This window comes from Paenibacillus phyllosphaerae (assembly GCF_014192105.1).
GTDB classification, from domain to species: domain Bacteria; phylum Bacillota; class Bacilli; order Paenibacillales; family Paenibacillaceae; genus Paenibacillus_Z; species Paenibacillus_Z phyllosphaerae.
The window spans coordinates 526,582-583,594 of sequence record NZ_JACHXK010000002.1; the positions used below are offsets into that span (position 1 = coordinate 526,582).

General features: G+C 53.9%; 62 protein-coding genes and 1 riboswitch (2 of these 63 running past the window's edge). Of the genes, 56 read left to right on the top strand and 6 right to left on the bottom strand.

Annotation, left to right across the window (positions count from 1 at the left end; translation table 11 throughout):
• The 17 genes from trpC to FHS18_RS06670 all read left to right on the top strand — a co-directional run.
• A protein-coding gene (trpC, locus tag FHS18_RS06590) for an indole-3-glycerol phosphate synthase TrpC (protein ID WP_183598207.1) crosses the window boundary here: on the top strand, nt 1-314 show its end. It extends 484 nt beyond the left edge of the window; only the last 314 of its 798 coding nucleotides appear in the window; its start codon lies beyond the left edge, outside the window; it ends in the stop codon at nt 312-314.
• On the top strand, nt 311-979 hold the full coding sequence (locus FHS18_RS06595; RefSeq protein ID WP_183598209.1) for a phosphoribosylanthranilate isomerase: 669 nt from the start codon (nt 311-313) through the stop codon (nt 977-979). The genes trpC and FHS18_RS06595 overlap by 4 nt, the downstream gene beginning before the upstream one ends.
• Before the next feature lies 1 nt (nt 980).
• Nucleotides 981-2,186 carry a tryptophan synthase subunit beta gene (gene trpB, locus FHS18_RS06600; protein ID WP_183598211.1) on the top strand — a complete coding sequence of 402 codons (1,206 nt, stop codon included), beginning with the start codon at nt 981-983 and terminating at the stop codon, nt 2,184-2,186.
• Nucleotides 2,173-2,979, top strand: coding sequence for a tryptophan synthase subunit alpha (gene trpA, locus FHS18_RS06605; RefSeq protein ID WP_183598213.1), 807 nt, complete (start codon nt 2,173-2,175; stop codon nt 2,977-2,979). Before trpB ends, trpA begins: the two co-directional genes overlap by 14 nt.
• A gap of 195 nt (nt 2,980-3,174) precedes the next feature.
• A complete protein-coding gene (hisC, locus tag FHS18_RS06610) occupies nt 3,175-4,272 on the top strand; it encodes a histidinol-phosphate transaminase (RefSeq protein WP_183598215.1) in 1,098 nt (365 codons plus the stop codon).
• A gap of 4 nt (nt 4,273-4,276) precedes the next feature.
• The gene (locus FHS18_RS06615) at nt 4,277-5,368 is read left to right on the top strand and encodes a prephenate dehydrogenase (protein WP_183598217.1); all 1,092 of its coding nucleotides are present in this window, start codon (nt 4,277-4,279) and stop codon (nt 5,366-5,368) included.
• Between the two features lie 438 nt (nt 5,369-5,806).
• Nucleotides 5,807-6,403: an RNA polymerase sigma factor gene (locus FHS18_RS06620; RefSeq protein ID WP_183598219.1), complete on the top strand. Its 597-nt coding sequence runs from the start codon at nt 5,807-5,809 to the stop codon at nt 6,401-6,403.
• Nucleotides 6,404-6,507: 104 nt separating this feature from the next.
• Entirely contained in the window at nt 6,508-6,999 is a 492-nt protein-coding gene (locus FHS18_RS06625) for a hypothetical protein (RefSeq protein ID WP_183598221.1), read from the top strand.
• Nucleotides 7,000-7,073: 74 nt separating this feature from the next.
• Nucleotides 7,074-7,676, top strand: a complete 603-nt coding sequence (locus FHS18_RS06630; protein WP_183598223.1) for a histidine phosphatase family protein — start codon at nt 7,074-7,076, stop codon at nt 7,674-7,676.
• 132 nt (nt 7,677-7,808) lie between these two features.
• Nucleotides 7,809-9,020, top strand: coding sequence for a hypothetical protein (locus FHS18_RS06635; RefSeq protein WP_183598225.1), 1,212 nt, complete (start codon nt 7,809-7,811; stop codon nt 9,018-9,020).
• A 258-nt stretch (nt 9,021-9,278) separates the two neighbouring features.
• Nucleotides 9,279-9,461, top strand: a complete 183-nt coding sequence (locus FHS18_RS06640) for an IDEAL domain-containing protein (protein ID WP_183598227.1) — start codon at nt 9,279-9,281, stop codon at nt 9,459-9,461.
• 142 nt (nt 9,462-9,603) lie between these two features.
• A complete protein-coding gene (locus FHS18_RS06645; RefSeq protein WP_183598229.1) occupies nt 9,604-10,023 on the top strand; it encodes a DUF2487 family protein in 420 nt (139 codons plus the stop codon).
• A 260-nt stretch (nt 10,024-10,283) separates the two neighbouring features.
• Nucleotides 10,284-10,811 carry a Rieske (2Fe-2S) protein gene (locus FHS18_RS06650; RefSeq protein WP_183598231.1) on the top strand — a complete coding sequence of 176 codons (528 nt, stop codon included), beginning with the start codon at nt 10,284-10,286 and terminating at the stop codon, nt 10,809-10,811.
• Between the two features lie 17 nt (nt 10,812-10,828).
• On the top strand, nt 10,829-11,500 hold the full coding sequence (gene qcrB, locus FHS18_RS06655) for a menaquinol-cytochrome c reductase cytochrome b subunit (protein ID WP_183598234.1): 672 nt from the start codon (nt 10,829-10,831) through the stop codon (nt 11,498-11,500).
• Between the two features lie 22 nt (nt 11,501-11,522).
• Nucleotides 11,523-12,407 carry a menaquinol-cytochrome c reductase cytochrome b/c subunit gene (locus FHS18_RS06660; RefSeq protein WP_183598236.1) on the top strand — a complete coding sequence of 295 codons (885 nt, stop codon included), beginning with the start codon at nt 11,523-11,525 and terminating at the stop codon, nt 12,405-12,407.
• Nucleotides 12,408-12,496: 89 nt separating this feature from the next.
• Entirely contained in the window at nt 12,497-13,144 is a 648-nt protein-coding gene (locus FHS18_RS06665) for a DUF1405 domain-containing protein (protein WP_183598238.1), read from the top strand.
• A 43-nt stretch (nt 13,145-13,187) separates the two neighbouring features.
• Complete coding sequence (locus FHS18_RS06670) at nt 13,188-14,120, top strand: sporulation protein YpjB (RefSeq protein ID WP_183598240.1); 933 nt, start codon at nt 13,188-13,190, stop codon at nt 14,118-14,120.
• Nucleotides 14,121-14,142: 22 nt separating this feature from the next.
• On the opposite strand, the gene FHS18_RS06675 is transcribed toward FHS18_RS06670, so the two are convergent.
• On the bottom strand, nt 14,143-15,009 hold the full coding sequence (locus FHS18_RS06675) for a YitT family protein (RefSeq protein ID WP_183598241.1): 867 nt from the start codon (nt 15,007-15,009) through the stop codon (nt 14,143-14,145).
• 140 nt (nt 15,010-15,149) lie between these two features.
• On the opposite strand from FHS18_RS06675, the gene FHS18_RS06680 reads away from it, so the two are divergent.
• The 27 genes from FHS18_RS06680 (at nt 15,150) to FHS18_RS06810 (ending at nt 41,275) form a co-directional block, all read left to right on the top strand.
• Nucleotides 15,150-15,485, top strand: coding sequence for a nucleotide pyrophosphohydrolase (locus tag FHS18_RS06680; protein ID WP_183598243.1), 336 nt, complete (start codon nt 15,150-15,152; stop codon nt 15,483-15,485).
• A gap of 70 nt (nt 15,486-15,555) precedes the next feature.
• The gene (locus FHS18_RS06685) at nt 15,556-16,083 is read left to right on the top strand and encodes a tetratricopeptide repeat protein (RefSeq protein ID WP_343060430.1); all 528 of its coding nucleotides are present in this window, start codon (nt 15,556-15,558) and stop codon (nt 16,081-16,083) included.
• A 7-nt stretch (nt 16,084-16,090) separates the two neighbouring features.
• Nucleotides 16,091-16,894 carry a 4-hydroxy-tetrahydrodipicolinate reductase gene (gene dapB / locus FHS18_RS06690; RefSeq protein WP_183598247.1) on the top strand — a complete coding sequence of 268 codons (804 nt, stop codon included), beginning with the start codon at nt 16,091-16,093 and terminating at the stop codon, nt 16,892-16,894.
• 41 nt (nt 16,895-16,935) lie between these two features.
• Entirely contained in the window at nt 16,936-17,346 is a 411-nt protein-coding gene (gene mgsA, locus FHS18_RS06695; RefSeq protein ID WP_183598249.1) for a methylglyoxal synthase, read from the top strand.
• A 5-nt stretch (nt 17,347-17,351) separates the two neighbouring features.
• The gene (bshB1, locus tag FHS18_RS06700; RefSeq protein ID WP_183598251.1) at nt 17,352-18,050 is read left to right on the top strand and encodes a bacillithiol biosynthesis deacetylase BshB1; all 699 of its coding nucleotides are present in this window, start codon (nt 17,352-17,354) and stop codon (nt 18,048-18,050) included.
• A 63-nt stretch (nt 18,051-18,113) separates the two neighbouring features.
• Nucleotides 18,114-19,277, top strand: coding sequence for an N-acetyl-alpha-D-glucosaminyl L-malate synthase BshA (bshA, locus tag FHS18_RS06705; RefSeq protein WP_183598253.1), 1,164 nt, complete (start codon nt 18,114-18,116; stop codon nt 19,275-19,277).
• A gap of 39 nt (nt 19,278-19,316) precedes the next feature.
• On the top strand, nt 19,317-20,645 hold the full coding sequence (locus FHS18_RS06710; RefSeq protein WP_183598255.1) for a CCA tRNA nucleotidyltransferase: 1,329 nt from the start codon (nt 19,317-19,319) through the stop codon (nt 20,643-20,645).
• Nucleotides 20,642-21,622 (top strand): biotin--[acetyl-CoA-carboxylase] ligase, encoded by a 981-nt coding sequence (locus tag FHS18_RS06715; protein WP_183598257.1) that lies wholly within the window; start codon nt 20,642-20,644, stop codon nt 21,620-21,622. The genes FHS18_RS06710 and FHS18_RS06715 overlap by 4 nt, the downstream gene beginning before the upstream one ends.
• A 289-nt stretch (nt 21,623-21,911) precedes the next feature.
• Nucleotides 21,912-22,865, top strand: coding sequence for a 3-methyl-2-oxobutanoate hydroxymethyltransferase (panB, locus tag FHS18_RS06720; protein WP_183598259.1), 954 nt, complete (start codon nt 21,912-21,914; stop codon nt 22,863-22,865).
• Entirely contained in the window at nt 22,862-23,755 is an 894-nt protein-coding gene (gene panC / locus FHS18_RS06725; protein WP_183598261.1) for a pantoate--beta-alanine ligase, read from the top strand. The genes panB and panC overlap by 4 nt, the downstream gene beginning before the upstream one ends.
• Entirely contained in the window at nt 23,748-24,131 is a 384-nt protein-coding gene (gene panD, locus FHS18_RS06730) for an aspartate 1-decarboxylase (RefSeq protein WP_183598263.1), read from the top strand. The genes panC and panD overlap by 8 nt, the downstream gene beginning before the upstream one ends.
• A 135-nt stretch (nt 24,132-24,266) precedes the next feature.
• Complete coding sequence (locus tag FHS18_RS06735; protein WP_183598265.1) at nt 24,267-25,013, top strand: tetratricopeptide repeat protein; 747 nt, start codon at nt 24,267-24,269, stop codon at nt 25,011-25,013.
• Between the two features lie 28 nt (nt 25,014-25,041).
• Nucleotides 25,042-27,900 (top strand): ATP-dependent DNA helicase DinG, encoded by a 2,859-nt coding sequence (dinG, locus tag FHS18_RS06740; RefSeq protein WP_183598266.1) that lies wholly within the window; start codon nt 25,042-25,044, stop codon nt 27,898-27,900.
• Nucleotides 27,901-28,560: a redox-sensing transcriptional repressor Rex gene (locus FHS18_RS06745; protein WP_183598268.1), complete on the top strand. Its 660-nt coding sequence runs from the start codon at nt 27,901-27,903 to the stop codon at nt 28,558-28,560.
• Nucleotides 28,541-29,842, top strand: a complete 1,302-nt coding sequence (locus FHS18_RS06750; RefSeq protein WP_183598270.1) for an amidohydrolase — start codon at nt 28,541-28,543, stop codon at nt 29,840-29,842. The genes FHS18_RS06745 and FHS18_RS06750 overlap by 20 nt, the downstream gene beginning before the upstream one ends.
• Complete coding sequence (locus FHS18_RS06755; RefSeq protein ID WP_183598272.1) at nt 29,842-30,369, top strand: cell wall elongation regulator TseB-like domain-containing protein; 528 nt, start codon at nt 29,842-29,844, stop codon at nt 30,367-30,369. Before FHS18_RS06750 ends, FHS18_RS06755 begins: the two co-directional genes overlap by 1 nt.
• Before the next feature lie 269 nt (nt 30,370-30,638).
• Nucleotides 30,639-31,175 carry a hypothetical protein gene (locus FHS18_RS06760; RefSeq protein WP_183598274.1) on the top strand — a complete coding sequence of 179 codons (537 nt, stop codon included), beginning with the start codon at nt 30,639-30,641 and terminating at the stop codon, nt 31,173-31,175.
• Nucleotides 31,168-32,682 (top strand): AAA family ATPase, encoded by a 1,515-nt coding sequence (locus tag FHS18_RS06765; RefSeq protein ID WP_183598276.1) that lies wholly within the window; start codon nt 31,168-31,170, stop codon nt 32,680-32,682. The genes FHS18_RS06760 and FHS18_RS06765 overlap by 8 nt, the downstream gene beginning before the upstream one ends.
• A 271-nt stretch (nt 32,683-32,953) precedes the next feature.
• Nucleotides 32,954-33,826, top strand: coding sequence for a 3-hydroxyacyl-CoA dehydrogenase NAD-binding domain-containing protein (locus FHS18_RS06770; RefSeq protein WP_183598278.1), 873 nt, complete (start codon nt 32,954-32,956; stop codon nt 33,824-33,826).
• Nucleotides 33,823-35,022, top strand: a complete 1,200-nt coding sequence (locus FHS18_RS06775) for an acetate/propionate family kinase (protein ID WP_183598280.1) — start codon at nt 33,823-33,825, stop codon at nt 35,020-35,022. Before FHS18_RS06770 ends, FHS18_RS06775 begins: the two co-directional genes overlap by 4 nt.
• 54 nt (nt 35,023-35,076) lie before the next feature.
• Complete coding sequence (asnS, locus tag FHS18_RS06780) at nt 35,077-36,375, top strand: asparagine--tRNA ligase (protein WP_409348531.1); 1,299 nt, start codon at nt 35,077-35,079, stop codon at nt 36,373-36,375.
• A 41-nt stretch (nt 36,376-36,416) separates the two neighbouring features.
• Nucleotides 36,417-37,097 (top strand): DnaD domain-containing protein, encoded by a 681-nt coding sequence (locus FHS18_RS06785; protein ID WP_183598282.1) that lies wholly within the window; start codon nt 36,417-36,419, stop codon nt 37,095-37,097.
• Between the two features lie 99 nt (nt 37,098-37,196).
• Nucleotides 37,197-37,306, top strand: a riboswitch (TPP riboswitch).
• 156 nt (nt 37,307-37,462) lie between these two features.
• Nucleotides 37,463-38,545 carry an ABC transporter substrate-binding protein gene (locus FHS18_RS06790; RefSeq protein WP_246427484.1) on the top strand — a complete coding sequence of 361 codons (1,083 nt, stop codon included), beginning with the start codon at nt 37,463-37,465 and terminating at the stop codon, nt 38,543-38,545.
• Between the two features lie 36 nt (nt 38,546-38,581).
• Nucleotides 38,582-38,884: a thiamine-binding protein gene (locus FHS18_RS06795; protein WP_183598284.1), complete on the top strand. Its 303-nt coding sequence runs from the start codon at nt 38,582-38,584 to the stop codon at nt 38,882-38,884.
• Nucleotides 38,874-39,650 carry an ABC transporter permease gene (locus FHS18_RS06800; RefSeq protein ID WP_183598286.1) on the top strand — a complete coding sequence of 259 codons (777 nt, stop codon included), beginning with the start codon at nt 38,874-38,876 and terminating at the stop codon, nt 39,648-39,650. Before FHS18_RS06795 ends, FHS18_RS06800 begins: the two co-directional genes overlap by 11 nt.
• Nucleotides 39,647-40,429, top strand: a complete 783-nt coding sequence (locus FHS18_RS06805) for an ABC transporter ATP-binding protein (RefSeq protein ID WP_183598288.1) — start codon at nt 39,647-39,649, stop codon at nt 40,427-40,429. The genes FHS18_RS06800 and FHS18_RS06805 overlap by 4 nt, the downstream gene beginning before the upstream one ends.
• Before the next feature lie 12 nt (nt 40,430-40,441).
• Nucleotides 40,442-41,275: a TatD family hydrolase gene (locus FHS18_RS06810; RefSeq protein WP_183598290.1), complete on the top strand. Its 834-nt coding sequence runs from the start codon at nt 40,442-40,444 to the stop codon at nt 41,273-41,275.
• A gap of 78 nt (nt 41,276-41,353) precedes the next feature.
• On the opposite strand, the gene FHS18_RS06815 is transcribed toward FHS18_RS06810, so the two are convergent.
• Nucleotides 41,354-42,751 carry a hypothetical protein gene (locus FHS18_RS06815; protein ID WP_183598292.1) on the bottom strand — a complete coding sequence of 466 codons (1,398 nt, stop codon included), beginning with the start codon at nt 42,749-42,751 and terminating at the stop codon, nt 41,354-41,356.
• A gap of 236 nt (nt 42,752-42,987) precedes the next feature.
• Between FHS18_RS06815 and FHS18_RS06820 the strand changes: the two genes are divergently transcribed.
• The 5 genes from FHS18_RS06820 (at nt 42,988) to FHS18_RS06840 (ending at nt 47,794) form a co-directional block, all read left to right on the top strand.
• On the top strand, nt 42,988-43,773 hold the full coding sequence (locus FHS18_RS06820; protein ID WP_183598294.1) for a glycoside hydrolase family 73 protein: 786 nt from the start codon (nt 42,988-42,990) through the stop codon (nt 43,771-43,773).
• A 250-nt stretch (nt 43,774-44,023) separates the two neighbouring features.
• A complete protein-coding gene (locus FHS18_RS06825; RefSeq protein WP_183598296.1) occupies nt 44,024-44,446 on the top strand; it encodes a hypothetical protein in 423 nt (140 codons plus the stop codon).
• A gap of 105 nt (nt 44,447-44,551) precedes the next feature.
• Complete coding sequence (locus tag FHS18_RS06830) at nt 44,552-45,010, top strand: divergent PAP2 family protein (RefSeq protein ID WP_183598298.1); 459 nt, start codon at nt 44,552-44,554, stop codon at nt 45,008-45,010.
• Between the two features lie 485 nt (nt 45,011-45,495).
• A complete protein-coding gene (locus FHS18_RS06835; RefSeq protein WP_183598300.1) occupies nt 45,496-46,458 on the top strand; it encodes a D-2-hydroxyacid dehydrogenase in 963 nt (320 codons plus the stop codon).
• 106 nt (nt 46,459-46,564) lie between these two features.
• Nucleotides 46,565-47,794 (top strand): peptidylprolyl isomerase, encoded by a 1,230-nt coding sequence (locus FHS18_RS06840; RefSeq protein WP_183598302.1) that lies wholly within the window; start codon nt 46,565-46,567, stop codon nt 47,792-47,794.
• Between the two features lie 52 nt (nt 47,795-47,846).
• Here FHS18_RS06840 and rocF read toward each other — a convergent pair whose 3' ends face one another.
• Both rocF and FHS18_RS06850 read right to left on the bottom strand, forming a co-directional pair.
• Nucleotides 47,847-48,752 carry an arginase gene (rocF, locus tag FHS18_RS06845; protein ID WP_183598304.1) on the bottom strand — a complete coding sequence of 302 codons (906 nt, stop codon included), beginning with the start codon at nt 48,750-48,752 and terminating at the stop codon, nt 47,847-47,849.
• Between the two features lie 57 nt (nt 48,753-48,809).
• Complete coding sequence (locus FHS18_RS06850) at nt 48,810-49,742, bottom strand: proline dehydrogenase family protein (RefSeq protein WP_183598306.1); 933 nt, start codon at nt 49,740-49,742, stop codon at nt 48,810-48,812.
• Between the two features lie 214 nt (nt 49,743-49,956).
• On the opposite strand from FHS18_RS06850, the gene rsmD reads away from it, so the two are divergent.
• The gene (rsmD, locus tag FHS18_RS06855) at nt 49,957-50,538 is read left to right on the top strand and encodes a 16S rRNA (guanine(966)-N(2))-methyltransferase RsmD (protein ID WP_183598308.1); all 582 of its coding nucleotides are present in this window, start codon (nt 49,957-49,959) and stop codon (nt 50,536-50,538) included.
• A 4-nt stretch (nt 50,539-50,542) separates the two neighbouring features.
• The gene (coaD, locus tag FHS18_RS06860; RefSeq protein ID WP_183598310.1) at nt 50,543-51,046 is read left to right on the top strand and encodes a pantetheine-phosphate adenylyltransferase; all 504 of its coding nucleotides are present in this window, start codon (nt 50,543-50,545) and stop codon (nt 51,044-51,046) included.
• Nucleotides 51,047-51,063: 17 nt separating this feature from the next.
• On the opposite strand, the gene FHS18_RS06865 is transcribed toward coaD, so the two are convergent.
• Nucleotides 51,064-52,236: a nucleoside recognition domain-containing protein gene (locus FHS18_RS06865; RefSeq protein ID WP_183598312.1), complete on the bottom strand. Its 1,173-nt coding sequence runs from the start codon at nt 52,234-52,236 to the stop codon at nt 51,064-51,066.
• A 111-nt stretch (nt 52,237-52,347) separates the two neighbouring features.
• Here FHS18_RS06865 and FHS18_RS35105 point away from each other — a divergent pair, with 111 nt between their 5' ends.
• Nucleotides 52,348-53,409, top strand: a complete 1,062-nt coding sequence (locus tag FHS18_RS35105) for a S16 family serine protease (protein WP_183598314.1) — start codon at nt 52,348-52,350, stop codon at nt 53,407-53,409.
• Between the two features lie 80 nt (nt 53,410-53,489).
• On the opposite strand, the gene FHS18_RS06875 is transcribed toward FHS18_RS35105, so the two are convergent.
• Nucleotides 53,490-54,740: a nucleotidyltransferase gene (locus FHS18_RS06875; RefSeq protein WP_183598315.1), complete on the bottom strand. Its 1,251-nt coding sequence runs from the start codon at nt 54,738-54,740 to the stop codon at nt 53,490-53,492.
• A 112-nt stretch (nt 54,741-54,852) separates the two neighbouring features.
• Between FHS18_RS06875 and FHS18_RS06880 the strand changes: the two genes are divergently transcribed.
• From FHS18_RS06880 to plsX, 4 genes are all read left to right on the top strand, one after another.
• The gene (locus tag FHS18_RS06880) at nt 54,853-55,362 is read left to right on the top strand and encodes a YceD family protein (RefSeq protein ID WP_183598317.1); all 510 of its coding nucleotides are present in this window, start codon (nt 54,853-54,855) and stop codon (nt 55,360-55,362) included.
• A 36-nt stretch (nt 55,363-55,398) separates the two neighbouring features.
• Nucleotides 55,399-55,572, top strand: a complete 174-nt coding sequence (rpmF, locus tag FHS18_RS06885; protein WP_006211382.1) for a 50S ribosomal protein L32 — start codon at nt 55,399-55,401, stop codon at nt 55,570-55,572.
• A gap of 284 nt (nt 55,573-55,856) precedes the next feature.
• Entirely contained in the window at nt 55,857-56,456 is a 600-nt protein-coding gene (fapR, locus tag FHS18_RS06890) for a transcription factor FapR (RefSeq protein ID WP_183598319.1), read from the top strand.
• A gap of 1 nt (nt 56,457) precedes the next feature.
• On the top strand, nt 56,458-57,013 hold the 5' portion of the coding sequence (gene plsX / locus FHS18_RS06895) for a phosphate acyltransferase PlsX (RefSeq protein ID WP_183598321.1). 434 nt of this gene lie beyond the right edge of the window; the window shows 556 of its 990 coding nt (coding positions 1-556); it begins with the start codon at nt 56,458-56,460; its stop codon lies off the right edge, out of view.

A 57,013-nucleotide genomic window follows, 5' to 3' on the forward strand; every position in this document is an offset into this window, starting at 1 on the left:
TTGATGTGCTGGTGGAGGTCCATAATCGCGAAGAGATGGAGACCGTGCTGTCGCTTGATAAAGCTTCTCTCGTCGGGATTAATAACCGCAATCTGAAGACGTTCGAGACGGATCTGACCACGACCGAGGCATTGATCGGGCTCGTGCCGGCCGGCATCACGGTCATAAGCGAAAGTGCCATCTCGAGCACGGAAGATATCGCTTATTTGCGCAAGGTCGGAGCCAAAGGCGTCCTTATCGGCGAACATTTCATGCGGCAGCCGGATGTGGGCCTAGCGATTGAACAGTTGATGGGACCGGTGCGTGTATCGTGAGCAGCGAACAAACACGCGTGAAAATTTGCGGCCTTCGGGACGCGGATACGCTTCAAGCCTTAGATGGTCTGCCGATCGACCAAATCGGTTTCGTATTTGCCAAGAGCAAGCGTCAAGTGACGTCTGAGCTGGCCGGCGAACTGATTGCGGAAGTCAAGCAGCTTCGCACGCCGTCAGGCGCATCGCCCCAATCGGTCGGCGTGTTCGTGAATGCGCAGTTTGACCAACTGCGGGAGCTTCTGCAGATTGCGCCGCTTGATGTTGTACAATTACATGGTCAGGAATCACCGGGCCTTTGCGGGCAAGTTAAGGAGCAGCTTAACGTCGACGTCTGGAAGGTGCTGTCCGTTCTGGAGCATGACGAACAAGAGCAGGGACATCGGCGGCTATATGAGTTCCGCGGCGCAGTCGATGCCTTTCTCATCGATACGGCAGGCGGAGGGACAGGCCATACCTTTGCGTGGGATGTCATCCCGCGTTACGCGAAGGCCGCTGAAGAGATCGGCGTGCCGCTGTATGTTGCGGGCGGTTTGCACCCGGACAATGTAGGAGAGCTGCTCGGTTCGTATAGAATTGATGGCGTTGATGTATCCAGCGGCGTAGAGACCGAAGGGATTAAAGATATTTCGAAAATTCGTACATTCGTTGAAAGGGTGAAACGTTAACATGAGTCAAGTACCTGATGAAAGCGGGCGTTTCGGCAAGTTCGGGGGGCGCTATGTCCCGGAGACGCTGATGAACGCACTGTTGGAGCTCGAAGAGGCTTACCGCCATTACTCCAAGGATCCGGAATTTATTGAAGAGGTTCGATACCTGCTGCACAAATATTCGGGCCGTCCGACTTCGCTGTACTATGCGGAGCGTCTGTCCAACCATTTGGGCGGAGCCAAAATCTATTTGAAGCGGGAAGACCTGAACCATACGGGCGCACATAAAATCAATAATACGATCGGCCAAGGCGTACTCGCTAAACGGATGGGCAAAACGAAAATTATCGCCGAGACTGGCGCAGGCCAGCATGGCGTCGCATCGGCCACGGTAGCGGCACTGCTCGGTCTCGAGTGCAAGGTGTTCATGGGCGAAGAGGATACGAAGCGCCAAGAGCTTAACGTATTCCGCATGAAGCTGCTGGGAGCAGAGGTCGTTCCGGTCACATCCGGCACGCGCACGCTGAAGGATGCTTGTAACGAGACGCTTCGCTACTGGGTCAGCAACGTGGAAGACACGTATTATATTCTCGGCTCGGTAACGGGACCTCACCCTTATCCGATGATCGTGCGCGATTTCCAACGCATTATCGGCGACGAAGCGAGAGAGCAAATTCTAAAAGAAGAAGGCCGTCTCCCGGATTACATCGTCGCTGCAGTCGGCGGCGGCAGCAACGCGATGGGTATTTTCTATCCGTTCGTGGAAGATACTTCCGTTCGTTTGATCGGTGTTGAAGCAGCTGGCAGAGGCGTCGAGACGGAAGAGCACGCGGCAACAATGACCAAAGGGCGGCACGGCGTCTTCCAAGGTTCGCTCAGCTATGTGCTGCAAGACGAATACGGCCAGGTGCAGCCTGCCCATTCGATCTCGGCCGGCTTAGACTACCCGGGCATCGGGCCTGAGCATGCTTATTTGAAGGACACGGAGCGTGCCGAATATGTGCCGATTACGGATGCAGAAGCGCTAGAGGCGCTGCAGCTGCTCTCGAGAACGGAAGGCATCATACCCGCGCTAGAATCAGCTCATGCGATCGCACAGGTGATGAAGCTGGCGCCAACGCTGAGCAGCGACAAGATTATCGTGGTCAGCCTGTCCGGTCGCGGGGACAAAGACGTGCAGGCGATTATGGGGTATTTGGAGGGGAATGGCCATGAATCGCATTGATGCAACCTTCGAGCAGCTTAAGGCGCAAGGCAAGACCGCGCTTGTTCCGTTCTTGACGATTGGCGATCCAGACATCGCGACTTCGCTCGATATTATTGAAGCACTGGAGCAGGCTGGCGCAGATATGGTTGAGCTCGGCGTTCCTTACTCGGACCCGCTAGCTGATGGTCCGGTCATTCAGCGCGCTTCCGAGCGGGCATTGAAAACCCGCGTCACGATGGAGGAGGTTGTCCACCTTGCGCATGATGCGCGCGAGCGCGGCATTCAGCTGCCGTTTATTTTGTTCACTTACTACAATCCGGTACTGCAATACGGGCTGGATCGTTTCTTCAAGCTTGTCGTCGACAAAGGCATCAGCGGCCTCATTATTCCCGACTTGCCGATTGAAGAGGATGAAGAGGTAAGGCAAATGGCTGAAGCGGCTAACATTCACCTTATTCCGCTCGTAGCCCCGACATCGAATGATCGCGTCAAACGAATCGCGGCCAAGGCTCGCGGTTTCGTATACTGCGTATCTTCCCTTGGCGTAACTGGCGTTCGTGCCGATTTCCATGCGGGCATCGACGAGTTCCTGAGCACGGTTCGTTCTGCGACGGATACGCCGATCGCTGTCGGATTCGGGATCTCGAGCCGCGAGCAAGTGGAGCGGTTCTCCAAGCAGGCTGACGGCGTCATCGTCGGCAGTGCGATCGTAAGGAAGATTGAAGAGGTGCTGCCGCTTCTTCAGTCCGAAGGGACGAAGCAGGAAGGATTGCAGCAAATTCGTGAATTTGTGAGCAGCCTGAAGGCTTAACAATCGCTTATTGACCGAAGGCTCTCCCTCAATATATGGGGGAGGGCCTTCTTTGTTTTGGGGAGCACGGGGCAGCTATTCGCTTTAACGCGCTTGCGCGCTAAATTTAGAGCTTTCAAACCTGTTCAACATGTGAGACAATATGGAATATGATTTTTAACTTGGTGTTTAGCCCATTGACGAGGTGAAGATTAGATGCAACCCAAACAAAGTATTGTTCATTTGCCCGTATACCAACCCGGCAAACCGATTGAAGACGTAAAGCGTGAATTAGGCCTTACCGAAGTGATTAAACTTGCTTCCAACGAGAATCCGTTCGGATCCTCTCCGAAGGCGATCGAAGCCATTCAGGCAGAGCTTGCCAATATTAGCATTTACCCGGACAGCTTCAGCACGGAGCTTGCCGCAGCCGTAGGCAGCTACTTGAACGTGACTGCGAAGCAGCTTATTTTCGGAGCGGGATCGGACGAGGTAATTCTGATGCTGGCCCGTGCGTACGTTCATCCTGGCGATGAGACGATTATGGCGGATGAGACGTTCTCGATCTACAAGCACAACGTGCAGGTAGAAGGTGCCGTATGCATCGAAGTTCCGCTTAAAGACGGCACGCATGATCTGCCGGCGATGCTCGCCAAAGTGACGGATAAGACGAAGATCATCTGGGTGTGCAACCCGAATAACCCAACCGGCACGGTCGTAGGCAAGGACGAGCTGCATGCATTCTTGAAACAAGTGCCTGAGCACGTTATTGTCGTGCTGGACGAGGCTTACTTCGAGTACGTCGCGGAAGAAAAGGCGCCGGACAGCGTCGCGCTGCTGGGCGAATTCAAGAACCTGGTGCTGCTGCGCACATTCTCCAAAATTTACGGTCTGGCCTCGCTTCGCATCGGATACGGCGTCGGACATCCTGACGTGATCCATTTCATCAACCAGGTGCGCGAGCCGTTCAATACGACACGGGTGGCGCAGGCAGCTGCGACTGCATCGATCCAAGACCAAGCGTTCGTCGCGGAGTGCAAAGCGCGCAATGCGGAAGGTCTGCGTTACTTGACCGGCGAATTCGAGCGCATGGGTCTGCATTACTTCGAGCCGAACGGCAACTTCGTTATGTTCGATACGAAACTTCCTTCGACGCAAGTATTCGACGGCTTGCTGCGCCGCGGAATCATTTCGCGCGCTCGCTGGGCTCACTACCCGACGTATATCCGCATCACGGTCGGCAGCCAGGAGCAGAACGAGAAGTTCATTGCGGCGCTGGAACAAGTGCTGCAAGAAGCGGCGGTGCTAGGTTAATATTATGACGAAAATAGCGATATTCGGCGTGGGTCTGATCGGCGGCTCGCTTGCGCTTTGCTTTACGGGAAAGCCGGGGCTTACGGTCGTTGGTTATGATCTGCGTGAATTATCCGCTGCCAAATACGTGGAGAGGGGCGTCGTCGATTCTATGGCGGCGTCCTTGCACGAAGCGGCAGAAGACGCGGATTTTATTTTTTTATGCGTGCCGGTCGGCGTGCTGGGACAGTATGTAGAGGAATTAAGCCGCATGAAGCTGAAGCCGGGCTGCGTCATTACGGATGTAGGCAGTACCAAAGGCTCTGTGGCAGCGTTGGCGGCCCAGCTGCGGTTTAGCGAAGCGATCTTCATCGGAGGCCATCCGATGGCGGGCTCGGAACGTTCGGGGGTAGAAGCCGCCAGCTCGTATCTGTTCGAGAATGCTTTCTACGTACTGACACCGCAGCCGAATACGCCGCAGGAAGCCATCGACAGCTTATCGGAGCTGCTCAAGTATACGAAGGCAAATATCGTTCATGTGGAACCCGAGATCCATGATGAGATTGTCGGGGCTATTAGCCATTTGCCGCATATTATCGCGGTGGCGCTGGTCAACCAGATCAGACAGTATAATGAAGATAACCCTTTGTACAGCATCCTGGCCGCAGGCGGTTTCCGCGACATTACGCGCATTGCCTCCAGCGATTCGCTTGTCTGGCGCGATATTCTGATCAACAACAAGCAGGTGTTGCTCAAACTTCTGAGTGGCTGGGCGGAGGAAACGCAGAAGTTCGTACACATGCTCGAAGAAGAGGATGGAGAGGGCGTACGGCAAGCGTTCCAAACTGCAGGGCAATTCCGAAGCCAGCTGCCGGAGCGCCGGAAGGGCATGATTCATGCGATTTATGAATGTTATATCGATGTTCCCGATCATCCGGGCATTATCGGCAAGATTACGACCGAACTCGGGAATGCGCGGATTAACTTAAGCAATATCCAAATTATCGAGAGTCGCGAAGATGTGCCGGGCATTATGCGTTTGTCGTTCCGTAAGCAGGAAGATCTGGACCAAGCAGTGGAGAAACTGGCTGAAATCGGGTATCCGGTTCATTTCTAAAAAATAATCCAAAAAAAATGAAAACGCTTATTGACATAATGAAAACGGATACATATAATAAAAGTACAGTATGGTTTCTCTCCACTCCTATCCAAATCTATCGCACTTTGTGCGGGCCGCCTTTTAGGCGGTCTTTTTTTTTGTGCGCGGAAGCGATTTCATTTTGCATGGGGACGGGTAATAGTATTTTGGGAAATTTTAATCCTGCGATAAGGATGGATGTGCTACAATAACTAGTGATTGTAAAAATCTGGTCTATCCTTGTTTGTCGATTCTAGCAGGAATTTGACTGTTAGGCACGAATCGTAATAAGGTTATACCTGCGCAAGTTTCTGAGTCGAATTCTTTTCGACTGCCTGCGCAACTTTTTATATCCAGCTCGGTACAATAGTATACCGGGCTTTGGATCACTCCGAAGGTTGAGGAGGGTCGCCCGCAATGACCGATTCCCAGTTGATCCGCGAAATTAAAGACGGCAATGTACAGCTCTATTCGGAACTGATGCGGCGATACCAACGTAAAATCCTCACTTTCATTTTTCATATGCTGAAGAGTTCCAAGCTGGAGCTGTTAGCAGAGGATTTATGTTCGGAGACATTCTATAAAGCCTATCGCAGCTTACATTCCTTCCGAGAGACGGACGCTACCTTCTCGACATGGTTATATACGATCGCCCGCAATACCGTTCTCAGCGAATTGCGTAAGCAGAAGTCGGGGAACGTATCGCTTGATGAGTTGACTATATTGCCAACAGCTCCACCGGATACGGTGCCGGAGCATAGGCTTCTCCAAAGCGAAAGAATGACTATGGTTCGAGAGGCGATTAATAATCTGCCTGAGAAGCAGCGGTCGGCCCTGATCTTAAGGGAATACGAGCAGCTTGACTATCAGGAAATCGCCAGTATATTAGGCCAGACGGTAAGCTCTGTCAAGTCGTTGTTATTTCGCGCACGCAACAGTGTAAAGGTCCAACTTGAACCCTATTTCGGCGATTCACCGTTGCTGGAAGAATATGAGGGGATGAAATTGCGATGAAATGCCATGATATCAGACAAACGTTTGGCGTATACTGGGATCTCGCAGAAGACGATCCCGATCGCCTGCTCGTAAACGAACATATAGATGGTTGTCAAGAATGTATGGAAGAATTCAAGCTGTGGGAGGAGAGCGAGCGGCTTATTCGCAGTCTCTCTGAGCTCGATGAGGTGATCGGCCCCGTCGATCATGTCAATCGCGGCGTAATGGACCGGATATATGCGGAAGAAGCGTGGTATATGCCGGTACCATCCCGCAGCCATCAGTTCTCGCGGGCTTTCCGTCGTAATGCCGCGGTCGCGATTGCTTGTTGCATGGCCATGTTTATTTGCGGACTATTTTATATGGTAACAGGCAATCAGGATGCTTCGACCGATATGGCCAAACTAACCGGTATGCTTGAACCGGTCAATGCGGTCAGCCAAAGTGGCATGGTCGGAGAAGACATCTACGCGGAGATTCCCGTGGCAAGTATCAGCGATCCGATCGTATTGAAGGTCGTTCCTACGTTCCCGCAGTATTGGGTTGCGCTCTCGATTCTTGGCATGATTATGGCGTTGTTAATTTTGAACTGGTTATCCCGAACGCGACATTAATTGTATATACTAAAATGATAATCGAGACTCCAGCCCTGAGCTGGAGATTTTTCTTTCAAGGAAGGTTGGATGGTATGCGAATCGGATTAATCCGCCATGGCCGCACGGAATGGAATGCGCTTGGCAAAATTCAAGGCCAGACCGACACCCCATTAAATGAGGAAGGTGTCCGTCAAGCGCACGCGCTTGCCAATCGTTTGCTTGCGGAAGGCCAACAGTGGGATGGCGTGGTATCGAGTGATCTGATGCGAGCTTCGGAGACGGCACGCATTATTGCCTCGACCTTGGGAATTCCGCAATTGCCGAGCGATGCCCGGTTGCGGGAACGATACTTCGGCGTCATCGAAGGGACGACGGAAGCAGAGCGCCTTGCGAAGTGGGGAGCCAACTGGCGTTCGGCCGATTGTGGGCAAGAGTCAGACCTGGAATTGCGGACGCGTGCGCTGAGTTTCGTCGAAGATGCCATGGAGCGATACCCTGGCCAGAACTTGCTCGCAGTTACCCACGGAAGCTTATTGGCGCAATTATTGAAGGGATTGTGCGAAGAACTGGAAGATAAGCCGATCGGCAATATGGCATTTAGTATTTTTGAACGGGATGACAATCGGTGGAGACCGCTGCTCCATAACTGCACGTTGCATTTGGACCAGATACAAGCCGAATCAAGCAAGTTATAGATATAGTAGGAAGAGCATCTTTCGTTTCTAACGAGAGATGCTTTTTTTTATGCACCGGTTATTAAATCATCTTCATATTCCCATAATGGTACTAGACAACGAAGACAGTAAGAGGGAACGGAGGATTGGAGAATGAATTTGGCGGATATGCTCAGTTACGCAGATATCGTACAGCTTAGCCGGATCGCGTCGACTTATCGCTGCGAGTGCAATGGTCATTCCAAGAATGAGTTGATCCAATCTATTCTATCGACTGTGAGTCGAAGAGATGTGTTCGAAGCCCAGATTAGCGCAATGGAGCTCGAAGATCTGAGGTTCATGAACTCGCTGCTGTTTGATCCCCGAGATGCCTTCAGCCTGGAAGAGTTGCTTGCCCGGGCCGAACAGAGCAAATTCGACGGCCAGCCCGTTACGCCGCCGCTTGGCGAAGCACAAGTCCCTTCGGACAAGCCATCCGCCAAAAAAACGAGCACGAAACGCAGCAAAGCGGCCAAGGAACTACCGCCGGTCGAAACAGGTCCGCGAGCGGCCATCTCGCGGTTTAAGCAATACGGATGGCTGTTTAACGGTTTTGCCGGCCAGAATCGCTATTTGTTCCAGGTGCCGGCTGATTTGAAAACACGCTTCAAGGAAGCGCTCGAGCGCCGGTTTGAAGCGCAGCTCGTATTCGCGGCCAACGATCCGCATGCTTACCGGGATGAGCAGCAGCTATTGGGCGAGGATGTGCAGGAGTTCCTGACCTTCATCCATCAGAACGAGATTCAGCTGACTTCGGACGGCGCCATGTATAAAAGAAGCATTCTCCAAATCATGGACCGGTTCGCGGTGAAGGAGCAGCTCCCCGGCAAAGGAGAATGGCGCTTCGGCTATGGCCGGCGGATGAAGGATTACCCAAACCGGATGTCCTTGATCTATGATTACTGCTACTACAACGGATGGATCGCCGAGCATGATATGTTGCTCATCTTGACGGCTGCGGGGAAGGAGCGACAGGCGCAGCGCATTGCGGAAGCGCCCGACAAGCTGTACCGGTTCTGGCTTCGCTTGTATAAGAACGCCATACCGAATATCCGCTCTCTCGTGCACTGGATGGATAAGCTGTCTAGCAGATGGGTGACGGCCGATTCGCTCAAGCACGCCTTAATGCCTTATATCAAGCCCTACTTTTATGATGGAGCAGACACGATTATTGAACAGCGTCTGGCAGGGATGATGCTTCACTTAGGCATGCTGCGGATTGGGGAGCACGAGGAACAGGGTAAAGTTATTCGTGTGACCCCGCTTGGCAGGGCGGTTGTCGCAGGTCTGAATCTAGATGATGAAGAAGCGATCGTGCTTGAATAACCTTCCCGCGCGATCGTGGTAGGCTATGGCACATTCCGCTTTCAGGCGGGCAAACATATGAAGCGCCCTGTCTTGCAGCCGAATATGATTTAGTAGAAGCCAATTTAATCGCAAGTCCTATATGCTTTGCCTCGAATCACCTCTCGAAATCGCCGCAGCAGCGTAAGATTGCCTTCAAGAGCAAGATGGACGATGTGGACAACATTGCCAGGGGAATGGGTATAGGATCTCTTTAACGAATGCTTGGAGGTGTATCCTATGGACAAAATGAAAGTATCTTATGAAGCCATGCTTGGACTTGCAGCTGAGATGGTGCTGGATAAAGCGGTCGTCGAGTTTCGGACGCAGCGATTGTATCAGGCGATTGATAAAGCGCTAGCCACTGGAGATAAGGATACGTTTCGCAGGCTTACCGATGAATTGAAGACTTTGCATGCGTGAGGTAGAAAAGGCTTGCAGGCATGGGCTTTGGTCCTATGCATGCAGGTCTTTTTTTTGGTCTTTTTTTTGCGTTTTCGCTTGTGGTAGGATAGGAGGATGCTTAGGAGTGAATAGTTCAACTGAATAAGGGGATAGGTGAATTATGAAATTTAGCGAGTTGACGCGAGAACAATGGGCAGAGCTTCAGCCTTACCTGGATACAGCGGTGCTGCCGGTTACGGGACTTACAGGGAACGAAATGCCTTATGAAGCGACCGAGGCCCTTGAGCGTCTGCGGGATGTGCTTGACCTGGTCGAGAATCCCTTCAAAGGAAGAATTGTCACTTATCCGGTTGTGCAGTATGTCGAGCGGGAAGGAGGAGGCCGGGAGCTTGAGCGGATTTGCCTAAGTTTGAAGGGGATCGGCTTCCGCTTCGTTATCGTCACGGCAGCATTCAACCTGAATTCATTTTCGGACGAGCTTGTTTCAGCCGATTTGATCATCGATGTGAAGCAGGACGGGACTTTGCCGGCAGGAGCTGAGGTAAGCGAGGCTGTCCGCAAATTATGGCTTGGCCGTTGAACATGCCGTTTGCTCTGCCTATTCGACGGCAGTTGCATAAGGCGACACCTAATGGGGAAAAACAAATGCCAGAGAAGGTCAATTGTGACAAAATCGTAACAATTTCAAAATGGGATTTTGTTCCGCCCTGCAAAACTTGTGACGTATTCTTGACGCTCTATAGCACCTAGGATATTATAGGAAATGTCCTAAGTTCGTCATACGTTTTGCTTTGCGAGGCAAGACGCAAGATATGGTTGGCAAAGGGGGTAGAACAGAAGATGAGTAACCACGATCAAGAGAAAAACCATCGGCCGGTGAAACGCAACGAAATGTCCCGACGTCAATTTTTGTCATATACGCTCGGAGGCGCAACGGCTTTCATGGCTGCGGGCGTAACGCTGCCAATGATTCGTTTCGCGGTTGATCCGATCCTTAAGAAGAAGAGCGAGAGTACTTGGGTTAAGGTTGTTGAAGAGGCAAAAGTTACGAACGAACCGCAAGAATTCAAATTCAACATCCATCAGATCGATGGCTGGTACGTGAGCGATCCGGAGCAGACGGCTTGGATCACGAAGGACGAGCAGGGTAACTATTTTGCCCTTTCGCCGGTATGTAAGCATCTCGGATGTACGATTGGCTGGAATACGGAGAAGAATAACGAGTACGTATGTCCGTGCCACGGCGCGCATTACACGATGGACGGCAAGAACTTGTCCGTCGCGCCGAAACCGCTTGACGAGTACGACCTGAAGGTTGAATCCGGTTGGATTTATCTCGGTCCGATCAAAGCAAACACACGGGTATAAGGAGGGCGTAGGCTCAGATGTTGAAAAATGTGTACAACTGGATTGACGAACGTCTCGACATTACGCCGCTGTGGAGGGACGTGGCGGACCATGAGGTTCCTGAGCACGTTAACCCTGCTCACCACTTCTCCGCGTTCGTGTATTGTTTTGGCGGATTGACGTTTTTCATCACAGTCATTCAGATTTTGTCCGGGATGTTCCTGACGATGTATTTCGTACCGGATATTCTTAACGCTTACAAGAGCGTTGACTACCTGCAGCATAAAGTTGCCTTTGGCGGTATTGTGCGCGGGATGCACCATTGGGGCGCAAGTCTTGTGCTCGTAATGATGTTCTTACATACGCTTCGTGTATTCTTCACAGGTTCCTATAAGGCGCCTCGTGAGATGAACTGGGTTGTCGGCATGTTGATTTTCTTCGTCATGCTCGGCCTTGGTTTCACCGGTTACCTGCTTCCTTGGGATAACAAGGCATACTTCGCGACTAAAGTAGGCATGCAGATCGCGGAAGCGGTACCAATCATTGGTCCTTACGTGAAGGAACTGCTGCAGGGCGGCGACATTATCGGCGCCGAAACGTTGACGCGATTCTTCGCTATTCACGTCTTCTTCCTGCCAGGTGCGCTGCTTGCGTTGCTTGGGGCTCACTTTATCATGATCCGCAGACAAGGGATTTCTGGACCACTTTAAGCCGAAGGGAGGTTATTCGCGAATGGCACATGGTCACAAATCGAACGAAAAAGTCATCTACGTTGGTGACTCTCGGGTACGTAAGCCAAAAGCTGTCGGCAGTGACACTATCCCGCCGGACTACACGGCTTTTCCGGGTAAATCCGAAGCCTTTATCCCGAACTTCCTGCTGAAGGAATGGATGGTAGGCTGCGTAGCGCTCGTAGGCTTCCTCGTTCTGACGATTGCGGAACCAGCACCGCTTGGTTATCCGGCAGACCCGACGAACGCGGCATTCATCCCGATGCCGGACTGGTACTTCTTGTTCTTGTATCAATTCCTTAAGTACCCATATGCTTCCGGTAACTACGTTGCCTTTGGTATCCTGGGTGTACCGGGCGTTGCATTTGCCGCTCTCTTGCTCGCTCCATTCCTGGATACAGGCAAAGAGCGTCGCTTCTACAGAAGACCGATTGCATCGTCGCTAATGGTTCTGTCGCTCTTCTCTCTGTTCTATCTGACCAAGGTTTCTTGGGATCACTACGAGCACGAGCTTGCGCTGACGAATACGATTCCGGAGCATCACTTGCGTGAAGAGAAAGCCCGCGAAGAGTGGGAGAAGACGCAAGCCAATGGCGGCGTTCCGGTGGAAGAAGCCGTTGTGCCGATCGTCGATAAGGACGATCCCGCAATGGAGATTGTCAAAGCAAACTGCGTTGCATGCCATGCTACAGATCTGAAAGGAAATGAAGGCGCCGGTGTTCCTGCATTGACAGGGGTAGGCGATGTTCATTCCAAGGAGGAACTGGTGGAGATCGTCACGAATGGTTTGGGCGGCGGCAAGATGCCTGCATTCGGCGAACGTCTGAGCGCGGAAGAAATCGATCAGCTGACGACTTGGCTGGCAAAACAGAAGAAAGCTGAATAAGCTTACGCAAAACCTGATCGTCTCTTGAAGCGATCAGGTTTTTTTTGTAATCTATACAGAAGCGTTTACGTACCCGGAGGTGTCAGACTGTGATTCGGTTATTTTTCAGCCGGGCGTTTCTAACGAGTCGTCCGTTCTTGTGGCTATTGTTCGTAGTGAATACATTAGGAACGATTTACGGCTATATCTGGTATGGAGAGCAGCTGCAATTCACATTGGAGAATCATCCTGCATGGCAGCTCGTCTTCGTGCCGGATAGTCCGACGGCCAGCTTGTTCTTCACGCTATCTCTGCTCTACTTATTATTCCCGCTCAAACCTCAAGCCGGACTGGCAGCAAGGGTGCTGCGCCAAATTATTGAAGCGCTTGGCGTAGTTACTTCCATTAAGTATGGTATCTGGGCGGTTGCCATGATTCTGGCAGGCGCTGCCAAAGGGGATCAGCTAGTATGGCAGCAATATATGTTGATCGTCTCGCACCTGGGAATGGCGATTGAAGCGTTGCTGTACGCCCGTTTCTTCGTGTTCGGCCGAATCGCTGCACTGGCTGCGACTTGTTGGCTGTGGCTGAATGATACGGTTGATTATCATTATGGCGTCTATCCTTGGCTTCCCGAAGTGCTCGATGAAATTGTAAGCACGGTCCGCAACTTTACCTATGGCCTGACGTTGTTCAGCTTCCTGCTCACGCTCCTAGCACTGGCGTTAAGTTGGAAAGCTAGGCAAACGAAGGTCTAACATTGGACATCCCCCCATACATTGTATTGGGGGGTATGCGCGTATGCAGGGGAAACGATGGATTAAACTGATGATTATGACAGCCATTCTGCTCATTCCGACGACAGGCTGTATGAAGAATACGGCTAACACGGTAGCTGTGGATCAGACCGCAGCGGCAGACAAGTGGCAAACCCTGGCGGGGAACAGCAAGATTGTTCAGATTGCGGACGAGCTCTACGCAGCAGCCAATGTAGGCAATCGTCAATTGGCTTATGCCTCGCTCGTGAAGCTTGAGAAGGAATCGAAAGATCCAGCCATCCGAACCGTCGGGGAACGTACTGGCTGGGAGGCATTTGATCATAGCATACAGCAAGCGAAGAAGGCGCTAAGCAGCTCGAATTTATCCGCAGCCTATCTGGAAGCTTCCAGACTAAAGCTAGCCGTGGACGCTATTTTCCAGCAAGCGCCATTGTGGCATCAATACCGCGCATTGATCCAAGACGATATGAACCGGTTGCATCAATCGTGGGTAGTCCAATGGGAAGATCGGCCGTCAGCTGAATTGGCTGCCTTGCAGGTTCTCAGGGTGCATGCCGAACGGTTCGAGGTTGCCGCGCTGCTGGAACGACCGGAAGAGCGGGTAGCTTCCTTCCAGGATCAGATCAGCCGGATGGAATATGCGATCATTTATGCAGCTAAGAGCGGGGAAATGAATGAACGCAGCAAGGCGCTGGACGAGGCATGGACATTGCTTCAGCGTTCAGCGGATTCCTTATTCCAAGACAGTTCGGCCACGAAGACGGCTGCTGGAGGAATTGAGCCGGCAGATCTGCAACAAGGCATCGCGAGCATGGCGGTCCGTGAACAGCTGACGACGATGTTTATCGGGGCTTTCGTCATGAGCGTATTAGCTTTCGTTGGCTGGCGAAGATATAAGTTCGAGGAAAGCCACGGTGCGGCGTATCCGCCGCCCAAATCACCGTGGGATCGATAGTGCAGGCTAAGGGACAAGGAAGTTATTCTTCCTTGAACCCTTCTCCAAGCACATCGTGTACATCTGATATAACGACGAACGCCCTCGGGTCGATACTGCGTATGATCGTTTTTAGCCGTCTGATTTCATGACGTGCGACGACGCAGTAGACGACCTGTTTTTTATTGCCTGAATACGCGCCTTTCGCATCGAATATGGTGACGCCGCGTTCCATCTCCTTGGTTACAAGCGCAGAGATTTCTTCGCCGTGATCGGTGAACACATTGAAGGCTTTGGCGGCATATGCGCCTTCTTGTATGAAATCAATGACCCTGGCGCCGATAAATACGGCAACCAATGTATAGAGCACTTTTTCTTTCGAAATGTAAAACAGCGAAACCCCAATAATGAAAGCATCCAGTGTAAGAATGACTTGTCCCATGCTCCAGCCGCGCAGCTTGGAACAAATGCGGGCAATGATATCGGCGCCGCCTGTCGTTCCGCCAAATCGGAACACGATGCCAAGACCGGCGCCTGTCGTCACGCCGGCATATAGCGCGGCAAGTATGTAATCGTGCGAGGTTTGGAAAGGTGTCATCCATCCGGCATCGATGCATTTCTCGATCAGCCAGAGGAAGAAGGATAGCGAGACCGTTCCATATATGGAGTAGCCCATTTGGCCTTTGCCCAGTATTCTCCAACCAACAATGAACAGCGGAATGTTCAAGATTAAGGTGGACAGGGATAGCGGGAAGTTGAACGCATAGTTCAGCAGAACGCCGATACCCGTAACCCCGCCTTCCATTAACTGGTTTGGAATGATGAAATACTGAAGGCCGAACGCGTAAATCGCGGTTCCGAGTGTGATCATGGGCAACATTCGGAACATAGCGGACATGTTAACATTCATGCGAGATAAACTCCTTCTGCAAATTATCACGTGCTGACTTGACTAGTATGGCTGATTTGGGCGCAATCGAAAAGCATTGTTTTCACCGACGCTTTACGATAACATATGGAGTGAACCTTAGGGAAGGAATGGATTTATCAATGAACGAGAAATCGCTCGCACAAATTCAGCGTGAGGTTGACCAATACATATCCCAATTCAAAGAAGGCTATTTCAGCCCGCTATCCATGCTTGCCCGCATGACGGAAGAAGTCGGCGAACTGGCAAGGGAAGTCAATCACCTCTACGGCGAGAAGCCGAAGAAGGCGGATGAGGCTGAGAACTCCATCGAATACGAATTAGGCGATATTCTTTTTATTATTACCTGCTTTGCCAACTCGCTGGGTATCGATCTAACCGAAGCCCATAATAAGGTCATGCACAAGTTCAATACGCGTGATGCCGGGCGCTGGACGCCAAAAAACGTCGAACCGTAAAGGCCTCCCATACATATGCTGTACCATCAACCTGGTACAAGGAGGATGGCATATGGATGGAGAATCCTGTGTGAAGAAGGCATATGAGTCGATATTGAACGGCGATTACGAACAAGCAATTGCATGGTTTGAGCAGGCGATTGAACTGGAGCCTAATCAAGCGGCGCATCATTATAAATGCTCGATTACTTGCGCGCGTAGCGGCAAGTGGCAGAAGGCACTCAGTCACGCACTGCAGGCTGTTCAGCTCGATGAAGCGAAGGAAGAATACCGTTTCCAGCTTCAGACCGTGCAAGCCAAACTGCTCGTGACCGAGGCTGAAGCGAAGTTAGGGCTATCCGAGCCTGATACTGACGCAGCGATCGAGAAATTGAAAACCGCAGCCAAGCTGGACCCTCTTAATGTAGATGCACTGCTGCTGCTTGGCGCTGTCTATGCTTCGTTAGATTGTTACGACGAAGCCGCAGATTTCGCGAAGGAAGCGATGAGGCTGGACCCGATGCATAGTGCTGCGATACGGTTATTCGATGACGTGCAGCGCAAGCGTCAGCGGATGAGGCGAATCATCGTTCGCAAGAGAAAACGAAAGAACAGGTGAATACGAAATGGCAGAGAAGATTAAAGTGGCAGTTGCGGGGGCGCGCGGCCGTATGGGCCGTGAAGTAGTCAAAATGGTTCTTCAAGACGAACAACTTGAGTTGGTTGCAGCCGTCTCGCCCTCGGCTGGGCCTGTAGATGCGGGCATACTGGCCGGAACTTCGGCTTGCGGCGTGTTGATCTCGCCAGATCTCGAAACCGCGCTCGCAGCGGTCGAAGCCGATGTGTTGGTCGACTTCTCGATCCCTCAAGTAGGGTACGAGAATACCGTTACGGCGATCACGCACGGCGTTCGTCCAGTTATCGGGACAACCGGCATTACACAAGATCAAATGAAAGAGTTGGACAAGCTTTGCCAGGAACGCGGAATCGGCGCGTTGATTGCTCCGAACTTCTCCATTGGCGCGATTCTGATGATGCAGTTCGCGGCGCAGGCCTCTAAGTATTTCCCTCATCTGGAAATCATCGAGTACCATGGCGACCAGAAGCTTGATGCGCCGTCCGGCACTTCGATCAAGACAGCCGAGCTGATCTCGGAGATTCGCCCTGAGCTCCGTCAAGGGAATCCGAACGAGGAAGAGATTATCGATGGCTCGCGCGGCGGCTATTACAACGGATTCCGTATACATAGCGTGCGTCTTCCGGGCGTATTCGCTCAACAGGAAGTTGTTTTTGGCGCATTCGGCCAAACATTGAAAATCAGACATGACTCGTATGACCGTGCTGGTTATATGCCAGGTGTTAATCACGCCGTGAAGAAAGTAATGACGTATACTGGACTTATTTACGGTTTTGAGCACATTATGGATTAAGAGACTTAACGAGTCGGGTATACGGGAGAGGAGAACTCAGCATGAATATTGCATTTATTGCCCACGATCGCAAGAAGGAAGAAATGGTTAACTTTGTCCTTGCCTATGAGCCTGTGTTTACAGGCCATACTTTATATAGCACAGGTACGACGGGGATGCGGATTATGGAGCAGACGAGTCTGACGATTAACCGCTTCATGTCCGGTCCGCTGGGAGGCGATCAGCAGATCGGAGCCCTTGTAGCGACGAATGAAATGGATCTCATTATTTTCTTGCGCGACCCGCTGATGGCACAGCCGCACGAGCCGGATATTATCGCGCTGCTTCGTCTCTGCGATGTGCAAGGTATTCCGGTAGCGACGAATGTGGCAACCGCCGAACTGCTTGTTAAGGCACTTGAACGTGGCGATTTTGCTTGGCGCGAACTGGTTCACAAATATAAGCCGGAGTGAGCGAAATGACACAATCCGTTGATATTTTGGCGTTCGGCGCACATCCTGACGATGTAGAGATCGGGATGGGCGGCGCGATTGCCCGGCATGTACATGCCGGCATGAAGGTCGCGATATGCGATCTTACAGAAGCGGAGATGTCCTCCAATGGCACCGTGGAATCGAGGCGGCTAGAAGCTGCCGAAGCTTCCGCGGTGCTTGGTTTATCGGCACGTTCTTGTTTGGGCTTGCCGGATCGGGGACTCACCGGATCAGCTGATCAGATCGAAGCGATCGTCCGGGAAATCCGGCGACTGCGGTCGCGAATCGTGTTCGCGCCGTATTGGAATGACCGCCATCCGGATCACAATGCATGCAGTGCAATGGTCGAAGAAGCGGTTTTCAATGCGAAGCTTCGCAAATACATACCTGAGCTTCCACCCGTTACGGTGGAACAGCTTATTTTTTATTATATTAATGACAGCGAGAACATTACGTTAATCATGGATGTGAGTGCGCAGTATGAGCAGAAGCTGGCTTCTCTGCGCGCATACCGGTCTCAGTTCAATCCGTCTAGCCTGACATCGGATCATGTGCAAACTCCGCTTACAGACCGCTACATTGAGCGCGTTGAAGCGCGGGACATGCTGTTAGGCCAGACACGCGGCTGGGGGCATGCGGAAGGATTCACGACGAAGCGACCGCATGCGGTTACGATGTTTTAACGACAGATTTCCTCATTCCAAGCATATAGTTGTCAATAACAAGCGCATCAGGAGGTGTAGACCGTGACGAGACCCTTAAAAATCGGCATTACCTGTTATCCCACGTTAGGCGGTTCTGGCGTCGTTGCAACAGAGCTTGGCAAGCTGTTGGCGGAAAAAGGGCATGAGATTCATTTTATTACGCACAGCATTCCATTTCGGCTCGGACAATTCAAAAAAAATATTTTCTTCCATGAAGTAGAAGTAAATGATTATTACGTATTCCGGTATCCTCCTTATGATTTGTCATTGGCAAGCAAGATGGCTCAAGTGGCCAAAATGCAAAATCTCGACCTGTTGCATGTCCATTACGCGGTTCCGCACGCGGTTTGTGCGTTCCTGGCCAAGCAGATGGCGGGTTACGACTTGCGTACGGTAACCACCTTGCACGGAACGGATATTACGGTACTCGCCCAGGATGAATCGCTCAAGGATCTGATCCGGCTGGCGATCAATTCCAGCGATGCCGTGACGGCCGTGTCGAACGATCTGATTAAGGAAACGCGCGAATTGCTCGATATCGACAAGAACATCGATCTAACCTATAACTTTGTCGACAAGCGGATCTATTACCCGCGCAGCTGCGCTTCGCTCCGCAGCGACTTTGTGTCGGATAACGAGAAGATATTAATGCATATCTCCAATTTCCGGCCGGTCAAACGAGTCAGCGACGTCGTCGATGTGTTCGCGAAAGTCCATGAGCAGGTGCCGAGCAAGTTATTGTTGGTCGGGGAAGGCCCGGATCTTCCTAAGATTCAACAGAAGATCCGTACGATGGGCCTCGAGGATCGCGTGCATTTCTTAGGCAAGCAAGATGATGTGGCGCATGTCATCTCGATTGCGGACCTGATGCTGCTGCCTTCCGAGAAGGAGAGCTTCGGCTTGGTCGCGCTGGAAGCAATGGCTTGCGGCGTACCGACGATCGGTTCGATTGCCGGCGGAATTCCGGAGCTTGTGACCCATGGAGAGACGGGGTATCTGTCACCGGTAGGCGATACGGATTCGATGGCGGCAGATGCGATCCGGCTGTTGCAGAACGAGCGGATGTTCCATGAATTCAGGGAAGCTTGTCTGCACCGGGCTAGAACACGCTTCTGCAATGACCGGATTACGGCCGAGTACGAGCAAATCTATTATCGCGTATTAGGGCTGGATGTCGAGCTTCCGGAGCCGGTTTGTACGGAGTAGTCAACTGATCCAAGCTTAGAAGAAGGGAGCGCGTATACGATGTTAATTGAAGGCGAGATGAGACGAGCGCTCCCTGTCGTGGAGACGTTAATGTCCGGCGGCTACGAAGCCGTATTCGTCGGCGGATGCGTCCGCGATACATGGATGGGACGTAAGCTGAAGGATATCGATATCGCGACCTCGGCGACACCGGAACAAGTGATGGCGTTGTTCCCGCACCATATTCCGACGGGACTGGCCCACGGCACGATAACCGTCATGCTAGGCGGCGTTGCCTATGAGGTGACCACCTATCGCAAAGAGTCAGCCTACGAACAATTCCGGCGTCCGTCCGAAGTCGAGTTCGTAACCGACCTGGAAGCCGATCTGCTACGTCGTGATTTCACGATCAATGCGATGGCGCTTCGGGCGGATGGAACGCTGGTCGACCCGTTCGGCGGTGCTGCGGATTTGGCGCAAGGCATCTTGCGGTGCGTCGGCGAGGCGGATGCCCGATTCCAAGAGGATGCGCTGCGAATGGTGCGCGCCGTTCGTTTCGCGGCCGAATTCCAGCTGCGTATTGCGTTAGGAACGTGGCGGGCATTGCGCCGTCATGCGCATTTGCTGACGCATGTTGCGATGGAACGCGTCGGCGCGGAAGCGGATAAAATGATGGGCGGCAGCGATCCTAAGCGAGCCGCCGTTTTGTTTGCCCGGAGCGGATTGCTCGAACACACGAAGCAAGCGTTGCCTGCTTCTGTACGCGATGCGGCGCATCGGCTTGACGCAGCAGAGTTACTTCTCTCAGGTCATTCGGATGGGACGCGTGGAACGGAGCATACGGAGCTTCAATGGCTCTTGCTGAGCATATCGATCGGGATGCCTCCGAATGAAACCGAGAACTTGTTCGATGCGCTGCGCTTCTCGACGAAGCGTACGTCTAGTCTGGCCGCCGTGATGCGGATGTGGGAACGGATGAAGGGGATAACGGCTGACGGTCAGGCTAGCGGGACTTCAGCGGAAGCGGACATGCTGTATCGGCAATGGATCGAAGCGATATTGGAAGAAGGCATGCCGGCTGCGTCACTGTTAATTGAGGCCTTGAAGGCGATCGACCACAAGCGTGCGGTCCCTTCTAAAACATCTTGGCTGCCTGCGGGGCAGCTTGAACAATGGATGAAGGAGCTTCCTGTCACGAACCTCCGGGACTTGGCGGTTAAAGGTTCGGATCTGATGCGGGAATTGCGTAAGCCTAGCGGGCCATGGCTTGGTAACCTGTTGAAGCAGCTTGTGCATGATGCTGCCTATCGTAAAGTGGAGAATAATCAAGCGGCGCTGATTAGCCGCGGGATCGATTATATGAGAGAACGGGAGAGCGAAACGCGATGAGCAATCGGATACTAGAGCTGCTAAGCAGCGGCAGCGGCCAATATGTGTCCGGTGAGCTGCTTAGCAGAGAACTGGGCATTAGCCGCACGGCGATATGGAAACAGATCAAGAAGCTTGAAGTGCAGGGGTATGTCATTGAAGCTTCGCCGAGGCTCGGTTACCGGCTGGCGGGCAAACCGTCCAAGCTGACTATGCCCGAACTGATGGAGCATCTGAGGGATACTTCGATCGTAAGCAGCATCAAATTATTCGAATCGGTCGATTCCACGCAAAACATTGCGCATCGGTTGGCGGAAGAAGGCGCACCTTCGGGAACGCTCGTTATTGCGGAACAGCAGACAAGCGGCCGCGGCCGCATGGGCAGGCAATGGGTATCGCCTTCAGGTAAAGGCATTTACATGAGCATGGTGCTGCGTCCGGACCTGCCGCTTCAATTCGCCCCGCAGCTCACGTTGTTGACAGCGGTTGCACTTTGCCGCGCGCTTAAGGAGATCGCGCCGCTGCCCATCGGCATCAAATGGCCGAATGACCTGCTCATTGAGGGGAAGAAGATCAGCGGGATACTGCTGGAATCCGCGGCGGAGGATGAACGGTTGCGCCACGTTATCATGGGCATCGGCATCAGCGTGAATCTGACGGAGGATGATTATCCCGAAGAGCTGCTCCCGATCGCGACGTCATTGCGTATCGCCTCGGGCGGTGAACCGCTCGATCGCGCCGCTGTTATTGCCAGTTTCATGAAGCAGTTCGAACACCTGTACGCCGTCTATATCAGCCAAGGCTTCTCGCCGATTCAGACGTTATGGGAAGCATTGTCGGTAACGCTGCATAAACCGACCAAATTAATGACGCCTCAAGGCGTCGTAGAAGGAATTCCGGTAGCGCTGAACGACAGCGGAGCGCTCCTCGTCCGGCTGGGAGATGGCCGCGAGATGCCGATCTTCTCGGCGGAATCGATGCGTCCCCCGCAAGGCTGAGTCGTTCATAGACGTTATTTTGACGTTCTGATATACTGAAGACAGATCGAGAAGCTTCGCATCGGGGCGGTATCGCGAATGCGAACTGCACCTGGCGGCCTTGAAGCCTCGGTTGAAGTTAATACGTCAATTGCATGGCATTGCGTATTCTGCTCTGAGCCGTAGGGACCGAGACAGAAGGAAGCTTGCGTAAGCAGCGAAAGATGCTCCTTTTTGATTTGGGACCTTTTTAGCGGCGGCTAAAAGGTTTTTTTGTGTTTACCCTAATCCTTGAAGGAGGACGACAACGATGAAACAAGCATTGACCATTACGAAGATGAAAAAGATGAAACAAGCGGGGGAACCGATCACCATGCTCACCGCTTACGATTACCCGTCTGCGAAGCTCGCGGAGGAAGCCGGGATCGATATCATTCTGGTGGGCGATTCGCTGGGCAACGTTGTGCTTGGATACGATACAACCATTCCGGTCACATTGGATGACATGGTCTACCATACACGCGCCACGGTTAGAGGGGCAACGAATACGTTCGTCGTCGCAGATCTTTCTTTTATGACATATCGTCTTGGTATTGAGACGACGCTGCGCAATGCCGCTCGCCTGATGCAGGAGGGGCTGGCAAGCGCCGTGAAGATGGAAGGCGGAGCCGATATTGCCGATGAGGTATCCGCGCTCGTAAGAGCAGGTATTCCGGTAATGGGCCATATTGGCTTGACGCCGCAATCCGTCCATCAGCTGGGCGGTTATAAAGTGCAGGGCAAACTTCCGAAGGAAGCTCAGCAGCTGATCGATGATGCAAAGGCGCTGGAAGCCGCCGGCGCGTTCGCGGTCGTGCTGGAGCTTGTAACGGAGCCGCTCGCAGAACGTATTACGAAGGAACTTTCCATTCCGACGATCGGAATAGGTGCAGGACGTGCTTGTGACGGCCAAGTGCTCGTCTTCCATGACCTGCTGCAATATGCTTCGCCTTACCGGGAGAAGAAGTTTGTGAAAACGTACGCCGATATCGGTTCGACGATTCGCACGGCGATTGGAAGCTACGTCTCGGAAGTTAAAGCGCGCGTATTCCCTGCGGAGCAGCACGCGTTCGGTGTTGTAGAACCGTCGGTCGAGATTTCGAATCTCTACGGCGGAGCGGGAAGCGCCGCTGCAGATCCTCAAGCGGCGCAGCAGCAGCCAGAACCGGGCAACGAACAAGTGCAGGAGAAAGAACTGCAGCATCAGGGAGGCGTCAAAGCGTGATCGTCGCAACGACAATAGCAGAATTGAAACAAGCGCTGAAGGAGTGGAGGGAGTCCGCTCCTTCCACGGCGCGGGTCGGATTTGTTCCTACGATGGGTTTTTTACACGAAGGGCATGCCAGCCTGATGCGCAGATCGAAGGCCGAATGCGAGTATTCGGTCTTATCCATCTTCGTCAATCCGCTGCAATTCGGACCGAATGAAGATTTTGACCGCTATCCGCGTGATGCGGAGCGTGATTTGGCCCTAGCTGAGGCCAATGGCATCGACCTGGTCTTCATGCCTTCGGTTGCCGAGATGTATCCGAAGAAGCCGGTCACGAAGATCTTGATTAGCGAGGTGACGGAGCGTCTGTGCGGCGCTTCCCGTCCCGGGCATTTCGACGGCGTCGGCATCGTCGTCAGCAAGCTGTTCCACCTTGTGCAGCCCGATCGCGCCTATTTCGGCATGAAAGACGCGCAGCAGGTGGCCGTCATCGAGCGGATGACCGAAGATCTGAACATCCCGGTGGAGATCGTTCCTTGCGAGACCGTACGGGAAGCTGACGGGCTTGCGCTCAGTTCGAGGAATGTTTATTTAAGCCAAGAGGAGCGGGCGCAAGCCGTTATTCTATCGCAGACGCTTAAGGCGGCGGAAACCTGGGTGAAAACTCCGGGCATGACGAAACGCGCGCTATCGGATAAAATAGAATCGTCGATCGGACAGGCGTCGCTTGCGGAGATTGACTATGCCGAAATATTGACGTATCCCGATCTGGAAGAACCGGATGCAGCGGCAGACCTTTCCGATTATGAAGGAAAGCTTATCATCGCACTCGCTGTCAAATTCGGCCGTACGCGGCTGATCGATAATCGTTTATTGGAACTCCGTGGAGGTGGCATACATGTATAGAACGATGATGAAATCCAAAATTCACCGGGCAACCGTAACCGAAGCGAATTTGAATTATGTCGGCAGCATTACCATCGATGAGGATTTAATGGATCTTGCGGATATTTGGGCCAATGAAAAGGTTCAAATCGTCAACAATAATAATGGCGCTCGACTAGAAACTTATGTCATAACAGGTCCGCGCGGATCGGGCGTAATCTGTCTGAACGGCGCAGCAGCCCGGCTGGTGCAACCAGGCGATAACGTCATCATTATTTCGTACGGCATGATGACCGAAGAGGAGGCGCGCAGCTATAAGCCGAAAGTGGTTCTGATGGATGCGGGCAACAAGCCGATCGAGACGCAATACGAAGAGGTTCATGCGACGATCGTCTAATGCTTAAGCCTGAGCCGCATGCATTTGGCGCTTTTGTATAACAGCTGCCATGTAGTATGAAAAGCTCCCCCCACGCAAAGAATGAGCATAACATTTCATCCTAAAACAAAGCGTGAAAAGGTGGGGATGCAGGCGATGTTCCAGCATGTATTCGCAACGATGCACGAATTGCTTGACGACATCATGAGTCATTATGGCCAAGCTGGCGTAGAACAAAAGAAGCAATACTTCGAACAGTTATCCATGTTAAAATCAATGAGTGATACCTTCATTGAGGAATGGCTGACGTTCGAAGAGAAGTTAGCGGAATTCCGTGACACTCATCGTGATCCGGTGCAGAAGATGGAACTGCCTCTAACTGATCATGAGCACGAGCATAACCCGATGCAGCCGGCAGTCGCCGCGCAGAAGCTGAATCTCGCGGCAGCTCCGCTTGCCGCTGCCAAGGCAACGCCGAACTGCACAGGGGAAACGGCACAGCAGCAAGAAGCGCAGTCGATTGCTAAAGGCCAAGGATACTTCAAGCTCTTCATGTTCAAAGATGCAGCCCTTCATTTTGAACAAGCTGTTGCGGCAGCGCCCGAAGATAATAGGGCACGGTTGTTTTTGGCCATGACGTATATGCATTTGCAGGATTGGCCCGAAGCCCAGCGTCATTTTCAGCTGCTCGTCGAATTGACCGATCATCCGAAGTGGCGCGCGCTCGGTTATAACGCGCTTGGCTGTATTCAAGCGATACGCATGAACCTAGAGCAGGCTGAGCGTTATTTCCTCAAGGCACACGAGACGGATCCGGGATTCACCGATCCGTTGTCCAACTTGAAATCATGTCAGGACCACAAAGGGCACTTATCCTTATATTTCGGAAGCGGGCAGCTCTAGTCTTGGGAGAGGACCAGGAAACGATAACATGAATTATGCGGTATTAGATCTCGAAACAACCGGACATGGCGCCGGCGATGAAATCATACAAGTCGGCCTGGTGCTGCTTGACGAGGCGATGCAGACGGTTCGCACATACAGCAGCTTCGTCAAGCCCACCATACCGATACCAGCTTTCATTACGCAATTAACGGGCATTGACGAGTCGATGGTCGAAGATGCGAAGTCGGCGGAGGAAGTGCTCCTGGAGCTCATTCCTCTGCTCGACGACGCTGTCCTCGTCGCTCATAATGTCGGTTTTGACGCAGGCTTCTTGAATAACGCGCTTGACCGCTGCGGTTACTTGCCATTTACGGGCAGAAGGCTTGATACCATCGATCTGCTGCGGATTCTATATCCGACGCTGACAACGTATCAACTAGGCGCGGTTACCGAATTTTTCGGCATTGAACATGATCATCATCATCGCGCTGACAGCGATGCGATCGCAACGGCGGAGTTGTTCGCGCTCTGCTTCCGCAAGCTCGAGCAGATGCCGCTCTTAACGTTGCAACGGTTAGCTTCATTACTTGGCGATCAGATTGACGATCTAGGCTGGTTCGTGAATAAGATTGCCGTGCGTAAGGAGATGATGGGCTCCGTCGATCTGGACGCCTATCAGTACTTCCGCCAGTTCGCCATGCAGGCAGGCGATTGGACGGACGAACAGCCTCCGCGCGAGGGCTTGGAGGCAGAGGTAACGGATTGGACGTTCGACCAGTTCCTCACGTACTTAAAAGCGAACATTAAGGCGCAAATTCCGGGTTACGAGGAACGCGAGCCTCAAAATATGATGTTTCAAGAGGTGCTGGCTGCGCTGGAGCAGGACCAGCATTTGCTCATTGAGGCGGGGACGGGGACAGGCAAATCGCTTGGTTACCTCATCCCGGCTCTGTTCTATGGTATCCAGCAGAACAAAAAGATAGTCGTCAGCACGCACACGATTAATTTGCAGGAGCAGCTTCGCCAACGCGATCTCCCGCTCTTGCAGTCGGTCATGCCTTATCCGTTCCGTGCAGCTATCTTCAAAGGGCGCGGCAACTATATGTGCCTGCGCAAATTCGAGAATAAAGTGAATATGCAAGACTTCGCATCTCCGAATGAAGACCGGATTACCGCTTCCCAGATGGTCGTATGGCTATCGGAGACGGGGTACGGGGACCAGGAGGAGTTGAATTTCGGCAACAAGGGAGCAGACTTCTGGTCGACGGTCGCAAGCGACGCCGATTCCTGCTTGAATCGCAGCTGCCCATGGTTCAAGCGCTGCTTCTACCACCGCGCCAAGCAGGAAGCCAATCTGGCTGACGTGGTCATTACGAATCACTCCATGCTGTTCACCGATATCCGAGCAGACCATCGGCTGCTGCCAGGCTATGAGCATCTGATTGTAGACGAAGCGCACCATATGGAAGAAGTAGCGGGCAAGCATCTAGGCACGCAGCTATCGTATCATTCCGTACAGCATCCGGTATTCCGGCTATGCAAAGACGCCCGTAACGGCCAACTCATACAGCTGATGCATAAGCTGGCAAGCGAGACGGGGGAGAAGTCGCTCGCGTGGCGGGAGACGATCGACGATGTCGTACCTGACTTCGGCGATTTGCGCGATGAGTGGGACCGGCTGTTCGAGCTGCTGTACGGCATGATGGGCAGAGGATCGTCGGATACGACGGAGACCGGCCAGCTTGTGCTTCGATTGAGGCATCAAGAATTGCCGAAGCAGTGGAATGACGCGCAAATCATTGAAGAAGCGGTACATGGCTATCTCAGCAAAATCGTTCGTTCGCTCGACAAAATATTCACCGAAATGAAAGATGAGCTCGACGACCAATCGCTCGTTGCCATGGTCACCGATCTTAGCGGAACCGTTAAGGACCTGACTAGGGCCAGAGACGAGCTTCGCGCCTTCATGAAGGCCGACAAGGCCGACGTGGTCTATTGGCTAGAAGCGAATACGAATTTCCGGGCAAAATCGATTCATCTGTATTCGGTTCCCGCAGACGTTAGCGAGCAGCTGAGAATGTACTTCTTCGAAGCGAAGAAAAGCGTGGTGCTTACATCCGCGACGCTATCCGTTCAGAAGTCGTTCCAGTATGCCGCTGAGCAGCTTGGGCTTGGACCGGATGAGAAAAGCGGCCGGCTTCGCACCGTTCAGCTGCCGTCTCCGTTCAATTACCGCGAGCAGGCGCTTGTCGTGATTCCGCGTAACTTACCGGTCTTGAAGGGAGCTGCCGGCGATCCGCTATTCAACGAGCTGCTCGTGAAGTCGCTTGCGGAATCGGCCGTAGAGACGAAGGGCCGAATGCTCGTCCTCTTTACGTCATACCGTATGCTCAAGCAGGTCTACGATCCGCTTAAGGAAGCGTTAGCGGCGCATGGTATTCAAGTACTCGGGCAAGGGATCGACAGCGGCAACCGGAGCAAACTGACGAAGCGATTTCAGCAGAATACGGCATCGGTCCTCCTCGGAACGAGCAGCTTCTGGGAAGGCGTCGATATTCCAGGCGACGCGTTGACCTGCCTGGCGATCGTCAGACTCCCGTTCCAGCCGCCGAATCATCCGCTCATCGAGGCCAAATCCGAGATGCTTCAGCAGCAGAAACAGAATCCGTTCATCAAACTATCGGTACCGCAGGCGGTTATCAAATTCAAACAAGGCTTCGGCAGGTTAGTTCGCACTTCGCAAGACAAAGGCATCGTATTAATTTATGACACGCGCGTGATCGATTCTTATTATGGCAAGTATTTCTTGTATTCCCTGCCTGGGCCCAAGATCGAGACGATGCATTTGGATCAAATCGTGCCCCGGATTCGGCAGTGGCTGTCCGCTGGAAGAGGTGAAGTGTAAATGACAAAGTCGTTCAAAATTTCTGAAGCTGTCGTTAGACGGCTTCCGGTCTATTTGCAAGTATTGGGTGATCTGCAGCAGCGGGACATCCAGACCGTCTCATCGCAGGAGCTCGGCAATAAACTCGATCTCAATCCGGCTCAAATTCGTAAGGATCTCGCTTATTTCGGCGAGTTCGGGCGCAAAGGGATCGGTTATGACGTCTCTTATTTGATCGAGAAGATCAGGCAGATCCTTAAGCTGGACCAGCCGCTCAGCGTCGGCCTGGTCGGCGCTGGTAATTTGGGACGGGCGCTTTGCAATTATAATACGTATTTGAAGGATAATATGAAGATTACGGCAGTATTCGATGCCCATCCGTCCATTGTGGGCTCGAGCATTAATGGATTGCCTGTGCTCTCGATGGATAGCCTCAGCGAGACGGTTAAGGCGCTGAACATTCGGATCGGCATCATTACGGTACCATTCTTCGAAGCGCAGAATGTTGCGGACAGATTCGTGGAAGCGGGCGTGGAGGGCATTCTGAACTTCGCGCCTGTCATTCTCCGCGTGCCGGACCATGTGCGGATCCACTATGCGGATTTTACAAGAGATTTGTTAAGCCTTGCGTATTATTTGGAGAAAGAAGGAGATTCAGAGGATGAACCGCTTGTGGATTGAGAATGGCATTTTTGTCACGATGGATGAGCAGCAGCCTGTCGTGAAAGGACATATGGTCGTCGAGAACGACCGTATTATTTACATAGGAGAAGCAGCGCCTCAGCCGGAGCCTGAACAGGCAGAGCGCCTCAACGGCCAAGGCTTGTTGTTTATGCCGGGGCTTATCAATACGCACGCTCATTCCGCGATGTCGCTCCTAAGAGGCTATTCGGATGACGAAGCGCTGCAAGTCTGGCTCGAGCAGAAGATGTGGCCGATGGAAGGCCGCTATACGGATGAAGACGCGCATTGGGGCAACTCCCTAGCTGCGCTGGAGATGTTGAAGTCGGGCACGACCACCTTCGTGGACATGTACGACCGGATGCCGATTCTGGCCAAAGTCGTGGAACAATCCGGCTTGCGAGGCGTTCTGACACGCGGCGTCATTGGACTGTGCTCGCCCGAAGAACAAACCGCGAAGCTGGAAGAAGCGAAGCAGTTCGCGAAGGAATGGAACAATCAGGCCGATGGACGCATTCGCACGATGCTCTCGCCTCACGCGCCTTATACCTGTCCGCCGGATTATATTGAGCGGATCGTTGCAGCCGCGCATGAACTGGATTTGCCGCTCCATATCCACATGTCGGAATCCGCGGCTGAAGTGCAGCAGAACGTCAACGATTACGGTACGCGCCCAGTCGAGCATCTCGACAAGCTTGGCTTCTTCTCGCGTCCTTCGCTCGTGGCGCATGCGGTCCATCTTAACGACGAAGAGATTGCGCTCATGGCTGCCCGCGGCGTTGCGGTTTCGCATAACCCGGCTTCTAACTTGAAGCTCGCCAGCGGCGTCGCGCGCGTCCCAGCGCTTCTAGCGGCAGGCGTTACGGTATCGCTCGGAACGGACAGCGCAGCCAGCAACAACAATCTGGACGTCTTCGACGAGATTCGCCTCGCGGCGCTCATCCATAAAGGCGTATCCGGCGATCCGACAGCCGTTCCAGCCATTGAAGCGCTGCGGATGGGAACAGTCTATGGGGCGCGTGCGATCTGGCAGGAGGATCAGCTCGGCGTGCTGAAATCCGGCATGAAGGCGGACTTCATTGCGATCGATATCGACCAACCGCACTTCTACCCGCAGACGGATATGATCTCCCATCTGGTGTACAGCGGCTCCGGACGCGATGTTAAGCATGTCTGGATCGATGGCCGCCAGGTCGTCAAATCAGGGACATGCCTGCTGCTCGACGAGGAGAAGATCAAGGCGGAATCGCAACGCAGCTTCGAAAGGCTGCTGGGTCGTTAATGCGCACTGTTCGCCGTAAACGCAAGCCGTTCTGGACGCCGGTGCGGATTGTTCTGGCCTCCGTTACGGGGCTTCTAACGATCATAATCGGCATCAACGCTTATTATTGGCATGTCCAATCGCCTTTCTGGGAAGAAGAGAATGCCGCCAAGTCAGCGGCCGAGCAGAATGCAGGCCTGCATGATTCATCCAGCGCCTACAAGTATGTATGGGATACAACCGCTTGGATCGTACTTGGCAAGGACGCTGACGGTGATGCGGCAATCGCTTGGCTGCCGGAAGAGGGCGGACAACCGATCATCCGCAAGAAGGAAGAGGGCATCGCACGGGCCGAGCTTAAGGAGCAATTCCAGCAATCGAAGCCGGATGCCGATCTCGAGCATATGCAAGTGGGCCTCCTGGAAGGCCAACCGGTATGGGAACTGTTCTATTCCCGTGACCAGGCGGGTGTCGAAACCTATTATTACGACTTCTATCGCTACAACGACGGCGGTTATATCATCACGTATAATCTGCCGAAACAATAAGCCATTTGAACAAGATCAAGAGCTGTTGCAGACTTCCTGCAGCAGCTTTTTGCCGTTTCTAGCGATGCTGCGTATATTGATGGTATTGCTGGTCAGCCATATGGCCGATCAAACCAATCTAACTGACGGCTGGCAAAACTGCCAGCAGTTTCAGACTGGTCCGTGCTGCAATCTATGATATACTTTCGTATAGATGTTCCGTGTAGATAACGTTGTAGCTGACAGATGATCAATAGAACGGCAACTTGCGAAAAGGGGGCCTTGAAGCCATGAATATACGTATTATGCCGACTGTCGTAACTGCTGTAATATCCGCGGGTTTGCTCGTCGGAGGTTGGTTTGCTTATCAGAACGTGGCTACGGTTCAGCCGCTGGAACAGATTCTTGTGGACGTCCCCGGCGTTACGGAAGCCGTGCCGAATGTACAGCGCGATGCGGTGACGGTCTCGCTCAAGCTGGACAACGATGCCAATATCCGTGATGTATACGATACGATTTTACTTGAAGGCGAGCATGTCATCGGTGACCGTGAACTGAGGCTGCAGATTGATAATTCCAAATCCGACGAAATCCTTAACGATATTTGGTCCTCGGTGCTCTTCAATATTGCGCAAGCGATGGAGACTCGCCAATATACGGGTATTCCGACGGCTATGGAGCAGATCGAGAGCAAGTATGAAGGCGTAACGGCAACTTCGGAGATGGACGATATGAATGTCTATATCACGCTCAAACATGGCGCAGCAGCGAAGTATGTGATCCTGCCGCGTACACCTGAACAAATGGGGGTGTGGCCGAATGCGTAATTACGGTAAAGAGATTGCCATCGGTTTTGTTCCGGTCCTTATCATCTTCCTGCAATTCGTGGTTCAAATTAATATTATGCCGATCGTTATGTCGGCGGCGATTCTGACGGGCGTGATTTATTTTGCCCGGACACGCGGCAATTTGGCCGCGGTTGGCGGCGAACGCAGAGGTAAGGTCCGTCCTCCGGAGCCGCTGTCCTTCGATGAAATCGGAGGGCAAGAACGCGCCAAGCAGGAGTTGATCGAGGCGCTGGATTTTCTCGTTCATGAAGAACAGATTACGAAGATGGGCATTCGTCCATTGAAAGGCATCCTGCTGACCGGACCTCCGGGAACCGGCAAAACGTTGCTGGCCAAAGCAGCGGCGCACTATACGGACTCCATCTACGTAGCGGCCTCTGGCGCGGAGTTCGTGGAGATGTATGTCGGCGTCGGCGCAAGCCGGATTCGCGATCTGTTTAAGGACGCCCGCCAGAAGGCGCTTAAAGCGAACAAGACAAGCGCAGTCGTGTTCATTGACGAAATTGACGTTATCGGCGGCAAGCGCGACGGCGGCCAGCATCGGGAATACGATCAGACGCTGAACCAGCTCCTTACCGAGATGGATGGCATTCATACGACGGAATCGCCGCGTATTCTGCTTATTGCAGCGACGAACCGCAAGGAAATGCTGGACCCGGCGCTTATTCGTCCAGGTCGTTTCGACCGCCACATCGGCGTAGATCTGCCGGACAAAAAAGGCCGGTCGCATATCTTGAGCATCCATGCCCGCAACAAGCCGCTCGCGCCGGATACGGATATGGAGAAGGTGGCGGCAGAGTCGTACGGCTTCTCGGGCGCACAGCTTGAGAGCGTCATGAACGAAGCGGCGATCTACGCGCTTCGCGAAGAGAGCGATACGATCTCGAACCGCCACTTGTCCATGGCGATCGATAAAGTGATGATGGGCGAGAAGACGGATCGTGAAGCGACGAAGGAAGAGCGCGAGCGCGTGGCGCTGCATGAACTTGGCCATGCGATTACAGCGGAACTGGTTCGCCCAGGCAGCGTATCGCAGGTGGCGCTTTCTCCGCGCGGTCAAGCGCTCGGTTATGTGCGTCACAACCCGCAGCAGGACCGTTATTTGTACACGAGAGCCTTCCTGGAAGGCCAGATCATGATTGCCCTTGGCGGCGCAGCGGCAGAAGAGCTGTTCTACGGGGACCGGAGCACAGGATCGCGAGGCGACTTTGATCAAGCGATGAGCATTGTACGTTCGATGGTCGAATCCGGTCTGACCGAGATGGGCATTGTCGACAATTCGATGATGACCCCCGACAAGTGGGCGCATGTGAACGGCGTGATTCTCGAAGAGCTGATGAACCGTGTCAAAATGATGTTAAGCGAGCAGCGCCAGGTGTTCCTGGATTCGCTGGGCGTCTTGATTGCGGAAGAAACGATCAGCGGCGAACGATTCCGCGAGCTGCTCGGCCATCCCGTTGCGGCGGAAGAAATGCAATCGGCTTAATCGCCGGTAGACAACCAATTGTACGAAACGGAGAAGACGGCATGCAGCCGTCTTCTTTTTGTCCATCTTGTCGATAAACTTGGACTTTTGGTCGATAGGATTATTCATTATTGTCTAATAATTGAGACTATGTTCACAATAATGTCTTAAAGTGTACATTGTTGTGCGACTAGCCCCCATGCTTCAAAACCGCTATAATATTAGGCGGATAGATAGCGGATCAACATCTATACTACAAATATACCGATCTGCTGCGATGGAGGAATGATTCGTGAACGTTCGAAAAGTTGGCGTCATTGGCGCAGGAACCATGGGGCAAGGAATCGCGGAAATGCTCGCGTTCAAAGGACTTGACGTATATGTAATTGAACAATCTGCAGAACGTCTGGCTGCTGCGATTCAATCGATTGAATTGAGCCTGGATAAGCAAATCGAGAAGTGGGCATTGACGCAAGCGGAGAAGAAGTTAGTCATGAACCGGATCCATCCGATCGAGAAGATGGGCGAGTTATCCGGTTGCGAGATCGTCATCGAGACGATTTCCGAGGATCTGGAGAGCAAGAAAATCGTGTTCGATCAACTGGACCGCCTGTGCGGGCCGAATGTTATTCTGGCGAGCAATACGTCGACGCTCAGCTTGACGGAGCTTGCGGGCGTAACCGCTTATCCTGAGCGCGTTATCGGCATGCACTTCGTATATCCGGTTATGAAGACCGATTTGGTTGAAATTGTACGCGGCTTGAAGACGAGCGACGACACGTTCTCGCGTACGAAGTATTTTGTCGAGGAGATCATTCAGAAGAAGGGCGTCATGGTATTCGAATCGCCTGGATTCGTGACGACGCGTCTGATCTGCCTGTTCATTAACGAAGCTTTGCACGTTCTTGAAGAAGGTGTCGCATCGGCTGAAGATATCGATAGCGCTATGCGGATCGGCTATTCCTTCCAGCATGGGCCGTTCGAGATGGCGGACCGATTCGGTCTGGACTCGGTACTGGCAGCGCTTGAACGTATGTTCCGTGAATACGGCGAGCTGAAATACCGGCCATCGATCGTACTGAAGAAGATGGTGCGTGCAGGCCATCTCGGCGTGAAGAGCGGCATTGGATTTTTCAACTACGACAAGGATGGGGACCGCGTATGATTATTCTTGTAATGAACGCTGGCAGCTCTTCGCTGAAGTACCAGCTTTATAATATGAAAGACGAATCCGTGCTCGCGCAAGGCCGCGTCGAGCGGATCGGCATGGATTCTTCCATTGTCACGCATGAGCCGACGGATAAACCGGAAGTTCGCCAAGTGAGCGAAATTCTCGATCATAACACAGCGGTCCGCCGCGTAATCGACCTCTTGACCCACTCGGAACACGGGGTGCTGAAGTCGATGGACCAAATCAAGGCCGTCGGCCATCGCGTCGTGCACGGTGGAGAGAGCTTCCAACAGTCGACGCTCGTTACGCCTGAAGTGAAGCTGGAGATCCGCAAGCTGATCGATCTTGCGCCGCTTCATAACCCGCCGGCGCTAATGGGTATTCTTGCGGTTGAGACGAATCTGCCGGGCGTACCGCAATCGGTTGTATTCGATACCGCATTCCATCAGAGCATGCCGCAAGAATCGTACCTGTATCCAATCCCGATGGTGCTGTACCGCCGCCACAAAATTCGCCGTTACGGCTTCCACGGCACGTCGCATGATTATGTCAGTAATAAAGCGGCAGAGGTGATCGGCAAACCGCTCGAGGAGCTTAAGCTCGTTACTTGCCACATCGGTAACGGCGCTAGCTGCACGGCCATTCTGGATGGCAAATCGTTCGACACGAGCATGGGTCTGACGCCTCTCGAAGGTCTGATGATGGGAACGCGCTCCGGGGACTTGGATCCGGCGATCGTGCCGTTCACGATGAACAAGGAAGAGCTGACGTTGAGCGAAGTAAGCTCCATGCTGAACAAGCACAGCGGCTTGCAAGCGATCAGCGGCATCAGCAGCGACATGCGCGAGATCACGGATGCGATGAAGGAAGGGGATAAGCATGCGAAGCTTGCATTCGACATGTATACATACCGCCTTCGCAAATACATCGGCGCATATGCAGCTGCAATGAACGGGATCGATGCGATCGTATTCACGGCAGGCGTTGGCGAGAATTCCTCTATCGTCCGTCAAGCGGTCTGCGAAGGAATTACGTTCCTCGGCGTCGAATTGGATCATGCTCGCAATGATCAGCGTTCGAAGGAAGCGCGCTTCATCTCGACGGATGCATCCCGAGTGAAGGTGCTCGTCGTGCCAACGAATGAAGAATTGCTGATCGCGCGCGATACGTACCGTTTGGTCAAAGCATAAATCAGGCATACAGATATTAGGACCATAATGTATTTAGGAAGCGAGTGATCAAGCTTGAACAAGGAATTGACTACGATTAAGCAAGCTGGCGTACATGCCGGCCAATCCGTATGGATCGGCTGTTGGCTGAACGGGAAGCGCTCCAGCGGCAAAATTCAGTTCCTCCAACTGCGTGACGGCTCCGGCTACATGCAGGGCGTTCTCGTCAAGAGCGAAGTGTCGGAAGAGGTATGGACGAAGGCGAAGGAGCTGACGCAAGAGAGCTCCCTCTACGTGAAAGGCATCGTCCGTGAAGAACCGCGCAGCCAATCCGGCTATGAGCTCATCGTCGAGGACATCGAGGTCATCCAGCTGACGCAGGAGTACCCGATTACGCCGAAGGAGCATGGCGTTGATTACTTGATGGATCGCCGCCATCTGTGGCTGCGTACGCCGAAGCAGCGCGCGATTCTCGTCATTCGCGCGGAGATCATCCGTTCGATTCAGCGGTTCTTCGACGAGCGAGACTTCACGCTCGTGGATCCGCCGATTCTGACGCCATCCTCGTGCGAAGGAACGACGAACCTGTTCCACACCAAATATTTTGACGAAGATGCTTATCTGACGCAGAGCGGTCAGCTCTACATGGAAGCAGCCGCAATGGCACTCGGCAAAGTCTACTCGTTCGGCCCGACGTTCCGTGCCGAGAAGTCCAAAACCCGCCGCCATCTGATCGAGTTCTGGATGATCGAGCCGGAGATGGCTTTCGTCGATCATGAAGAGAATCTTCGCGTTCAGGAACAGTTCATCAGCTACGTCGTGCAATCCGTCTTGGCGAACTGCCGCAAGGAGCTGGAGACGATCGGCCGCGATATCTCCAAGCTTGAAGCCATTCAAGCGCCGTTCCCTCGGATTACGTACGACGATGCGATCAAATTCTTGAACGATTCCGGATTCGAGATTCCATGGGGCGAGGATTTCGGTGCGCCGCATGAGACGGCGATCGCCGAGAAGTACGCTACGCCGGTATTCATTACGCACTATCCGGCATCGTTCAAGGCGTTCTACATGAAGCCTGACCCGAACCGTCCAGAGGTTGTTCTGTGCGCAGACATGATTGCGCCGGAAGGCTATGGCGAGATTATCGGCGGTTCGCAGCGTATTGACGATCCGGAGCTGCTCGCAGAGCGCTTCAATGAGCATGAGCTGTCTGAGGAAGCGTACCAATGGTACTTGGATCTGCGCAAATACGGCACCGTACCGCACTCCGGATTCGGTCTTGGACTAGAGCGGACTGTAGCTTGGATCTGCGGTCTGGATCATGTACGCGAGACGATTCCGTTCCCTCGCATGCTGTACCGACTCTATCCGTAATTGTTCGGCCTTGTGTTAGCGAGCTTTAAGGAGGAGAAACCATGAAGAACGACATGTGGAAAGCCTATGCCCGAGGCATGGCGGCTGCCATGAACGGCGGAAGTGTCGTTGTTCCGGCTGGCCTGCTGCGCGCTTATCACGGGATTGGTCTAACGGACACCGAATTTATGCTCCTGCTCCAGCTTATGATGTACAGGCAGCTGGAACAGGTGGAATTCCCTACGCCGGAGCAGCTGGCGGAACGCCTTGGCATCACCGCCAAGACGACCCATCAGCTGCTGGGCAAGCTGATGAAGGAAGGGCTGCTGGCGATCGATGAGCATATTGACCCGGTGTCCGGCGTTCAGTCCGAATGCTACAACTGGGACGGTTGGATTATTCGTTCGGCTGAATGGCTATCCGATGATACGCGCGTAACGATGCAGGCGGCGAGGGAAGAGCGTGTTCCAGAGACGAAAGCGAGCGATCTGTTCACCGTATTCGAGCAGGAATTCGGCCGGCCGTTGTCGCCGATGGAATGCGAGACGATCAGCGCTTGGATCGATCAAGACCGCTATCCGGACGAGCTGATCCGTTTTGCGCTGAAGGAAGCGGTATTCGCCGGTAAGCTGCATTTTCGCTACATTGACCGCATCCTGATCGAATGGAGCCGCAACCGGGTAACGAATACCGAAGAGGCCAAAGCCCATACGCAAAAGTTCCGTGGCGGGGGTACCAGATAACATTGAAGCCGGTATTAGCTTTACCGTTCGGTAAGCGTTGGGAATAAATAACTAGCAATATGTAAAGATTCTGTTATAATAGCAATGCGACTACAAGTTTCATATAACAAGGGGAGCTGGTGAAATCCGGCTGAGAGGGGAATGTGTTCGTCCCGACCCATAACCTGATCTGGATAATGCCAGCGTAGGAATTGCACATACCGCCTATCCGCATGTACGAGCGTACATCGATGCACCGGTAATTTTCCAAGCAATGTCGAAGCGTCTTCCTGAATCGGAGGGCGCTTTTTCTTATGTCTAGGCAAGTGATCATGGTTGCGTCGCATCAAGGTTTGGTGCCAGATCATCGAGGGGAGCATGGTAAGATGAAGGGGAATAAGAAGAGAACAAGCAAGTGGTTGGTCATGACGGTAGCGCTGATGATGGTCATGTTGGCGCTTGCCGGCTGCGGTTCAAGCAATAAGGCGGACAATGCCGGCAATACGGCCGAGACCGAGCAGCAGAACGGGAACGCAAGCAACGCTGCTGCGGGCGAGAATGCGGACAAGTCGCTGACGAAGGTGAAGGTCGTACTGGATTGGACGCCGAACACGAACCATACCGGACTCTACGTCGCGCGTGATCAAGGTTTCTTCCGCAATCATGGACTTGACGTGGACATTATACAGCCAACGGAAGCCGGCGCGGACAAAATGGTAGCGACAGGCGCCGCGGAATTCGGCGTCAGCTATCAGGAAGGCATCACGCTGGCGCGAATCCAAGGCGTGCCGCTCGTATCGCTCGCGGCTGTCATTCAGCATAATACGTCGGGCTTTGCTTCCCCGGAAGCGAAAGGCATCAAGACGCCGAAGGATTTCGAAGGCAAAACGTACGGCGGTTGGGGTTCGCCTGCCGAGGAGGCCGTAATCGACTCCCTGATGCAGGAGCAGCAGGCGGACGTGAAGAAGGTGAACATCGTCAGTATCGGCGATGCCGCTTTCTTCACGGCGGTGAAGCGGAACATTGATTTTGCCTGGATCTATTACGCTTGGACAGGCGTGGAAGCCGAGCTTCGCGGCGAGAAGCTGAATATGGTGTATCTGACGGATTACAGCGACAAGCTCGATTATTATACGCCTGTATTGGCGACGAGCGAATCGATGATACAAGACAAGAAGGATATCGTAGCGGCGTTCGTTGCCGGTGCGGCGGAAGGTTATCAGTACGCCATCGATAACCCGGAGGATGCGGCCGAGATCCTGATCAAAGCTGAGCCGGATCTGAACGCGGACCTGGTGCGCGCCAGCCAGAAGTGGCTGAGTCCGAAGTACCAAGACGATGCGGCTCGTTGGGGCGAACAGAAGCTGGACGTGTGGAAAAACTACGCGGATTGGATGTACGAGCACAAGCTGATGGACAAGGAACTGGACGCCGAGAAGGCGTTTACGAATGAGTTTTTGCCGCAATAGAAGGTACACTTCGTAAGTAGAAGGGATGAATGCAGCATGGCTAATGCACTTCTCAGTATTCAAATTTTGCCGACGACGCCGGGAGGCGCAAGCGTCCTTCCTTATGTGGACCGCGCGATCGAGATCATTAAAGCGAGCGGCGTTCCGTATCGCGTAGCGCCGCTCGAGACGACGATGGAGGGGGAACTGACCCATCTGATGGAAGTCGTCCGGCAGATGAACGAGGCGATGGCGGAGATGGGATGCCCATCCGTTATTTCGCAGATCAAGATCTATTATAATCCTGAGAACGGCGCCTCCATGGGCCGCTTGCTGGAGAAATATCCTGATGGCCAGTAAAGGAAAGTTCCATCTGATCTGGCCGCCGGCAGCGGTAATGGCCGGCCTTCTCCTCATCTGGCAGATCGTCACGTCGACGTTCAATATTGAGGAGTGGATTCTCCCATCGCCTTATGCCATCGGGACGGAGATGCAAGAAGCTTGGCCAAGATTAATGGAACATACGGCAGCAACGATTCGCATCACGCTGCTGGGATTCGGTGCGGGAACTGCGGCGGGCTTCGTGCTCGCCGCTTTGCTGCATTTTATTCCAGGAGCCCGAACGGCACTTTACCCGCTGCTCGTGCTGACGCAGAACATTCCGCTTATCGTATTGGGCGACTTGCTTGTCATCTGGTTCGGCTTTGGCCTCATGCCGAAGCTTATCCTGCTGGTTCTGGTCTGTTTCTTCCCGGTCTGCGTCTCCATGCTGACAGGGCTGAGACAGGCTGACGAGAAGCTTGTGACCTATATGCGCATGATCGGCGCATCGCGCAGCCAGCTATTCTGGCGTCTGGAGCTTCCCGGATCGCTGAGCCATCTGTTCACCGGTCTCAAAATCGCCGCCTCCTACTGCGTCATCAGCGCGATCTACGCAGAGACGATCGGATCGAACGTCGGGCTTGGCGTCTTCATAAGGCTTGCTTCGAACGGATGGGAGACCAGCCGCGTGTTCGCGGGCATTATTATGATCGTAGCGCTAAGCCTCCTTCTGTTCGGCCTTATTGCAGGGATCGAGCGATTAACGCTCCGCTGGCAAGTGCGAGAGGAGGCAGCGGGCCAATGACGAAGACCGTACTTGAATTGAATGGCGTATCCAAGATTTTTCCCAACGGTAAGAAGGTAAAGTCCGTCCTCTCCGATATTTCCATGCACGTGCAGGAAGGGGAATTCGTCTCCCTGATCGGTCCTTCGGGAAGCGGCAAGTCGACGCTGTTCCGACTCATCGGCGGGCTCGAGAAGCCGACGGCCGGCGAGATTCGCATCGAAGGCGGTCTCGTCCGGGGCGAAAGGGGACGCGTCGCTTATATGCCGCAGCAAGCTTCGCTCATGCCATGGCTGTCGGTAAGCCGCAATATTGAGCTGGCGCTTGAAATTGCCGGCATGGAGCGCAAACAAGCCAGGCAGCTGGCATTGGAATGGCTGGAGAGAATCGGGCTGGCCGGCGAACGGGACGCTTATCCCCATACGTTATCGGGCGGCATGCAGCAGCGGATTTCATTCCTGCGGGCGTTGCTGTCGCCGCAGCAGCTTATGCTGCTGGACGAACCGTTCGGCGCGCTCGACGCGCTCACGCGGCTGCATATGCAGACCTGGCTGCTCTCGTTATGGGAAGCGGACCGGCGTTCGGTACTATTCGTCACCCATAGCATTGAGGAAGCACTGTTGTTATCTGACCGGATCCTCGTGCTGTCCGCCGCTCCGGCGACGGTCGTGCGGGAGATTAAAGTTCCTTTCGCCAGACCTCGCAGCGAAGAGTTGTGGAAGGATCCCTTGTTCAATGAGCTGAAGCTGGATATCTATTCGCTGCTAAGTCCGGTTCAGTCGCCCGATCCGATGAAGTGAGGAGTACGAACAATGACATTTTCAACGAACGGTTCCGCATCTGGCGTGCCATTGATCGACACGCACATCCATGTGGATCTCTATGAAGCTTCGGAGCAGGAGCCGCTGCTGCAATCCGCCTTCGCTAACGGCGTAGACGCAGTCGTCGCGGTATCGATGCATCTGGCGTCTTCCAAGCGCAATCGGGAGCTGGCTGAGCGATACGCGGGCCAGGTTATGCCCGCTTACGGTTTTCATCCGGAGCAGCCGCTTCCGAGCGAAGAAGAAGTCGAACGACTTCTGGCCTGGATGGAAGAGCGAGCGGAGGCAGGCGAGGCGTTTGCCGTCGGCGAGGTGGGTCTTCCGTATTATATGCGGACAGAAGCGGAAGCGGCGGACATGCCTTTTGACGAGACCGGCTATGTGGCCCTTCTGGAACGCTTCATACACTTCGCGGCCAAGCACGATCTTCCGATAGCGCTGCATGCGGTGTATGAGGATGCCGCCAAAGCGCTTGCGCTTCTTGAGGCGCATGGTGTGCGACGAGCCCATTTTCATTGGTTCAAGGGGTCGGATGAGACGATAACGCGCATGATCCGCCAAGGCTATCATATATCCATAACGCCGGATGTGCTGTACGAGCCGGAGATTCAAGCGATCGTGAAGCGGTATCCGCTGGACCAGATCATGACCGAGACGGATGGTCCATGGCCGTTCGAGGGGCCGTTCGCCGGGGAGCGGACGAATCCGGGGATGGTACAAGAGGTCGCAGCCGCGATTGCCCGGTTAAAAGAAATCGATGCAAAAGAGGCCGCCGAACAGCTGTATCGGAATGCCGTGCAATTTTATTCCCTATCTGATCGTTAACCTGATCAATATCAAGAGGTCCTCCCGTGCTTAGGAGGACCTCTTTTTAATGGCGTGGCTGAATCGATCGTATACCGACTAGATGAGGAACATCGCGACTACGGTGGTTGCGGCAAGCCCGATCAGCACAGGCTTCAAGTTGCGTCTTGCCAGCTCGAAAGGACTGACGCCGCAGATGGCGGCGGCAGGGATGAGCGCCCACGGGATTAAGGTGCCGCCTCCAACCCAGATCGCGGCTACCTGACCAAGCGCAGTAAGCGTATCTGCGCCTGAGCCGATAGCGGAGCTAAACAGCTGCGCTACCGATCCCGCGAGCGAGATTCCGGAGAAACCGGAACCGTCTAGCCCTGTAATCGCGCCTGTGACGGTCAGCGTTACCGCGCCGATCGCTTCATTCAGCGGCACATGATTCGCCAGCGCAACCCCGAGGTCATTGACGATACCATGCGATCCGTCCGGCAGCGTTTTGCCGAACATCTCGGTGAACGCGGCATCGCCGAGGTAGAAGAATGCGGCAATCGGAATGACGGGGCCGAACACTTTGAAGCCGAATTGGAACCCTTCGATCAAGTAGGCCGTCGTCTCTTCCAGCCCGCGGTTCCGGTGCGCGATCAACGTGACCGCGATCAGGATAAGGACGGCCGTGCCGCCGACGAGTGCGGTCGCATCTCCGCCTTGCAGGTCAAGCACGAACATCGCGATGACATCAAGGGCGAATAGAATCGGGATAAGGATGGCAAGTGTGCGTCGCGTTGATGCTGGCAGCGCCACCTTGGCGTCCGTACCGAGGCCTGAAGCGCCTGCTCCGGCAACGAGCCCGTCGCGCCAGGTGCCATTTTTCATATCGCGGCGCATGAACCAATAAGCGGCAACCGTTGAAATGAGTCCCATGACGATAACGAGCGGGATGCTAGCTTGCATAACGGCGGATACGGGAAGACCTGCTGCATCCGCGGTCAGCTTCGGCGCCCCTTGGATAATGTAATCTCCGGATAACGCGATACCATGGCCGAATAAGTTCATCGCTATCGCTGCCCCGAGTGCCGGCAAGCCTACCCGTACGGCAACGGGCAATAGCACCGCGCCGATCAAGGCGACGGCAGGAGACGGCCAGAAGAAGAACGAAGTGACCATCATAATAAGGCCGATACCCCAGTAGGCAAGGGCTGGCGTCCGCATGAAGCGGGTTAACGGCTGAACCATCGTCTCGTTGATCCCTGTAATAATCAGGACTCGGCTCATGGCAACGATGATCGAGATAATGAGAATGGTACCCATCAATTCCTTAATCGCATACACGAAACTGTTGAATATGCCGCTAACCGAGACGCTTAAGCTTTCCGTCGCGATCAGACCAAGCGTGAAAATCCCGACAACGCACACGAGCGTCGTATCCCGGCGTTTGATCAGCATGCCGAGCAGGAACACAATGAAAATCAAGTAGACCCAATGGAGTGCGGAAAGCTGAATTTCCACATCGAACACCTTCTTCTTCCTTGTCGGATAGTGCTTTATCGTATGCAGGGAGAAGGCTGGGCGTTCGTCGCTTTTGACAGCGTTTGCATTGGTGGAAAAACAAAATATTTCCTCGTTGCGTGATGCCTGTCCATACGCATGGGGGCGAACTCTCATAAACTAACGTAAGAAACTCTACAGCGAGAAAGGACGGGTCGCCATGCGCATGTTCGAATGGCCCGCCACGAGTGTGGCAGATGGCCGTGTTCTATAGCACGCAGCAGTTTATCGCCATGCTTGCTCCGATAGCCGCTCTAAATGCTGCCGCTACAGGTGTTCCGGCTTCCTTGACCATAGCGCAAGGCATTCTGGAATCGAGCAGCGGCAACAGCGGACTTGCCGCCTCGGCGAACAACTTGTTCGGGATCAAAGGCAGCGGTCCGGCCGGCTCTGTCCTCATGCCGACCCGGGAGCAACGGGCGGACGGAACGGTATATACCGTGAATGCCCGGTTCCGCGCGTATAACAGCTGGAGCGAAAGCGTAGCCGATCACTCCCAGCTGCTGGCTAGAGGCGTCTCCTGGAATCGTTCGATTTATCACGGGGCGCTCCGTACGGATGGACGGTCCGCGGCGCGTGCCTTGCAAGCAGCCGGATATGCAACGGACATTAATTATGCGAATAAGCTTATCGCATTAATCGATCGCTATCAGCTCGTTCAGTATGACCAAGCGAAAGGAGAGGAACCGATGACAGCAGAGGAGAAAGCGGCTTTCGATGAACTCGCGGCCACAGTCCGCCAGCAGGCGCAGCTGATCGCGAGTTTGACCGTCAGCAAGAACACCTTGAAGGATTGGCTGACAAGCGTTGATGGCCGTCTGAAGCAAGTGGAAGGCCAGGCGCAGCTTCCGGCGCCGTCATGGTTCGTCGATGAATTCGGTACGGACGATCTCGACGGTCTGATTACGAATAAAAGCGGGTCTTTGGATTTTTGGCGCACGCTAGCGATTGTATTGCGCATGCGCAATGCCGGTTTGCTGTAAATGATGAGGCGAGGTTGCCGAAGGATGTCCGCTTAGGAGCAGCGGGCGTCCTATTTGTACATATAGCCAGGAAAGTATAGGGTTTCACGCCATCCTTCGGCCTCTATGTGACCGGAATAAAACCCGCTTCGCCGCCTGAGGAAGGCTTCAACCGTTTCACTTGTTTGCTCCGGTTTGACGAGGCCGGTTTTTTCTGAAATACTACAAGATGGCGCATGCTGCATACGAAGTTGAGACAGGAGAGTAAGTCATGAACAAACGAATTTTTCTTTACGTCGTCGCATTGGGCGTTGCCGCAATGTATTTTTGGAAAGCTTTCACGATGCCGGAAGCCCAGAATCCCGAAATTTCGGATTTGACATTGGAATTCCCTGCCTCGCAATACCCGGAGACAGCCGCTCATATGAAAGAGGCAGTCGCAGCCGGCCAATCGCAGGTGTGCACGATCGCGCGCAAAGAAGAGGACGTTAAGCGCGAAGAAGCTTTGAAAGATTTCCCTGCCAAGGAAGGGTCCGAACGGGCCGACTGGCCGATGGCGATGTGCGCGGAGGGCGGAGCAGGTGCGGATGTCGCTTATGTGACGGATGCCGACTACCGCGGAGCGAACGCGTGGATCGAGGCCAAGCTGGAGAATTATCCGGATGGGACTCGCGTAGAATTTGTTGTAAAATAGTCCATAGCATGCGGGTATATAGAACATAATGATAGGGGCCGTGATGAATGCTGCCATTCCGGGCCAACCTAGAGAAGAACGATGGTGTAAAGGAGGCCGCGCACGATGGAACTACTCCATAACTTTCCTTTAATGGCTGCACTGCTTGCGGTCGTTCTGGCCCAGATAGTCAAGGTGCCCATTAAGCTCATCGCAACCCGGACGTGGGATGTCGGGCTCGGTTTCAGTACGGGCGGAATGCCCAGTTCCCATTCAGCGGCGGTAACTTCGCTGGCGACGGCAATCGGAATTACGGAAGGCGTAGACTCGTCCGCCTTTGCCATCGCAGCGGTCGTAAGCGCCATCACGATGTACGACGCGGCGGGAATTCGCCGCCATGCCGGCATGCACGCCTCGCTGATCAACCGGATCGCCCGAGCGCTGCCGATGCTGCATCATGATTCGGATACGACGCCTCGCGAAGAACTGAAGGAACTGCTTGGCCATCGGCCGATCGAGGTGCTGGCCGGCGCTTTTTTCGGAGCGATAGTCAGTATTCTGTACCACTGGCTGTTTGTTGCCTAAATCATCGCGTATTTGCGTTATGTTCAACACCTAGGGCCGCTCGGTTCGGGCCATATCGTTACAGTTTTGTCGTTCAACCGCCGGGTATTTGCTCTGGCGGTTTTTCGTCATCTTAAGGATTCCGGCGATTCCGGTAATTACCATTGGCAGGATAATTCATTTTTTAAGAGGGAGAGAGCAAAGGTAGGGGGGGAAGCGTATTTATTATGTTGGTGCCTTGAAATAAAAAAACCGGGACCCCCTTTCGGGAGTCCCTTTCATGGGAGAGGAGAAACCGGACGAAGAGCTTATGGGGAAACGTAAGTCTTCTCCGCGGTTGTCTACGGCATCTCTCGACGCCGATATCTTAAGGATTGCCAGTTTGTCCGATCTTATACATGCAGGAGAAGAACATTTTTGGGGACGGTCATCCCGCCCTTGCCATTCTTCCTGTATAATGCAAAGAGGTTACTCTAAATACATAATTTAAAGGCGGATCAATCGCAATGAACATCGTCGTGTTAGATGGCTATACGCTGAACCCTGGCGATCTAAGCTGGGATGAGCTGAATGAACTGGGCCGCGTCACGGTGTATGACCGAACGGCGCCTGATGAAGTGATTGCAAGAGCGCAGGACGCCGACATCGTGCTCACGAACAAAACGGCGCTTACTGCCGAGCTCTTGGGACAGCTGCCGAATCTTCGTTATATCGGCGTGCTCGCGACAGGCTACAATGTGGTCGATATCGAAGCGGCGTCGTCGCGTCAGATCATCGTTTCGAACGTGCCGGATTATTCGACTTATTCGGTCGTTCAGCTTGTGTTTGCGTTTATTCTGGAGCACTGCCATCGCTTGGCGGAGCATAGCAGCGCCGTTCACGGCGGCAAGTGGTCGTCGGCGCCGGACTTTACCTTCAGCCTCCACCCGCTTCAGGAGCTGGCAGGGAAGACGCTCGGACTCATCGGATTCGGACAGATCGGCCGGCAGGTTGCCAGGGCGGCGCTTGCTTTTGGCATGAATGTCATTGTATCGACCCGGACGCGCAACGTGATCGATGGGCTCGAGAACGTAAGTTATGTGGAACTGGATGATCTGTTCCGCCGTTCCGACTTTATCTCGCTCCATTGCCCGTTAACCGAGCAAACGAAGGGACTTGTCCATGCGCGGCGCTTAAGCTTGATGAAGCCGTCGGCCTTCCTTATCAATACAGCTCGCGGCGGGCATGTCGTAGAGGCGGATCTGGCTCATGCATTGCGGAACGGCCAGCTGGCTGGCGCAGGACTGGATGTGCTGTCTGTTGAGCCGCCGCCGCAGGATCACCCGCTCTTGCATGTGCCGAATTGCTGGATTACGCCGCATATCGGCTGGGCCACGATGGAAGCGCGCGGACGTCTCTTGCAGATCGCAACGGACAATATTCGCGCATTCCAAGCCGGCACGCCGACGAACCGGGTAGATGTCAGGTAGAACGTTAACTTTTTATCTTCTCTTAAGGTTTGGATTTTTGACATCTGCTATAGTGGGTTTTAAGTGAACAAGCCAATGGGCGTATACCTCGAAGGGAGTTTTACAATTGAGCGAGAAAGATCCGAAAGATCCGCAACACGAGAATGAAGCAGCAAATACGGAGCAAGAGCAGTTGAAGAAGGACGAGCCGGCAATCGAGGAGACGTCTGCCGACCAGCCTTCGGACCAACTGGCGCAAGAAGAGCAGGTAGAACAAGAAGGGGACAAGCTTGAATCCGAAGCGCCAGAACTTGGAGATAAGGAAGCGCTTCAACAGGACCCAGCGGGAGCGGTAGAACAAGCGGCGGCGGTAGTTCCCGCAGCAGCAGCGCCGGCTAAAGGCAATAAAGGCTGGATGTACGTCGCGATCGGCCTTGCCGTTCTGCTCGTTATCGCAGTCGTGAAACCTCCGTTCGGCGGGGCCAGCGAGACCGTTGCCACGGTGAATGGCGCGAAGATTACGAAGGATCAGCTCTATGACACGATGATTTCGTACGGCGGCGGCTCGATGCTGGACAGCCTCATTTCGGATGAACTGCTTAAGCAAGAGGCGGACAAAGCCGGAATTGCCGTAACGGATGCGGATATCGAGAAAGAGATCGAGGCGATCAAGAAAAGCTTCACAACTGAAGACGAGTTCAATGCGTGGCTGCAGAACTACGGCATGACGATGGACTCGTTCCGCGAGCAAGTCCCTCAACAGGTCATGCTGCGCAAGATTTTGGAGCCTCAGACCGGCGTGACGGATGAGCAAGTAAAACAGTACTATGAGGACAACAAGGCGAGCTACGATACGCAGGAGCAAGTGCAAGCTTCGCACATTCTGGTGAAAACGAAGGCTGAGGCCGAAGAGATCCTGAAGCAGCTGAAAGAAGGCGCGGACTTCGCGACGATCGCCAAGGAGAAGACGCTGGATGAAGCGTCCAAGGAAGCCGGCGGCGATCTGGGCTTCTTCCCTAAAGGCGTAATGGACTCGGCTTTCGAAACGGCGGCATTCGCGCTTAAGAACCCTGGCGACTTGAGCGAGCCGGTCGAAACGACATACGGATTCCACATCATTAAGCTGACGGAACATAAGGCTGCGGTCGCTTCGACCTTCGAGGAGAAGAAGGAAGAGATTAAGACGCTGCTGGTCAGCCAGAAAGTGTCCGAGTTGTCGGGCGATTGGCTTGCGGGCATTAAGGCCGATGCCGATATTACCAACACGCTGACGGACGCTGCCGAGACGGAGAGCACGGAATCGACAACCGAGAGCACGGATACAACGACCGAGAGCACGAACGCGGCAACGGAATAACAGGAACAACAAGAACCACTCTGCTGAATCAAGCAGGGTGGTTCTTTGCGCGTTACAGGATCCGCTCGCCGGCGAGCGAAGCGATCAATTCAACCGCGAGCCGGGCCGTACGCTGGCCGTTATCGAGGAGCGGGTTAACTTCCACCACGTCTGCGGAAGTCACGACGCCGGCCTCATGGAGCATCTCCATGGCCAAATGCGCTTCACGATAGTTCAGACCGCCTCGGACAGGCGTGCCCGTGCCTGGGGCTTCGCCCGGATCGACGCTGTCGATATCGAAGCTGACATGGACGCCGTCCGCATCGGCCGAAGCGATGCGGATCGCTTCTTCCATCACATGCCCCATCCCGTAACGATCGATCTCATGCATGGTGAAACAGGTGATATTTAGCTCGCGGATCCGCTTCTTCTCCCCGTCGTCGAGTTCGCGGGCACCGACGAGCACGATCCGCTCGGGCGCAAGCTTGGGACTGTAGCCTCCGATGCCTGTGAATCGCGAATCGCCTAATCCAATAGCGGCGGCCAAGGACATGCCGTGTATATTGCCGGACGGCGTCGTCTCCGGCGTATTCAAGTCGCCATGGGCGTCAATCCAGATCACGCCCAGACGTTTGCGCGATGCGGCGGCCCCGGCGATCGTTCCGAGCGCAATGCTGTGATCGCCGCCAATCGTGAGCGGGAACAGGCCCTCCGCCGCGATGCTGCGGACTTCCTGGGCAATGGCTTCATTGATCGTCAAGACGCGTCCCCAATGCTTAAGCTGCATGGCGGTGCGTCTGTCAGCAGACGTGTTCGGCAGGCAATCCTCGCTCCGCAGTTGAACGCGATAGCCGAGCTGTTGAAGTCTGCGAATGACTCCGGCGTGAAGAACGGCCTCCGGTCCTGCGGCAGCGCCTCTTCGTCCAGCGCCCCAATCAAAGGGTACCGGCAGGATGGAGACGGGCAGCTGATTGTTCATGGCATCCTCCTGCGCGTATCAGTGTACCTTGCTCTTACTTAAGCTTGGCTTTATAAACTAACCTCGCTTGAACAGGCTTTTGGCGATAAAGCCGACATTGGCCGGTCGTTCAGCCAGCCTGCGGACAAAATACGGATACCAGCTTTGCCCGAATGGAACATAGCTGCGAACCGTGTAGCCTTCACGGGCAAGCGATTCCTGCAGCGGCGTCCGAATGCCGTAGAGCATCTGGAATTCAAAGGCCGAGCGAGGAATCCGGTGCGACTTCGTATAGGACTTCACCCATCGGATCATGCTTTCGTCGTGAGTGGCGATGGCAGTATAGACTTTGGAATCAAGACGCGCGCGGATGAGGCGCCGCATATTGTTGTCCACTTCTTTTTTGGAAGGAAAAGCAATGCTGGCAGGCTCTTTATAAGCGCCTTTGACGAGCCGCAAATTCATTTTTTCGCGGGTTAGCTCTTTGACGTCTTGGCCGCTCCGGTAGAGGTAGGCTTGAATGACCGTGCCGACATTCGTAAGTCCTTCCTGATGCAGCGTCCGGACCATCCGGATGGTGGCGTCCGTCCAAGGACTATCCTCCATATCCAGGCGTACGAAAATGCCAAGGCGTGATGCCTCCCGTACGACCGAACGAATACTTTCTTGGCAGTATGCGGGATCGAGGGCAAGGCCGAATTGCGTCGGCTTCAAAGACACATTGCCCTTGATGGCCTCACGGTCGATGGCCTGCAGAAGATCAAGATAGCCGAGCTCGCTTGTTTTGGCTTCGTCCAGGCTGCTTATGCTTTCGCCCAAGAAGTCCAACGTAACGGCAATCCCGGCGTCGTTAAGCTTTTTGGCTTGCTGAAGCGCATCGTCCATCGTTTCTCCGGCTACGAACCGGCTTGCGCCCAGCTTCATGCCGTAACGTTCCGAGAAAGCGCGGGCGGCACGGTTGCCTGCTAATCCGAGCAGCGCGGTGCGGAAGAGCCGTGTTCCGATATCCATCGAAATTCACCCCTTGTACGGCTGGTTGCAAACGTTTATCGTTACGATGCGGGGAGTAAGCTAGGATGATCGTTTATTCATATATAGCCGCGGAACGCTGTCAACATGACAAAAAACACCTTGCTCTCGGCTCTTCCGCACAGGTTTAACATCAGAGGGAATGTATGGTACGATAACCTGTAGTTCGCAATGCAAGAAAGGGGAAAACATCAAGGTGAGAGTCATCGCAGGGACGGCGAAAGGCCGCGCACTCAAAGCAGTGCCCGGCACGAATACGCGTCCAACGACCGATAAAGTAAAAGAAGCGATATTCAGCATGATCGGACCTTATTTCGACGGAGGCCTGGCGCTGGATCTGTTCGCCGGGACAGGCGGTCTTGGTATCGAAGCGTTAAGCAGAGGTATCGACCGCGCGATCTTTATCGATATGGATCGTATAAGCGTGGATATTGTCAAACATAATGTAACGGCCGCGAACGTGGCGGAACGCGCGGAGATTTACCGCAACGAAGCAGGCAGAGCGCTGAAGGCGCTAGAGAAGCGGGGGAGCGCTTTTTCGCTTATCTTCCTCGATCCGCCATACCGGATGAAAGAAATGGACGCGCTTATGCTGGATTTGGCCGAGCGGGGGCTTGTCGAGGATGGAGCCAAAGTGGTCGTCGAGCATGATGCCGACCATGTATACCCGGAGACGGCAGGGGCTTTCGAACAGTTGAAATATGCCCGCTACGGCGACACGGCCGTCACGATCTACCGTTACAATCCGGTGCGCAGCGAGCACCCAATGGAGGAATAAATTCATGTCATTAATCCCGCAGCCACCCGGCCACCGGATCGCCGTATACCCGGGAAGTTTCGATCCCGTCACGCTTGGACATCTGGACATTATACGCAGGGCATCGAAGCAGTTCGACCATGTCATCGTTGCGGTGCTTAATAATACGAGCAAAAGTCCGCTCTTCACCGTCGAGGAGCGGAAGAAGCTCCTTGCGGAAGCGACGAAGGAACTGCCGAACGTATCGCTCGACAGCTTCCGCGATTTGCTCGTCCGTTTCATGCGGTCGCGCAACGCCCAAGTGATCGTAAGAGGCATTCGTTCCGTAACGGACTTCGAATATGAACTGCAGATGGCATCGATCAATTCCCAGATGGACGGGGATATCGAGACGATCTTTATGATGACGAATCCGAAGTATTCTTACTTAAGCTCCAGCATCGTCAAGGAAATTGCCAAGTTCAAGGGCAATGTGAAGGATCTGGTGCCGCCGGCAGTCGAGGAAGCGCTTATGCACAAATTTATGTAAGCGCTCTGACCGCGTACTTATTTTTTACTTAACCGTGAAGTGCCGTAAGAGAAGAAGGATAGCATGACGACCGCTGCCGTGAAAATGAGCAGGAGCACGAAGGACGATCCCCATAGATTGGGCAGCTCGGAAGAACGGATAATAGCCGATGCGGGCCACCAGTTGCTCTGGTACATGGCAGGGGCAGTAGAAGCGGCAAGGCTTCTGAAGAACGATGCGATAGGCAGCACGGTGAATAGGGCAAATCCGAAGGCGAGTACAGGCTGCAGCACCCTTGAGACCATAAGCCGGCGAAGGCTGAGATCCGTACCGGCAATGGAGCTGCCGGCTTGCAGCAGCGCGGTTATGCCGCCGAAGCTTAATGCCCCTGCTATGGCCGCGGCGATCCAAGGCCCACCTGGCAGCTCGGCGGTCGCTGCCGCATAGGCGCCGATGTGGCTCTCAATCAATACCGGCAGCAGCATAGGCGGGACGAAACTCTTGAGCAGCGGAGACAGCAGGGAGACGGCCACGGCCCCAAGCATCATGAATCCGCCGACAGCCATGAGTTTGGCGACGGAAGCCGAGACGGAGTCGCCGAGCACTTTGCCCAGCGTACGCCCGTCTTTCTTGCGTGCCTCCGACATCGCGATCGCAGCGCGGCGCAAAATGCCTTGTTGGACGGTCTCCGCTGATTGTAAGTTGCGGTTCCCGCTCCCAAGTCCCATGATGAATCCGGCGAAAAGTCCGCTGACCCATATGGCAAGCAGAATGGCTATGCCAAGCTCCGGCTGATGCAGGAATCCCGAACCGACAACGATCAGGACGAATAGCGGATTCGGCATATGCGACAAAGCCAGCAGCCGCTCCCCTTCGCTCTTGGACACGGCGGCTCTTTTGCGCAGTTGCGCGGTCGCATCGGCGCCGGCCGGGAATCCGCCTCCCCAGCCGAAAGCGACGGCCAGTCCGGCTTCGCCGGGGAGCTTGAACAAGCGGCGCATCAGCGGGTCAAGAAGCGCTCCGAGTCCGTGCACCGCACCAAAAGCGAGCATGAGCTCGAATAAGGTCAAGAACGGCAGCAACCCGGGAAAAACAATGTTCCACCAGACGGTCAATCCTTGCAAGGACGCTTGGAATGCTTCGCCCGGACTCATAATGATCGCGGCAACAACCAGTAGGGACAGGCTGGCCATCAGTAGCGTGCGCATCATAACGTCCATCTCCAGTGCGGATAGATTTAGTCCTTCGAATCCAAAACAGCACTACATTGTACGCTTGTCTTACACCGGATAGACCAATCAATCACGCGAGGAGGAATACGAGTGGATGCCAAGCAGCGCGAAACGGGTAATCGTTCATCAAGCCCGCTCTTGTATCTGCTCAAGTGGATGCTCGCCGCGGCGGTGATTATGACCCTGCTCCTTTACGTGCCTACGCCGTATGCCGCTTATGAGCCAGGCATTGCCTTTCCGACCAAGCCGCTCGTGAAAGCAGAGCAGAATAGCGAAGCGAGTAAGGGAGCGTTTATGCTGACGACGGTGCAGTTGTCTTACGTGAACCTGTGGAAGACGATCCGTTCGACCTGGGATGATAATATCGAACTTCACCGGAAGAAGGATGTGCTAGGCGGGGAAGACGAGGAGACGTTCATCGCGCGGCAGACCGTCATCATGCAAGGTTCTTCGGTAGATGCGATCGAGGCTGCATATCGCGCCGCCGGCGTTGCCTATCAGATCGAACCGTATGCGCTTGTCGTAACGGATGGCGGGGATCAAGCGGGGGAACAGGGTAAGCAGCTAATGACAGGCGATGAGCTCCTTGCTGTACGAGGACAGGCGGTTGCGAGTCTGGCAGAGCTGAGGGCGGCGCTGGATGGCGTTACAACGCCTCAGGTTGTGGAGGTCATGGTAGAACGTCAAGAACGCCATGTGCAGCTGAACCTGTCCGTCAGCGGGGCTGTGGAGGCCGGCTCGGAAGCGGAGGCAGTAGGCGTGGCTCAGCTAGCCGAGCAAAGACGGATGATTCCGCAGCTGGCTAAGGATCAAGTGACGATCGAAGCCGGAGATATCGGCGGGCCATCCGCCGGCCTTATGTTCGCCTTGCAAACGCTCGATCTGCTCACTGCAGGCGACCTGACCGCCGGCCTGCAAGTTGCGGGCACGGGGACGATTGATGCAGACGGGACCGTTGGTCCGATCGGAGGCATTGACCATAAGGTGGTGGCGGCCGATCGTGCAGGCGCGCAAGTGTTCTTGGTACCGGAGAAGAATGCGGAAGCGGCGAGGGAGAAAGCTAGCGCGATCGGCACGGACATGCTGATCGTGAGCGTGACGTCTTTGCCGGAGGCGGTGGAGGCGCTGCATAGTATGAAGCATGCAGGATGAATGAAAAAGGCAGACAGCCCGTAAAATTAGCATCTGGGGCTTGTCTGCCTCTATTTTTTCGCCGGGTTGTGGAAGTGGCTTCACGTCGTTGACCGCATGATCGGTTTCTCGTAATAGTCGCGGTACAAGGTTCGCGCCGATGCGCCAGGCCGCTCAAGTTCGTAGACGGAAGTGGCTTGTACATCCAATGCCAAGTATGGATATGGCTCTGAGGCGTCGGCAGCGCTGAGAAGAACGGGCAGCTTAGCCTCCTTGCGCATGCGTCCGAGCAGCTTTCGTCCTTTGTCGTTAAAGCCGAGCACGCGAATGTACTGTACGCCGTTCTGCAGCCGTTCGCGGGTGAACGCTTGTTTCTGATGGCCTAGCAGCGCGGACAGCAAGGCGCGTTGGAGCTTGGTGCGCGTATATCTCTTTGTCTTCAACGACTCCAGCAGCACGTCGAATCGCAGCTCCGTCAACTTGGGCAGCGCGTGCTTGATTCGGTGCTCAAGGCCTTCGGTGATCTCATGTAGAAGGGCCAGTTCGGCTGCAGGCGTCGATACCAGACGATGGAATAGCGCCTTTTCATAGTGTTGCCAGCCCATCGGTTCAGGCCTTCCCGTAAACTCGCGCTCCAGTAGGGTGTAGGTGGTAAGGGGAACAAAAGGCTTGATATCAAGGAGCGTTCCGTCGCCGGTAAGAACCTTGCGGATGGCAGTAGCACTGGCTATTTGAGTGTCCGTTATGGTAGTCTGAGAATATCCCGCTTTTTCGCGTTTGATCGTATAGGGGACGATAGGCGATCGAAGACGCTCCAAGGCGAGCAAGTAATGGAGGCCGAGCGTATTGTTCGGTTGTTCCAACGCAAACTCGGCCGCCTCTGGGTCGCCAAGGTCTGCCATGTACCGGCGTACCGCGCTGCTATAGGCTGCTGGGTAACTTTGCCCTTGCGATAATGCATCGTCGAGCATTTGCCGAAAATCTGGGGTTTCACTCGCCATGGCCTTGGCCACGCGTACAAGCGTATCGATCTCGCCGCTCTCGCTGCCGAAACAAAGCGTATCTACGACGCCTGTTGCGTCGAGCAGCTTGACTGCGCCATATGCGAACCATTCTGCGGCTTGTGTGGAATAGGCAACCGGGAGTTCAATGACAAGGTCGCAGCCGCCGGCCAGCGCCATCTCCGCCCGCGTCCATTTGTCTGTGAGAGCAGGCTCGCCGCGCTGCAGGAAGTTGCCGCTCATGACCGCGACCACCGCGTCGCTTTGCGTTATTTTGACCGATTGCTGCAAATGATAAAAATGTCCATTATGGAATGGATTGTATTCGACGATCAATCCGACGGTGCGCACAGACAGCCCTCCAAAGGTTTCCAAAGTATTTTCACTATATCACGAGAGTGAAAATGTTGACAAAATGAATTGAACGTCGATATAATAATCTTTGTTTGTTTGGAGTGATCATATGGAGATTCATGTTCAGGAACTGGCATCCAAAGGAACGAAGACTCCGCTTCGTGCGAGTCTTGACACCAGCTGGTTAAAGGAAGTCCGCAAGGACGTTCTATCCTCTGGTCCGCTGGAAGTCGATCTGGTCACCTACGGCTTGGCCGGCACCGCTCATATCGAAGGGCAGTTGTCTATCGATGTCGAGCTTGCTTGCTCCCGCTGTCTGGAACCGGTGAAAGAAACAATCGTTGTTCCCTTTCACGAGCGCTTCAAGCCTGCGGCCTCCAAGCATGGAGCCGAAGACGAGGAAGTTATCGTCGTCGAAGAGGACAAGGTTGAACTGGACCCGTTGTTTGAGGAGAACATGCTTTTGGCGCTTCCGTTTACACCCATGTGTAGCGAAGATTGCAAGGGCTTATGTCACTCTTGCGGATCCAATTTGAACGAATCGGCATGCGGCTGTTCCACGGAACGCATTGATCCAAGGCTGGCCGCTTTGAAGGATTTATTCAAGGACAACAAGTAACGAACGTTACCGAATTCTGTGAAGGAGGTGGGAAACATGGCAGTACCACAACGAAGAACATCCAAAACCCGTCGTGACAAACGCCGTACGCATTTCAAACTTGCAGTACCGGGTATGGTGAAATGCGAACAGTGCGGAGAGCTTAAACTGGCTCACCGTGTATGCAAAGTTTGCGGCACGTATAAGGCGAGAGAGATCATTAAACAATAGTTCTAACTTACAAGTAGTACTTCATCCCACGGTGAGGTGCTATTTTTTTTGCCCAAAAACGCGTACTGAATCCGCCTGCCGGGAAGATGAGAAGCGAATGTCGTTGCGTCAGACGGTGTTCTTCTATATACTGTTAGTACCAGGTTATAATAGCTGCTTGTAAGTTCGGCGGCAATGGATTGCGCGTTAACGCTAAGGGCGGCGCCTATCATGTCATCAGCTTCCTCGCAATCGTACGCCGCATGAGGCGATAGCATATACCCGGCTGAACAATTACAGCAAAGGTGGTGCGGGCCATCGAGCGCTTACCGAAGAGACAGCGGCACCAGCAATTATCGAAGCTTATCGAAGAGAATCCGTTTATTACGGATCGCGAATTAACGAGACAACTTAAAGTAAGTATACAGACAGTAAGGCTTGACCGGATGGAGCTTGGCATCCCGGAGCTTCGCGAGCGGCTAAAGCTCATGGCTGAACGGTCGTACGACGCCGTCAGATCGCTTCCGCTGCATGAAGTTATCGGCGATATCGTGGATTTGCAGCTGGATAAGAGCGGCATCTCCATCTTCGAGATCCGGGATGAGCATGTCTTCTCGCGCACCGGGATTGCCCGCGGCCATCACGTATTCGCGCAGGCGAACTCGCTGGCCGTCGCGGTCATTAACGATGAGATCGCGCTTACGGCGACGGCGGACATCCGCTTCGTACGTTCCGTGAAGCTGGGCGAGAAATGCATAGCCAAAGCCTATGTGAGGTCGATCTCCGGGGAGAAGAGCAAAGCGAAGGTGGAAGTATTCTCATACGTAGGGGACGAGATGGTGTTCCAAGGCCATTTTGTCATCTATCGGTCCGCTGGAGAGCCGATCATCGAAGGAGGGAACTGACATGCGGATCGCAATCGATGCCATGGGAGGAGATCACGCTCCGTCCCAGATTGTGCTCGGCGCGTTGCAAGCGGCCAAGGAATGGCCGGATACGCATTTGCTGCTCGTCGGCGATACACAGCAGATTGAAGCGGCGATGGGCGGGAATAAGCCGTCCAATGTGGAAATTATACATACGGATGATGTAATTGGCCCGGATGATGAACCGGTTCGGGCGGTCAGACGGAAGAAAGGCGCGTCCATGGTCGTTGCCGGCAATCTCGTCCGGGAAGGCAAGGCGGCTGCTATGCTGTCCGCTGGCAACACCGGGGCGCTTATGACGACGGGGCTCCTAATCGTTGGCCGGATTGAAGGGATCGAGCGTCCGGCGCTTGCGCCGATGCTGCCGACGATGGATGATGTGGGCATGCTTGCGCTCGATCTTGGCGCGAACATGGACGCGAAGCCGGAGCATCTGCTCCAATATGCCATCATGGGCAGTATCTACCGGACGAAGGTTCACGGCATGAGCAATCCTCGCGTCGGCCTTCTGAACGTGGGCACGGAAGCGATGAAGG

Coding starts and splice junctions, on each gene's coding strand:
- FHS18_RS06710 (WP_183598255.1), top strand. CDS start 19,317: ATGTTAATTGAAGGCGAGATGAGACGAGCGCTCCCTGTCGTGGAGACG.
- FHS18_RS06735 (WP_183598265.1), top strand. CDS start 24,267: ATGTTCCAGCATGTATTCGCAACGATGCACGAATTGCTTGACGACATC.
- FHS18_RS06765 (WP_183598276.1), top strand. CDS start 31,168: ATGCGTAATTACGGTAAAGAGATTGCCATCGGTTTTGTTCCGGTCCTT.
- FHS18_RS06775 (WP_183598280.1), top strand. CDS start 33,823: ATGATTATTCTTGTAATGAACGCTGGCAGCTCTTCGCTGAAGTACCAG.
- FHS18_RS06795 (WP_183598284.1), top strand. CDS start 38,582: ATGGCTAATGCACTTCTCAGTATTCAAATTTTGCCGACGACGCCGGGA.
- FHS18_RS06620 (WP_183598219.1), top strand. CDS start 5,807: ATGACCGATTCCCAGTTGATCCGCGAAATTAAAGACGGCAATGTACAG.
- panD (WP_183598263.1), top strand. CDS start 23,748: ATGTATAGAACGATGATGAAATCCAAAATTCACCGGGCAACCGTAACC.
- FHS18_RS06800 (WP_183598286.1), top strand. CDS start 38,874: ATGGCCAGTAAAGGAAAGTTCCATCTGATCTGGCCGCCGGCAGCGGTA.
- dapB (WP_183598247.1), top strand. CDS start 16,091: ATGGCAGAGAAGATTAAAGTGGCAGTTGCGGGGGCGCGCGGCCGTATG.
- bshB1 (WP_183598251.1), top strand. CDS start 17,352: ATGACACAATCCGTTGATATTTTGGCGTTCGGCGCACATCCTGACGAT.
- FHS18_RS06680 (WP_183598243.1), top strand. CDS start 15,150: ATGAACGAGAAATCGCTCGCACAAATTCAGCGTGAGGTTGACCAATAC.
- FHS18_RS06615 (WP_183598217.1), top strand. CDS start 4,277: ATGACGAAAATAGCGATATTCGGCGTGGGTCTGATCGGCGGCTCGCTT.
- FHS18_RS06635 (WP_183598225.1), top strand. CDS start 7,809: ATGAATTTGGCGGATATGCTCAGTTACGCAGATATCGTACAGCTTAGC.
- FHS18_RS06755 (WP_183598272.1), top strand. CDS start 29,842: ATGCGCACTGTTCGCCGTAAACGCAAGCCGTTCTGGACGCCGGTGCGG.
- FHS18_RS06645 (WP_183598229.1), top strand. CDS start 9,604: ATGAAATTTAGCGAGTTGACGCGAGAACAATGGGCAGAGCTTCAGCCT.
- rocF (WP_183598304.1), bottom strand. CDS start 48,752: ATGAACAATCAGCTGCCCGTCTCCATCCTGCCGGTACCCTTTGATTGG.
- FHS18_RS06790 (WP_246427484.1), top strand. CDS start 37,463: ATGAAGGGGAATAAGAAGAGAACAAGCAAGTGGTTGGTCATGACGGTA.
- FHS18_RS06865 (WP_183598312.1), bottom strand. CDS start 52,236: ATGATGCGCACGCTACTGATGGCCAGCCTGTCCCTACTGGTTGTTGCC.
- FHS18_RS06805 (WP_183598288.1), top strand. CDS start 39,647: ATGACGAAGACCGTACTTGAATTGAATGGCGTATCCAAGATTTTTCCC.
- panB (WP_183598259.1), top strand. CDS start 21,912: ATGAAACAAGCATTGACCATTACGAAGATGAAAAAGATGAAACAAGCG.
- coaD (WP_183598310.1), top strand. CDS start 50,543: ATGTCATTAATCCCGCAGCCACCCGGCCACCGGATCGCCGTATACCCG.
- FHS18_RS06745 (WP_183598268.1), top strand. CDS start 27,901: ATGACAAAGTCGTTCAAAATTTCTGAAGCTGTCGTTAGACGGCTTCCG.
- qcrB (WP_183598234.1), top strand. CDS start 10,829: ATGTTGAAAAATGTGTACAACTGGATTGACGAACGTCTCGACATTACG.
- FHS18_RS06830 (WP_183598298.1), top strand. CDS start 44,552: ATGGAACTACTCCATAACTTTCCTTTAATGGCTGCACTGCTTGCGGTC.
- FHS18_RS06835 (WP_183598300.1), top strand. CDS start 45,496: ATGAACATCGTCGTGTTAGATGGCTATACGCTGAACCCTGGCGATCTA.
- mgsA (WP_183598249.1), top strand. CDS start 16,936: ATGAATATTGCATTTATTGCCCACGATCGCAAGAAGGAAGAAATGGTT.
- FHS18_RS06715 (WP_183598257.1), top strand. CDS start 20,642: ATGAGCAATCGGATACTAGAGCTGCTAAGCAGCGGCAGCGGCCAATAT.
- FHS18_RS06670 (WP_183598240.1), top strand. CDS start 13,188: ATGCAGGGGAAACGATGGATTAAACTGATGATTATGACAGCCATTCTG.
- FHS18_RS06820 (WP_183598294.1), top strand. CDS start 42,988: ATGGCCGTGTTCTATAGCACGCAGCAGTTTATCGCCATGCTTGCTCCG.
- trpB (WP_183598211.1), top strand. CDS start 981: ATGAGTCAAGTACCTGATGAAAGCGGGCGTTTCGGCAAGTTCGGGGGG.
- FHS18_RS06760 (WP_183598274.1), top strand. CDS start 30,639: ATGAATATACGTATTATGCCGACTGTCGTAACTGCTGTAATATCCGCG.
- FHS18_RS06785 (WP_183598282.1), top strand. CDS start 36,417: ATGAAGAACGACATGTGGAAAGCCTATGCCCGAGGCATGGCGGCTGCC.
- FHS18_RS06660 (WP_183598236.1), top strand. CDS start 11,523: ATGGCACATGGTCACAAATCGAACGAAAAAGTCATCTACGTTGGTGAC.
- FHS18_RS06810 (WP_183598290.1), top strand. CDS start 40,442: ATGACATTTTCAACGAACGGTTCCGCATCTGGCGTGCCATTGATCGAC.
- FHS18_RS06825 (WP_183598296.1), top strand. CDS start 44,024: ATGAACAAACGAATTTTTCTTTACGTCGTCGCATTGGGCGTTGCCGCA.
- hisC (WP_183598215.1), top strand. CDS start 3,175: ATGCAACCCAAACAAAGTATTGTTCATTTGCCCGTATACCAACCCGGC.
- FHS18_RS06750 (WP_183598270.1), top strand. CDS start 28,541: ATGAACCGCTTGTGGATTGAGAATGGCATTTTTGTCACGATGGATGAG.
- FHS18_RS06630 (WP_183598223.1), top strand. CDS start 7,074: ATGCGAATCGGATTAATCCGCCATGGCCGCACGGAATGGAATGCGCTT.
- FHS18_RS06625 (WP_183598221.1), top strand. CDS start 6,508: ATGGAAGAATTCAAGCTGTGGGAGGAGAGCGAGCGGCTTATTCGCAGT.
- trpA (WP_183598213.1), top strand. CDS start 2,173: ATGAATCGCATTGATGCAACCTTCGAGCAGCTTAAGGCGCAAGGCAAG.
- FHS18_RS06675 (WP_183598241.1), bottom strand. CDS start 15,009: ATGAATGTTAACATGTCCGCTATGTTCCGAATGTTGCCCATGATCACA.
- FHS18_RS06650 (WP_183598231.1), top strand. CDS start 10,284: ATGAGTAACCACGATCAAGAGAAAAACCATCGGCCGGTGAAACGCAAC.
- FHS18_RS06850 (WP_183598306.1), bottom strand. CDS start 49,742: ATGGATATCGGAACACGGCTCTTCCGCACCGCGCTGCTCGGATTAGCA.
- FHS18_RS06640 (WP_183598227.1), top strand. CDS start 9,279: ATGGACAAAATGAAAGTATCTTATGAAGCCATGCTTGGACTTGCAGCT.
- dinG (WP_183598266.1), top strand. CDS start 25,042: ATGAATTATGCGGTATTAGATCTCGAAACAACCGGACATGGCGCCGGC.
- rpmF (WP_006211382.1), top strand. CDS start 55,399: ATGGCAGTACCACAACGAAGAACATCCAAAACCCGTCGTGACAAACGC.
- FHS18_RS06880 (WP_183598317.1), top strand. CDS start 54,853: ATGGAGATTCATGTTCAGGAACTGGCATCCAAAGGAACGAAGACTCCG.